Source organism: Ruegeria sp. ABV4_181 (genome assembly GCF_056158465.1).
In genome coordinates, this window is record NZ_JBSWTI010000002.1 from 2836633 (window position 1) to 2890140 (window position 53508).

Below are 53508 nucleotides of genomic sequence, written 5' to 3' on the forward strand. Positions count from 1 at the left end.
GTGGATTTCCCGGCCCCGAACGTCCCCGGACATCCCGATCCGGGCAATGCGCCATCGGTCGTCGCCGCCATTGAACGAGGCGTATCGCTGGTACAGTCCGGGGCAGCCTCGGCGCTCTGTACCGCACCGATCCACAAAAAGGCGCTGATCGACGGCGCCGGGTTCGCCTTTCCCGGCCATACCGAGTTTCTGGCCACGCTGGCCGGGTGCGACCGGGTTGTTATGATGCTGGCCAGCGAGCAATTGCGCGTGGTGCCGGCAACCATCCATATCGCCTTGTCCGAAGTGCCCTCGGCCCTGACCCCGGACCTGCTGCGCGACACGATCAACATCACTGCCAAGGGTTTGCGCGACCGGTTCGGCATCAACCATCCTCGTATCGCGGTTGCCGGGCTGAACCCGCATGCCGGCGAAGGCGGGAAAATGGGACAGGAAGAACTGGAGTGGATCGCGCCGCTGATCGCCGGTTTGCCGACCGATGCCTATACGGTCACCGGACCCCACCCTGCGGACACTCTGTTTCACGCGGCGGCGCGCGCGCACTATGACGTGGCCATTGCGATGTATCACGATCAGGCGCTGATCCCGATCAAGACGCTGGATTTCGACCGTGGCGTAAACGTGACGCTCGGGCTTCCTTTCATTCGCACTTCACCCGATCACGGCACCGCGCTGGACATCGCGGGCAAAGGCATCGCCAACCCTACCAGCCTGATCGAAGCCCTGAAACTGGCGCAACGCATGGCACAAAGCACTTGATCCTGCATCTGGCTGGAAATATCCCCGCCAAAGGCAATAAATCTCTGGCGCTGCGACCCTGCCCCGCGCCACGGTAACCGTATCATGAGCGCAATCGACACCCTTCCCCCTCTGCGCGAGGTCATCGCGAAACATCAGCTTTCGGCGCGCAAATCTCTGGGCCAGAACTTTCTGCTGGACCTGAACTTGACGGCCAAGATCGCCCGTCAGGCCGGTGATCTGACGGAATGCGACGTACTGGAAATTGGCCCCGGCCCTGGGGGCCTGACCCGCGGATTGCTGTCCGAAGGCGCGCGCAGGGTCGTGGCGGTTGAAAAAGACACGCGCTGTATCGCCGCCCTGTCCGAAATCGCCGCAGCCTATCCCGGACGGCTTGAGGTCATAAATGGCGACGCCTTGGAAATCGACCCGCTGGCGCACCTGACCCCGCCGATCCGCATCGCGGCAAACCTGCCTTACAATGTCGGCACCGAGCTTCTGGTGCGCTGGTTGACCCCGGCCGAATGGCCGCCCTTCTGGCAGAGCCTGACGCTGATGTTCCAGCGCGAGGTCGCTGAACGCATCGTCGCCCAGCCCGGTAGCAAAGCTTATGGCCGCCTCGCCATCCTTGCCCAGTGGCGGGCCGAGGCGCACATTGCCATGTCCCTGCCCCCTGGTGCCTTTACTCCGCCGCCCAAGGTTTCCAGCGCGGTGGTCCACCTGACCGCCCTGCCCCAGCCCCGCTATCCCGCCGACGCCGCCACCCTGTCCCGGGTTGTTGCCGCCGCCTTCAACCAGCGCCGCAAGATGCTGCGCGCCTCGCTGAAGGGCGTCGCCCCGGATATCGAGGACCGCCTTGTGGCTGCCGGGATAAAACCGACGGAACGCGCCGAGCAAATTCCGCTTGAGGCGTTTTGCGCACTGGCGCGCGAAGTTCAGAAAAGCTGACGCCCCAAAAGAAAACCCCGGGCGGGAACCCGGGGAGTTTCACAATTTTGCTGTAGTGCTGGCTTATTCAGCCGCCTCCGGCGCGTCGCCACCTGTCTTGGGGGAATCCTCGGCCGTCGCGGGCGCGGCCTTGGGCTTGCGAGTGCGCGGCCGACGTGCAGGTTTTTCCCGCTTCTCGGCTGCTTCGGCACCATCCTTGCTTTCCGGCGTTTCGACCAGACCGGATTCCGGTGCCGCAGGCTCGGCCCCGAAGTCCATGACATCGGGTTGCGGCGCTTCGGCCGGGTCCGCCTGACGGGCCGCTTCGCGTTCCTGACGCTCGGCGCGTTCGCGGTCGCGCTCGGCCTGACGCTCGCGGTTCTGGCGCTCCTGCTCTTCGCGGCGCGCTTCGATCTCGCGCTGCGCTTCGCTCAGCATCCGCAGATAGTGCTCGGCATGCTGCTGAAAGTTCTCAGCCGCCACGCGGTCGTTCGACAGCTGGGCGTCGCGCGCCAACTGGTTGTATTTGTCAATGATCTGCTGCGGAGTGCCACGCACCTTGCCCTCGGGGCCCGAGCTGTCAAAAACCCGGTTTACGACATTGCCGCCAGAAGGACGATTGCGGTTGTTCTTGGCCCGCGAGCGGGATTTGGAAGATCTCATCTTACTTTACGTCAGCCTTATCAATTCACTGTCGATCAACCCGTACCTTACGCTGCTCAGTGGCTTGTGCCGTAACGCGTCATCGACTTTTTTGGGCTTGGCGTCAGGGGTGCGCTGTAACAGCGTCAACCTCGCCGACTAATCCTGAGTAAACATGTCCTGCGCGCACAGACAAGGGGTTTGTCCAAAAAATCGCAGCTTTTTTACATCAATCGGCGCTTTTCGGCCTCAGAACACGCCGCTACTGCGGCATTCTGGCGACAACGACGCGGTCACGGCCATCCAGATCGGGAATGATCCGCGTTTCGATCAGACCCGCCGCATCAAAAAGCGCAGAGACGCTTTTGCCCTGCGTTGGTCCAATCTCGACCAGTAAACGCCCGCCCGGCATCAGAAAATCGGGGGTCGAGGCCGCGATCCTGCGGTAGGCACCTAGCCCGTCGCCCTCGTCCGTCAGGGCCATACGCGGCTCATGCTCGCGCACTTCCGGGGACAGGTCCCCGATCTCGGACAGCGAAATATAGGGCGGATTCGAAACAATCAGGTCGAATTGGCCCTGAATGTCCCCAAACCAGTCTGAACGGAGAATCTCGACCCTCTCCTGCACCTGATGCTGCACCGCATTGGCGCTGGCCTGAAGGCAGGCCGCTTCGCTCAGATCTGCCCCTACGCCCGTGGCGCTGCCGCGTTCGGCCAGCAGCGTGATCAGGATACAGCCCGACCCAACGCCCAGATCCAGCACATGGTCAAAAGGCTCGCTGAGCGCGGCCTCGATCAGCGTCTCGGTTTCCGGGCGCGGGTCCAGCACGTCCCGGCTGACGCGGAACCTGCGGCCGTAGAATTCGCGCTCGCCCAGCAAATGCGAGACCGGTACCCGGATAGCCCGCAACGAGATCAGCTGATCATAGCGTTCGGCAATTTCCGGCGACAGTTCCTCGGGCGCGATCAGGGTTACCCTGCTGGCCTCGATTCGTGCCGCGTGGGCCAGCAAGACCCGCGCGTCTCGCGCCGGATCGGCGATGCCGGCGGCCCGCAGGCGTGCTGTTGCGGCGACCATCGCCTGTGCTGCCGTCTGTGCCGCAATCATTGCGCCAACTCGGCCAGCAGCCGCGCCTGATCGTCAGCGGTCAGGGCGTCGATCACCTCGTCCAGATCGCCCTGCATTACCTGGTCCAGCTTATACAGGGTCAGGTTGATGCGGTGATCGGTCATGCGGCCCTGCGGAAAGTTGTAGGTCCGGATACGTTCGGACCGATCCCCCGACCCAACCTGACTGGCCCGGTCCGCAGACCGTTCGCTGTCGATGCGCTGGCGTTCCAGATCATAGAGGCGCGTCTTCAGCACCTGCATGGCGATCTCGCGATTGCGGTGCTGGGATTTCTCGGAACTGGTCACGACGATCCCGCTGGGCAGATGCGTGATCCGCACGGCCGAGTTGGTGGTGTTCACGTGCTGCCCGCCCGCGCCGGAACTGCGCATGGTGTCGATACGGATGTCATTTGCGTCGATCTGGATGTCCACATCCTCGGCCTCGGGCAGAACCGCCACGGTTGCCGCCGAGGTATGGATACGCCCGCCACTTTCGGTTTCCGGCACCCGTTGCACCCGATGCACACCGGATTCATACTTCATGCGGGCAAAGACACCCTCGCCCTTGATATGGGCCACGACCTCTTTGATGCCGCCCAGGTCCGAGGCCTGTTCTTCGATAATCTCGAACCGCCACCCCCGCGCTTCGGCATAGCGCTGATACATGCGCAGCAGATCGCCCGCGAACAGGGCGGCCTCATCCCCGCCCGTACCGGGCCGGATTTCCAGCATTGCCGGCCGCGCATCCGCCGCGTCCTTGGGCAAAAGCGCCAGTTGCAGTGCATGTTCGGCCTCGGGGATGCGGGCCTGTAGCCCCGGGATTTCCTCCTCGGCCAGTTCCTTCATGTCCGGGTCGGTCAACATCGCCTCGGCCTCGGCCAGATCGGCCACCAACTGCCGCCAGGCCATGATCTGATCGACCACCGGTTTCAGGTCGGAATACTCCTTGGCCAGCGCCGCGATATCCCCGCCCGAGGCGCCATCTGCCAAGGCCGCTTCGAGGTACTGGAATCGCTGGGTTATCTGTTCAAGGCGTTCTTCGGGGATCATCCGCGCGGTGTCTCTTAATCCGGGGCTTTGGTCAAGGGCTGTCCCTGTGCTAAGATTCTGCACATGAAACGGTTGGTTCTTGTTTTGACGCTGTGCGCTATGCCTGCCGTGGCCGATGTGGTCGGCCCCGGCGGCAAGGTGCGGGACTGTTATTGCACCGACAAATCCGGCACGCGGGTCGAACTGGGCGAGATGATCTGCCTGCAGGTCGATGGCCGCATGTTCATGGCGCAATGCCAGATGTCGCTGAACGTGCCGATGTGGCGCGAGGTGCAGGAGGGGTGTTTGTCGTCAGGGCTACAGCAGAGCCAGCCATCCGTCGACCCGTTTCCGATTGACACCAAAATCCTTCCTGCCAAATCGTAACCGACCACGGACGCGCAATAATTCGCCGTCCTGCTGGGCCGTCGTGTAGTCCGGAAAGCCAAATGTTTTGGTTCGGGTGACGTAGGTAATCATCCCTTCTTCGACCGATCCGGCCAGAACTGACGTGCGCGGTGTCGCGCTGGCCACCGCGTGCAGCCTTTTCAACCCGTCCGCGCCGGAAGCGACAACGCGGATCACGCCGCCCTTCATGTCGCGGTCGGTGTCAGCCTTGGGGGCCACATGCCAACGGGCAGGGTCTGTCGGGGCCAGGCGGATATAACCGGCAAGCAGGGCCACCAGACAAACAATCGACCAAAGCACCATCTTCCTCATCCCCGCGCCAAATTCGCGGCCAACCATATTCGGTTCGGGAAGGTCGACAAGATGCGCTGCCGCCTACCGTGACGTCACGCCGGGCAGGATGCACAGCAATTCGAACAGCAGGTTCGCCGCTGTCAGCGCCGTATTGCCCGAGGGGTCATAGGGCGGCGACACTTCGACCAAATCGCAGCCCACCACGTTCATTCCCCTCAGCGCATGAATCAGTTGCAGCGCTTGCGGCGTCGTCAGGCCGCCAATCTCGGGCGTGCCGGTGCCCGGCGCAAAGGACGGATCAAGGCTGTCGATATCGTAGGTTACGTATACCGGGTGTTCGCCGATATCCTTGCGGATCTGCGCGCCGATGACGGTCAGGTTCTGTTGCCACAGCTCCCATGCGGGGAACTGGCGGAACCCCCAGCCCTTGGCTTCGGTGAAATCCGACGCTGCATAGCCAGAGCCCCGGATGCCGATCTGAAACGTCTTGTCCGGGACGATCAGGCCCTCTTCGTAGGCCCGGCGGAAAACGGTGCCGTGGGTCTCACGCTCACCAAACATCTCGTCATTGACGTCCGCATGGGCATCCACATGCACCAGCGCCACCGGCCCGTGTTTGGCGGCGATCGCGCGCAGGATCGGCAGGGTGATCGAATGATCGCCCCCCATCGCCACCGGGGTCACCCCCTGCGCCAGAATGGCGTCATAGCTTTCCCTGATGATTTTCAGACTGTCAGACAATGAGAACGTATTGATCGCAAGATCACCGATATCCGCGATCTGCAGACTGTCGAACGGCGCCGCGAAAGTGGCCATGTTATAAGGCCGGATCATCGCGCTTTCGCTGCGGATTTGTTTTGGCCCAAACCGCGTGCCCGACCGCCAGGAAGTGCCGATATCCATCGGAACCCCCAGCACGGCAACGTCCAGCCCGGCCAGAGACTCGGCCTGCGGCAAACGCATGAACGTGTTCGGCCCGGAAAACCGCGCCAGATCATTGCCGCTGATCGGTTGATTGAACTTGTCCATGCCCGTATTTCTCCCGTCCGGTCCTTCATCAAGCACATACCGGGATTATGCCTAATCAATAGTTAAGGCTTTACCAGCTTGTTCCACCCAAGCAGACAGATGATCTGCGTCGCGACATGCGCGCCCGCAATCGCCGTGGCGCCGGATGTATCAAACGGCGGCGAAACCTCGACCACATCCCCGCCCTTGATGTTGATCCCGGCAATATCGCGTAGGATGATCTGCGCCTGGATTGAGGTCAGCCCGCCCCAAACAGGTGTTCCGGTGCCCGGCGCAAAAGCCGGGTCCAGCCCGTCGATGTCAAAGCTCAGGTAAACCGGGCTGTCCCCCAGAATGCCTTTGATCTTTTGCGCCGCCGCGGCAGGACCGGATTCATAGACCTCGCGCGCGTCTATGATGTTGACGCCCAGCGTGTCCTCGTTGGTGGTGCGTATCCCCACCTGAACCGAGCGTTTGGGATCGACGATCCCTGATTTCACCGCCTTGTAGAACATTGTCCCGTGGTCGACGCGGCTCATATCGTCATCGGCCCAGGTGTCTGTATGGGCATCGAATTGCAACAGCGACATCGGCCCGTATTTCTCGGCATAGGCCTTGAGGATCGGGAAACTGATATAGTGATCCCCGCCCAGCGTGACCGAGGCCACGTCAGCCGCCAGAATGGTGCGGATGTGATCGGTCAGCGTGTCGGGAAAGGCCGGGATATTGGCATAGTCATAGGCCATGTCGCCGTAATCGACGATGGCCAACTCGCTCAGCGCATCGAACGGCCATCCATAGGGCGCGTCGGGGGACTGTAGCGCGCTTGCCTCACGGATCGCGCGCGGTCCCAGACGGGTGCCGGGGCGGTTGGTCACCGCCTGATCAAAGGGCACCCCGGTCACGGCGATATCGACGCCATTCAGGTCCTTGGTATAGAGCCGCCGCAAGAACGACGTGGCCCCGCCAAACGTGTTTTCGTAAGACGGCCCCTTCAGATCCGGGTTGGTGAAGGCTTCGTCCACCTGCGTCTTTGCGTCTTCCAGTGCCATCGCTTTCCCCCGTCAGCCCAGCGGCTGCGCTTTTTCGACGATCCGCGCAAAGAACGAAGCCCCCACCGGCGCGATGTCGTCGTTGAAATTGTATTTCGGATGATGCAACCCGGCCCCTTCGCCCTGCCCGAGGAAAAGATAGGCACCGGGCCGCGACTGCAGCATGTACGAGAAATCCTCGGCCCCCATCTCGCGGCCCATATTGTCGACCACACGCCCGGCACCGGACACGTCCCGAGCCACGGCGGCTGCAAACCCGGCCTTGTCGCCGTCATTGATCGTTGCGGGATAGTTTTTCTGATAGTCCAGCCGCGCCTCGACCCCGTAGGAGGTCGCCTGCCCCTGCACGATCTTCTCCATCCGTTCGATCACCATCTGCTGTACCTTCGGATCGAAGGTGCGCACGGTTCCGTTGATGAATGCGGTATCCGGGATCACGTTGTTCACTGTGCCGGTGTGGATTTGCGTGACCGACACCACCAGATCGTCCAGCGCGTAATGGTTGCGGCTGACAATCGTCTGGATTGCCTGAGCGATGCCGCAGGCCGCCATCACCGGATCGCGGGTTTCATGCGGCATGGCCCCGTGGCCGCCGACGCCCTGAATGTGGATTTCGAACGTATCGACTGCGGCCATGATCGGCCCCGGCGTAGTATGAAACGCGCCTTCGGCCAAACCCGGCGCATTGTGCAGCGCGTAGACCTGCCCAATGTCGAACCGGTCCATGATCCCTTCGTCCACCATCACGCCGGCGCCACCGCCCTCTTCCTCGGCGGGCTGAAAGATCAACGCCACGCGGCCCGCGAAATTCCGCGTCTCGGCCAGATAGCGCGCCGCCCCCAACAGCATTGTCGTGTGGCCGTCATGGCCGCAGGCATGCATCTTGCCCGGGTTTTTCGAAGCATAGGAAACACCCGTTTCCTCGGGGATCGGTAGCGCGTCCATATCGGCGCGCAATCCGATGGTCGGCCCCGCGCCCTGCCCGTTGATGATCGCCACGATTCCGGTCGTGGCAATGCCTTCGTGCAGTTCGTCGACGCCAAACTCGCGCAGCCGGTCCGCGACAAACGCCGCTGTTTCGTGGCATTCGAACTCAAGCTCGGGGATCGAATGCAAATGTTGGCGCCATGCGGCCATATCGGCTGAGTAATCGGCAATTCGGTTGACGACGGGCATCTGGGGTGGACTCCTGATCCTGACTGCGGAATGGATGCATCTGACACCGGAACGAAAGGGTTCGCAATGGCCGAAAATCCTCTGATCCATGACAGCAATGCGGGTATCGAGCGTTTGCTGGAAATCATGCGCCGCCTGCGCGACCCGAAATCGGGCTGCCCGTGGGATATCGAACAGGATTTCGGCACCATCGCCCCTTATACCATCGAAGAAGCCTATGAGGTCGCCGACGCCATCGAGCGCCAGGCCTGGGACGAACTGAAAGGCGAGTTGGGCGATCTGCTGTTCCAATCCGTGTTCCACGCGCAAATGGCGCAAGAGGCCGGGCATTTCACCTTTCAGGACGTGGTGCGCACCATGTCGGACAAGATGGTTGACCGTCACCCGCATGTCTTCGGTGACGAATCCCGAGACAAGTCCGCGGAACAGCAGACGCTGGACTGGGAGACCATCAAAGCTGCCGAGCGTGCGGGCAAGGCGCAGAAAGGCGCGCTGGACGGGGTTGCCGCCAACCTGCCCGCCCTGCTGCGGGCGCACAAGCTGCAGAAACGCGCTGCGCGTGTCGGGTTCGACTGGCCGGACGCCAGCCACGTGCTGGCCAAGATCACGGAAGAGGCCGCCGAGCTGGAAGAGGCCCGCAACAGCAAGGATGCCGACGCGCTGGAAGACGAATTCGGCGATCTGCTGTTCGTCATGGTCAATCTGGGCCGCCACCTGGGCATCGAGCCCGAGGCCGCCCTGCGCCGCACCAACGCCAAGTTCACCCGCCGGTTTGAACAGGTCGAGGCGCGGCTGGCCGATCGGGGGAAAACGCCGTCCCAAAGCACGCTGGAGGAGATGGACGCGCTGTGGGACGAGGTCAAAACCGAGGAACACCGCGCCAATGGCAAACTCCCGCCTGTGGATGCAGCGGCTGACGCGAAATTCGGCTAGACAAGCGCGGTGACAGTTGCGAGTGTCCCACCTTCACGACCCCCGGAGACGACCATGCCCCCCCGTAAGATCATCATCGACACCGACCCCGGACAGGACGACGCCGTCGCCATCCTTTTGGCGCTGGCAAGCCCCGAAGAGATTGAGGTGTTGGGCATCACAGCCGTTGCCGGAAACGTGCCGCTGGCGCTGACCGCCAAGAATGCGCGCATTGTGTGCGAACTGGCCGGGCACACGCATATCCCGGTCTATGCCGGATGTGACCGCCCGCTCAGCCGGCCTCTGGTCACCGCGGAACATGTCCATGGCAAAACCGGGCTGGACGGCCCGGTCCTGCCCGATCCGGAAATGCAGCTGGCCGACGGTCACGGTGTCGATTTCATCATCGACACGCTGCGCGCGCACGAACCGGGCACGGTAACGCTCTGCCCGTTGGGGCCGTTGACCAACATTGCCACGGCATTCCGGAAAGCCCCCGACATCGTCGACCGGGTTCAGGAAATCGTGCTGATGGGTGGCGCGTATTTCGAGGTCGGCAACATCACACCCGCCGCTGAGTTCAACATTTACGTCGATCCCGAAGCGGCTGATATCGTGTTCAAATCCGGCGTTCACATCGTGGTTATGCCGCTGGATGTCACCCATGACGCGTTGGTCACGAAACAGCGCAACGACGCCTTCCGCGCACTCGACAGCAAAGTCGGTCATGCTGTGGCCGAGATGACAGATTTTTTCGAACGTTTCGACATCGAGAAATATGGCTCGGAAGGCGCGCCGCTGCATGATCCCTGCGTCACCGCCTACCTGATCCGCCCCGATCTTTTCACCGGCCGCCACATCAACGTGCAGATCGAAACCCAATCCGACCTGACGCTGGGAATGACCGTCGCCGACTGGTGGCGTGTCACCGACCACGCGCCAAACGCGATGTTCATGGGTGAAGTAGATGCCGACGGGTTCTTTGCCCTGCTGACCGAACGGCTGGCCCGGCTATGAGCGCCGCGCTGAGACTGGCCCGCCCCGAGGATCTGGACCGTCTTATGGGTCTGGTCGCCTCGTTTCATGCCGAGGCAGGCATCACGCAGGAATCCGACCAGCGCCGCGAAGCCCTGCTGCCGCTGCTGGAAGGCATTCCACATGGGTGTGTCTATCTGATTGGCCCGGGCCGCGCGCCGCTGGGCTATATCATCCTGACTTTTGGCTGGTCGGTCGAGTTTGGCGGCATGGACGGCTTTGTCGATGAGATATACATTCGCCCCGCCGTGCGCGGCCGCGGTATCGCCACCGAGGTGCTGATGGACCTGCCCAAGGCGCTGGCCGGGGCCGGTCTGACCGCCCTTCACCTTGAGGTCGACCGCTCGCACGAAGCGACGCAGAGATTGTATCTGCGCACGGGCTTCAAACAGCGGGATCGGTATATGCTGATGAGCAAAAAGCTCTGATCCTGAATCAGTACACGGGCGTTTCAGCCCGTGCCCCCAATGCGTATCCCCTTACCGGGCTTCGCCACGATAAATGTATGTGGCCGATTCCATGTTCCGAACCGGGTCGGATGAAGACACCGGATCTCCGGTTATCGGATATGTATCCGGGCCCGCACAGGCCGCCAGAAATACTGTGCTGATTACCGACGCTACGAGAAGGAATCTTGAACCAGTCATGGTATTCTCCTTTTCTGTCCTGTCGACAGGGTACGAGACATCCAGAGCTGACAAATAGGTAAAAGTTCACACAAAAGTGCGTTTATGCAGAATTTTTTCGGCTTATTTCATTTTCCGAAACGATTACAAAGGGTAACGCTGCAAATTTATTTCGAACTTTTGCTATCCCGCCGGTTCCGGACGCAGGGACATCTCAAAAAACAGCAGGTGACCTTCTGCAAAATCGGGAATTTCCGCATAGGCGTCCCGCAACTTGAACCCCATCGACAGGTACAGGCGAATTGCCTTTTGCAGAGGTATTCCGGTGTCCATCCTGATATAGTCAAATTCCTGATTTCGGCAGGCTTCGACCAGAGCCTGCATGATCGCGAAACCCGCCCCCGAGCCGCGCGCATCCTCGTGCACATACACCCGCTTGATCTCGGCGATACCGGGTTCCAGCGTATGGAACATGCCGCACCCGACAGGCTGCTCATCTTTCAACACCAGCCGCGCACCACCGTTCGGCGGGGTGTGTTCCGCTTCGATGGCGTCCATCACGCCGGCGTATTTGTCGCGCGGATAGATCGTGCGTACAATCCGCTGAGACTTGGAATCCAGCGACAACAGGAATTCGCGGTAATCCCAGCACAAACGCCGGATCGCATCAAAATGTTCCGGCGTTTCTGGTTCTATGACACTAATCAAAACCTGATCCTCAAATAAATCCGGGGATCAGGATACCATTTAGCGCTTCAGGATCGAAGCCCCTGCATATTCGGCAACTTCGCCCAGCAATTCCTCGATGCGGATCAGCTGGTTGTACTTGGCCAGCCGGTCCGACCGCGCCAGCGAGCCGGTTTTGATCTGACCGCAATTGGTTGCCACGGCCAGATCGGCAATGGTGGCGTCTTCGGTCTCGCCCGAGCGGTGCGACATCACGTTGGTGTAACGCGCGCGGTGGGCCATATCGACGGCGCGCAGGGTTTCGGTCAGCGACCCGATCTGATTGACCTTGACCAGCATCGAGTTGGCGCAGCCGTTCTTGATCCCCTGGGCCAGACGTTCAGGATTGGTGACGAACAGGTCGTCACCGACCAGTTGCACCTTGTCCCCGATGGCATCGGTCAAAGCGCGCCAGCCGTCCCAGTCATCCTCGGACATGCCGTCTTCGATCGAGATGATCGGATAGTCGTCGACAAGCGCCGCCAGATAGGCCGCGTTTTCCTCCGATGTCAGGCTTTTGCCTTCGCCCGACAGAACGTATTTGCCGTCTTTGTAGTATTCGGTTGCGGCGCAATCGAGTGCGAGGTGGATTTCCTCTCCCGGCTTGTAGCCCGCTTTTTCGATGGACTTCAGGATGAAATCCAATGCCTCGCGGGTGCTGGCGATATTGGGGGCAAAGCCGCCCTCGTCACCCACACCGGTGGCCAGACCGGCGACCGACAGTTCCTTTTTCAGTGTATGGAACACCTCGGATCCCATACGGACCGCCTCGCGGATATTCGCGGCCGAGACGGGCATGATCATGAATTCCTGAATGTCGATCGGGTTATCGGCGTGCTCGCCTCCGTTGATGATGTTCATCATCGGCACCGGCAGGACGCGGGCCGAGGTGCCGCCAACGTAGCGGAACAGCGGCTGCGTGGTGAAATCCGCGGCTGCCTTGGCGGTGGCCAGCGAAACACCCAGAATGGCATTTGCGCCCAGACGGCCCTTGTTCTCGGTCCCGTCCAGTTCGATCATCGCCTCGTCGATGGCGACCTGCTCGGTCGCGTCAAAGCCCACCAGCTCCTCGGCGATTTCACCATTCACGGCGGCCACGGCCTCAAGCACGCCCTTGCCCATGTAACGCGCTTTGTCACCGTCACGCTTTTCCACTGCTTCGTAAGCGCCCGTGGATGCGCCCGAAGGCACAGCCGCACGGCCCATGGTGCCGTCTTCCAGGATCACATCAACTTCGACCGTCGGATTGCCCCGGCTGTCCAGAATTTCGCGTGCGTGGATGTCGATGATGGTGCTCATGATGCCCGTCCCTGTGGCTGCATTCGGTTGCATGCCTCATAGCATCAACGGGCAAAAAGTAAACCGCTGATGTTATCGCTAACACGTTACAGGGCGCGTGTTTGCGCCAACCTGCGACGATCCGTCAGGTCGCGGCAACCGCCATCTGTTGCGCCAGTCGCCGTTCGCGCAAAAAGGTGTAAAGCCCTGAACCGATGATCAGGGTCGCGCCGGCCAGTGTCATCTGATCCGGGCGTTCACCGAACATCATCATGCCTGCCGCAATCGAAAAGACCAGCCGCGTATAGCGGAACGGTGTCAGGGCCGAGGCATCGCCCACCCGCATAGCGCTGACAATCCCGTAATAGCCCAGAACCCCGAACCCGATTGCGCCGATCAGCGGCCCGATCTGAGCTGTTTCGAACGCGACCAGCGGTTGCGCGTTGAAGACGATCAGCGCCAGCCCGGCCAGCGTAACGGCCCCATAGGCCTGCAGGGCCACGACAGCCGAAGCGACGCGCGCGTCCAGCCGGCGCGTGATCAGGTCACGTGCGGCGATGGCGACAACGCTGGCCACCACAAACAGGGTCTCGGGCTGGAACCCGTCGAGCCCCGGTCGAATGATCATCAGAACGCCGACAAAGCCGACACCGATGGCGCTCCACCGTCGCCAGCCGACCTGCTCCCCCAGAAACAACGCCGCGCCCATGGTCACGGCCAGCGGCATGGCCTGAAACACCGCCGCAACGATCGAAAGGTCGACCAGAGCCAGCGCGGTGACAAAGGCCACGGCGCCCACGCCTTCGCAGGCAGCGCGGATCAGCGGCAGAGTCTGCCAGGCGGCGGCATCAAAAATGCGTTTGCGCGTGGCTACGGCCATGGCCGCGAAGATCAGGCCGCATACCAGGCCCAGCACAACCATGATTTGACCGGTCGGAATACTGACCGACAGGTGCTTGATGAACATATCCTCAAGCGCAAAAGCCGCCATCGCGCCGACGACCAGCAAAATGCCGTTTACGTTGTTCATGGTCGTGTCCGTTGAATACCGCGGCTCGAATTGCCGCCACTAACCCGCACCAAAAGCGGAAGTCGCCCGATCTGGCAAGCATTTTGAACGCAGGAAACATGATTTCCCGTGCGATAGCCGTTCGCGTTTTGTGATGGGTCAGTCCTGTTCCAGCGGAACGCCGTACAGTTCCAGCCGGTGGCCCTTTAGCTTGTATCCCAGCTTGGCGGCGATCTTTTCCTGCAACGCCTCGATCTCGGGATCGACGAATTCGATCACCTCTCCGGACTGCATGTCGATCAGGTGGTCATGGTGGTCGCGCTCGGCGTCTTCATAGCGCGCACGCCCGTCGCCAAACTCCAGACGCTCGAGAATCCCGGCCTCTTCGAAAAGTTTCACGGTGCGATAGACGGTGGCGATGGAAATCCCGGAATCCACTTCCGAGGCACGGGCATAAAGTTCTTCTACGTCCGGGTGATCCTCGCTCTGTTGCAACACCTGCGCGATTGTGCGGCGCTGTCCCGTCATGCGCAGACCTTTGGCTTCGCAACGGGCGATGATCGTGTCGGACATAAGTGACCCTCGGCTTGGTTCGGTTCTCTGTCTTAATACGTCTGTGCGGCTGGCGCCACAGGGGAATTGCCTCTCAGGCGACCCGACGCAGGTCCGCCCAGACCGGCAGATGGTCCGAGGCGATATGCGCCGGACGCGCGTCATGCACGCCATGGACCACCGCCTCAAGCCCGGTGCCCAGCGCGATCCGGTCCAGCGCGCCCAGGGGCTGCGCCGCCGGATAACTGGGCATCGGCGGCAGGAACCGCATGTCCGGGGCCAGGTGATCCAGAACCGGCTGCCGCGACCATTCGTTGAAATCCCCGGCCCACACCGTGGGCATGTGATCAAGGTCGGCGTCGCAACGCCGGATATGCGTGATCTGCTGACGCCGCGATGCGGGCAGCAGACCCAGATGCATTCCCATCACCCGAAGGGGGCCGATCTGCGTGTCAAACTCGACCCGCACAGCCCCCCGGGGTTCGAGCCCCGGCAAATCATGATGCCCGGTTTGCCGCACGCGGATCGGGTCGCCCCGCCAGATCACCGCGTTGCCATGCCAGCCCAGACTGCCCGCGCCGCCCAGATCGACGATTTGCCACCCTGCCTCGTCCAGCATGAAATGCGGCAGGGCAGCGGGACGCGGCGGCAGGCGCTTGTCGGCCTCCTGCAGCACAACGATATCGGCCTGCATGCTTTCGATCACCTGCATTATGCGCTGCGGCTGCCGCCGGAAATCAAGCCCGACGCATTTCTGAATGTTGTAGCTGGCAATGCGCAGGGTCGAGTTTGGTTTCATTGGGTTCCGGACAGACGATTGGCAGTAAAAGTGCCATGCTCGCCGCGAGGCGCAACCCCATTTCGCGCAGTAAGGCGGTGCAATCTCCGAAGTTGTCGCGTTCTGCAACCTGTGCGCTCAGGAAGTGGGCAGGAAACGCGCGTGGCGGTTGTGCGGGGTGGTTTCGCTTGATCGCCGGTGCCCGAACGCTCTATCCCGGAACCGCGTGCCGCCTGTAACGGAGCAACAATGACAACGAACGAAGCACGATCGGACAGCGGTACCTGGGCCAGCATCACCCTGGTGATCGGCGGCATGATGTGGGGCCTCTACTGGATTCCGGTCCGGTTCTTTCTTGACCTCGGACTGACCGGCCCCTGGCCGGGGATCGCGATGTACACATCGGCCCTGATCGTGCTTGTTCCGCTGATCTGGCGCGACCGGCTGTCACTGGCCCTTCAGTGGCGCGACCTGCTGATCAGCGGGATGTTCACGGGGGCGGCCTTCAGCCTCTATTCAATCAGCCTGGTTTACACCGAGGTCGTCCGCTCGATCCTGCTGTTTTACCTGACCCCGATCTGGGGAACGATTCTGGGCGTGCTGTTTCTGGGCGAGCGTCTGAGCGTCGGCCGCATCGCCGGGCTGATTTGCGGGATCGGAGGGTTGTTCGTCGTTCTGGGTGGCGCGGGGTTCGTGCCCTGGCCACAAAACACAGGCGACTGGCTGGCGCTGGCATCGGGGGTTTGCTGGGCGCTTGGGACGCTGGGTCTGTACAGGGCCGGCAATATATCGGTCACGGGTCAGGTCTTTGCTTTTGTCCTCGGCGCGCTGATCCTGTCCCTGTTCGGTCTGGCCTTTTTACGCGGACCTGTTCTGCCCGAGATTGACGAGGCGCAGTATCTTTGGGTTCTGCAATTCGTTGCCTTGTCCGCCCTCTACATCCTGCCGATGGTGTTCATGACGATCTGGCCGGCGACCAGGCTGTCCCCGGCCCGCGTCGGGTTGCTGCTGATGAGCGAGGTGATCGTCGGCCTGGCCTCAGCCGCGGCGCTGGCTGGCGAACCCTTCGGGTTACGAGAGTTGCTGGGCGCCATCCTGATCGTCAGCGCCGCAGTGCTGGAAATTATGCGCGCATAGCGGACACTTCGAACGACCAGCGTCAGCCTTATGTCCCACAAAACGTCGCATGAACGACTTCGTTCTGTGTCGGGGGGCGCGTCAGGTCTGCGGCGTCGGACTGGTCCTCATAGGGGCGTGACAATACCGCGTTCAGCCGGTGGAACGGTTCGTAATCCCCCAGAACTGCAGCCTGTATCATCTGCTCGACCCGGTGATTGCGGGGAATGAAGGCCGGGTTGGCCGATGCCAGAACGCAAGCCGGATCGTCCTCGCGCGTCAGACGCGTGTTCCAGCCCTCCGCCCAGCCATCAAACGCCTCCGGGTCGGTGAACTGATCCCGCGCGGTGTCCTTGCCCAGCGCTCGGAACGTGTTGGTGAAATCAGCCTGATTCCGGGCCATTCGCACCAGCAGGTCCGAGATCAGCTCGGAATCGCCCTCTTCCTCTTGCAAAAGCCCGAGCTTCGCCCGGAACCGCGCCAGCCAGTTTTCCTGCAGCAGGTCGGGCATGGCGTGCACGATCTCGGTCGCTTCTTCCACGGCTGCCTCTTTGTCGTCCATCTGCTGGATCAGCGCCGTGGCCAGTTGCGCCGCGTTCCACACTGCGATGTCAGGCTGGTTGGAATAGGCATACCGCCCCATCCGGTCGATTGAGCTGTAGACCGTGTTGGGGTGATAGCTGTCCATAAATGCGCAGGGGCCGTAATCAATGGTTTCTCCGGCAATCGAGCAATTGTCCGTGTTCATCACCCCGTGAATGAACCCCACGCTCATCCACTGCGCAATCAGCCGCGATTGTGCCTCGACCACCGCGCGCAGCAGGCCCATCGGTCCTTCGACACCGGGGTAGTGACGCGCGATGGCGTATTCCGTCAGGCGGCGCAGGCTGTCCATTTGCCCGCGCGCGGCAAAGACCTGAAACGTGCCGACACGCAGATGGCTCTGGGCGACGCGGGTCAGCACGGCACCAGGTAGCGGCCCCTCGCGCAGAACGGTCTCGCCGGTTTCGACGGCGGCCAGCGCCCGCGTGGTCGGGATGCCCTGCGCGTGCATTGCTTCGGAGACCACATATTCGCGCAGCACCGGACCCAGCCATGCGCGCCCGTCACCCTGCCGGGAAAACGGTGTCGGGCCGGAACCTTTCAGTTGAATGTCCCGCCGGATACCATCAGTCCCGACCGTTTCGCCCAGCAGAACGGCCCGCCCGTCCCCAAGCTGCGGGTTATAGCTGCCGAACTGATGGCCCGAGTACAACTGTGCAATCGGTTCGGCCCCTTCGGGCAGCGCGTTCCCGGCGAAGGCGTCGGCCATCTCGTGCACGTCGCCCGGAGTGACGCGCAAGATTCGTGCCAGATCATCGTTGAAGGCAATCAGTCGCGGCGCGCAGACGGGAACCGGGGCCTGTCGCGCGAAAAAGCTGTCAGGCAGGCGGGCGTAGCTGTTGTCGAACGGGATCGTCAGGGTCATGTGGCAAACATATTCCTCATCCACACGAATACCATAGCGGATCGCGCGGCCCCGTGCATAATCACCCGAAATCCACGAGGGGCCCATGACCGCACAAGAGATCATCGATCACCTGGATCTTCAGCGCCATCCCGAAGGCGGTTGGTTCCGTGAAACATGGCGCGCCGATAACGAGGGCCGCGCCACGGGCACCTGCATCTATTTCCTGCTGCAGGCCGACGAGCGCAGCCACTGGCACCGCGTCGACGCGACCGAGATCTGGCTTTACCATGCCGGGGCCCCGCTGATCCTGTCGTTAAGCGCCACGGAACAGGGCCCTGCCCGCGATCATCTGCTCACCCCCGATCTGACTGAGGGCGCACCGCAGCTGATCGTGCCGCGCGATCACTGGCAAGCGGCGCGTTCGACCGGAGACTACACGCTGGTCAGTTGTACCGTCTCACCGGGGTTCGAGTTCGAGGGGTTCGAACTGGCCGAGCCGGGCTTTGATATTCCGCGCGGGTAAGCCCGCAACCTATGGCAGATAAACCACATTTACCGGCCACACCAATCCGGGCGGGTTACTCTGGTACGGAATGCGTGCCGGCCTGACCGGACATTTTTCAATCATTTGGACCTTCCCGCGATGACGGAACCGAACCACCGCGAGCATCATCTGAATTACGTCGGAATGCGTGCAAACCGCGACGTGCAAAAGGTATTCATGTGGCTGAAACTCGGTCTGGGCACCGTTGGGTTACTGGTCACTGTCGGGTATTTCTTTCTGAGCAACGACAATATCGGCAGCGAAGCGGGCGCCTATGTCTTCATCTCATTCATTCCCCTGATTGTCCTGATCCTCGGCCTGATCGACCTGTTCACCCTCAGCCTGTCGAAACTTGTTGAAAACCGCATGCGCCGGAACGACCGCCTTGGCCGCAGCAACAGAAGGCACCTTGTTGTCGTGACGATCGGCGGGTTCGTTTTGCTGCATCTGCTGATGATCAAATCCCTTGGAAGCGGGTATCTCTTCAAGGTGCTGACGCCCGGCCCCGATGGATACAACGCCACCGGGCTATTCCTTGTCCTGACCCCATACGCCGCATTTGCAGGTCTGATGCTGTATAACTGGCTGACCCCCGAAGCCGGACCAACCGACCTGCCCGAGGAAGAAGAGGTTGCGCTGGCAGAAAAGAAACGTCGCTCACTGCGTCTGGCCATATTGGGCATCTACGCCGTCGCGGCGGTTATTGCGGTTGGTATTATCTATTTCTTTGCCTGAATGGGCCGGGGTATCCGGCACGAGTTGACCACCGCTGAAATCGGCTGGGACGGGCATGGGAATTGTGCAAGGGTGAGGCATGGATCATCGCACCCTCATCGCTTCGCTTCCGCCCGAAACGAAGGACCGCCTGCAAACCCGGTCAGATACAGCCGGGCTCGGGCATCTGGCGCTTTATGGCGCGGCGCTTGCGGTGACCAGCGCCTGCATCGTCGCCCGGGTTCCGCTTTGGCCCCTGTTCCTGTTGCCGCAGGGCATATTGTTGGTTTTCCTGTTCACGCTCAGCCATGAATGCACTCACAAGACCCCGTTTCGCACCGCATGGCTGAATGACGCGGTCGGGCATCTGGCCGGGGTCCCGATTGCCCTGCCCTTTGTCTGGTTTCGGTATTTTCACCTGGCCCATCACAAATGGACCAATCATCCGCAAAACGACCCGGAACTGGACGGCAAGCCCAGACCCGACCACTGGCCCGCGCTGCTGATCTATCTCAGCGGCTTGCCCTATTGGGCAGGCAACCTCCGCGTCCTGCTGCGCAATGCCTTCGGCCTGATTGACGCGCCGTATCTGCCTGGACGGCAACACCGCGCGATGCGATGGGAAGCGCGCGCCTTGCTGATCGCATACGCGGTCGCCGCGGTCAGCCTGTTCTATTCACCGCTTCTGCTCTGGCTCTGGCTGATACCGGTGCTTGTGGGCCAACCCTTCCTCCGGCTTTACCTGTTGGCGGAACACGGGTTTTGCCCACCCGTCGCCAATATGCTGGAAAACTCGCGTACGACCTTCACCAACCGGATCGTCCGGTTTCTGGCCTGGAACATGCCCTATCACGCCGAACATCACGCCTTTCCCAATGTGCCCTTTCACCAGTTGCCGGCGCTGCACCGCTGGACCCGGGCGCATCTGAAATCCACGTCAGAGGGGTATTCCGGGTTTACGGCAGACTATGTGCGGTCGCTGGATCGCTGATCACGCCGCCGCCGACCAGCGCCTTCACCCCTGTCGTACCGGGGCAAGAGGTCGGCAACCCGCGCGCCACGCGGACCGCGAGATAGGCAAACGCCTGCGCTTCCAGCATATCGCCATCCAGCCCGACCGCCTCGACCGGTTCAACCGGGCAGTCCAGCGCCACGCGCAGCATCTCCATCAAAACCGTGTTGTGGCGCCCACCCCCGGTGACCAGCACGCGCGACGGCGGCTTGGGGCAATGCTCCATCCCCTGCACCACACCTGCCGCGCACATACCGGTCAGCGTGGCGACCGCGTCGGCATTGCCCAGTTCCCGGACCAGTCCGATCATCTCGGCAAAGTCGTTGCGGTCCAGCGATTTGGGCGGCATGCGGGTAAAGAAGGGTTCGGCCAGAAACAGCTCCAGCGCACCGGTTTCGACCGTACCGCCCCGCGCGACCGCACCATCGCGGTCCATCGGCAGACCCAGCCGCGCCTGCATCAGGTCGTCGACGGGTGCATTGGCGGGACCGGTGTCGAAGGCCAGCAGCGCACCGGGCGCTTCGGGCCCGTTATAGCTGGGGTCGACATAGGTCAGGTTCCCCACACCGCCGAGGTTCAGGAAACACAGCGGCGCGTCGGCCCCGATCCATTTGGCGCAGGCAAAATGAAAGAACGGCGCCAGCGGCGCGCCCTCGCCGCCCATGGCCACGTCATCGCTGCGGAAATCCCAGACGACGGGAATGCCCAGCGCCTGCGCGAGCCCCTTGCCGTCGCCCACCTGCAACGTGCCACGCCCGCGCGGATCATGCGCAAGGGTCTGGCCGTGACAGCCTATCAGATCGATATCTTCGAATTCGGACAACACTTCGGCATGGGCAAAGGTGACCAGTTCGGCGGCCTTGTCCACGGCGCTGCCGTGCCACTGCCCCTGCGCGTCGCGCAGATCGGCGCGTTCAGCATCGGAATAGGCGCGATAGGCGGTTGGGCCAAATCGGATGATCCTGTGCCCGTCGGTCTCGACCACGGCTGCATCCACACCGTCCATTGACGTACCGGACATTGTTCCCAAGGCTCTGATCGCCCCGACTTTCCTGCTGGCCCGGTTCACGCTTACCTCATTTGTCTTGTGTACTGCCGCCCGGCTCAACCGGTACGGCGCGCCAAACCTGCCCTTACAACCGGTGGCAACGCAAGCCAGATCGCGCAACCGGGGCGTATTTTGGCGCCGATTGCGCGCATGAAACCACAGGAGCCTTGCGTTGTGTTGTTCGCGACAGTTGCGCGAAATCGCTGCCTGAGTAACCATTACCCCAATCCCACCCGCGAAAATCAGGCGCAACCCAAAACGGCCATGACGGAAACCAGAACACAAAAGCAGCCCTCGGACGGCCGCAACTATCAACTGATCTTCTGGTCCGGCTCGCTGGCGACGATCGGTTCGCAACTGGTGAACCCGAATCTGGTGCTGCCGTTCCTGTATCTTGCGCTGGGGGCACCGACGTTTTTCGCCGGCATGTTGCTGCCTTTCGTGACAGGCTCGCGCCTGATTGCCGAGATTTTCATGTCGCCATTCGTCAACCGGGTGACTCGGGCAAAGCTGGCGGTTTACATCCCCAATATCCTGACCGCAGCGATTTTGGCTGTGGTCGCCCTTTTCGCGACCGGCCTGCCCAAGGTGATGATCGTGCTGTTGTTCCTGATGACGGCGGTGATCATGGGGCTGTGTCAGGGGATTACCAGCCTGGGCACCAGCCAGATCTACGGCATTTCCATCCCCGAAGAAAAGCGCAACCGGATGGTGTTCGCGCAGGCCACCATTTCCGGCATTCTGGCCATTCTTGTCGTCTGGATCACGCGCGACCTGCTGGCCTCGGACCAGCCCATGCAGCGCCACATCGTCGTTCTGTGGTGCGGTGTCTTTGCCATGTTTGCCGCCGGCATCAGCTTTGCCGGCGTCCGCCTGCTGGAAGAGGAACAGGCCCGCACCCCCGGCCCGAAACCGAAACCCAGACCGCTGGCGGAACTGGCAACCGGCTTCAAAACCGGTATGGCCTATTCCTGGTACCGCAAGTTTCTGATGGCGCGCCTGATCTTTGTTTCGGTGGAACTGGCCATGCCGTTCTACACGATCCACGCGGCCACGTTTCATGTCGGCACCAAACACTCCCTCAGCTATTTCGTTATCGCGGCCAGCCTTGGGATGGTGATCGGGTCTGTCCTGTGGGGTTGGCTCAGCGGGCGCATCTCGGTCAAACCGGTAATGTGGCTGGGATGCCTGATCTCGACCCTGTCTGCGGTTCTGGCGCTGGTCTTCACTCTGCTTGGCTACGCGCAGGACGTATGGCTTTACGCGCTGGTCATCCTGCTGCTGTCACTGGGCGGCAACGGGGTGATCTATGGGCGATACCTCTACGTCATCGAAATGACGTCGAAAAAAGAGCGCCCCTATCTTGTTGCGCTTGGCGATGTCAGCGCCGGTCTGGTGGGCATGGTCTTTGCCGCGATCCTTGGCGCGGTGGCGCATCTGCACGATCCGGTGACACCGATTTTCGCCCTTGCGGCCCTGAACCTGCTTGCCATGCTTTTCGCGTTCCGCATGCCACCGACCAAAAGCTGAAACTTGCGCATTTTTCTTGATTAAGGTGGCTTTTCCTTGCCCGGCCCGCCGCCTATACAGTGCCCCGCAACATCAACCCAAAGGGCACGATATGACCTACCACCCCAAATCGGATTTCATCGCCACGATGATCGAGCGCGGCTTTCTCGCCGACTGCACCGATTATCAGGGCCTTGACGACGCGCTGATCAGCGGGGTGCAGACGGCTTATATCGGCTATGACGCCACGGCGCAGTCGCTGCATGTGGGTCACCTGATGAACATCATGGTGCTGCGCTGGCTGCAGAAAACCGGCCACAAGCCGATCACCCTGATGGGCGGCGGAACAACCAAGGTGGGTGACCCTTCGTTCCGGTCGGACGAACGCCCCCTGCTGGGCCCCGACCAGATTGCCGCCAACATCGCAGGGATGCAGAAGGTCTTCGCCAAGTACCTGTCCTATGATGACAGCGAGACCGGCGCGCTGATGCTGAACAATGCCGAGTGGCTGGACAACCTGAACTATCTGGAATTCCTGCGCGATATCGGGCGGCATTTCTCGGTCAACCGGATGCTGTCGTTTGAGTCCGTGAAGTCGCGGCTGGATCGGGAACAGTCGCTGAGCTTCCTCGAATTCAACTACATGATCCTGCAGGCGTATGACTTTCTGGAGCTGAACCGGCGCTATGGCTGCGCGCTGCAGATGGGGGGGTCGGACCAGTGGGGCAATATCGTCAACGGCGTCGATCTGACCCGGCGCGTGCTGGAACACGAGGTCTACGGCCTGACGACGCCGCTGCTGACGACCAGCGACGGGCGCAAGATGGGCAAATCTCAGGGCGGTGCGGTCTGGCTGAACGGCGACATGCTGAGCCCCTATGAATTCTGGCAGTTCTGGCGCAACACGACTGACGCCGATGTCGGCCGGTTCCTGAAGATTTTCACCGAACTGCCCGTTGATGAATGCGACCGTCTGGCCGCGCTGCAAGGGTCCGAGATCAACGAGGCCAAAATCCGCCTTGCCAACGAGGTCACTGCCCTGCTGCACGGGGCCGAAGCCGCGGCAACCGCCGAAGCCACCGCCCGCGAAGTTTTTGAAAAAGGCGGTGTTGGGGGCGATCTTCCGACCGTGACCCTGTCTGTGGATGACCTGCCGGCCTCGATCGTTCAGCTGATTGTCAAAACGGGTCTGGCAAAATCCGGCAAAGAGGCCAAGCGTCTGATCGCCGAGAACGGCGCCAGACTGGACGACGCACCGCTGACAGATGCGGGGCTCATGATCGACGCAGGCGCGCTGTCGTCACCGATAAAACTGAGCGCCGGGAAAAAGCGCCACGCTCTGGTTCAGTTGGGCTAGCAAACACCCGATCAACACGCTGACGGCCACCCGATTGGGTGGCCGTTTTCCGTTCTGACGCTGTGCCGGCGCGGCGCGCTGGGTTTAACGATTGCCGCCTTTACCACCACCGTGACCGCCCTTGCCGCCGCCTTTACCGTCGCCGCCCTTGCCGCCACCTTTGCCGTCGCCGCCCTTGCCGCCACCTTTGCCGTCGCCGCCCTTGCCGCCACCTTTGCCGTCGCCGCCTTTGCCGCCACCTTTGCCGTCGCCATTACTGCCGCCGTTTCCGTGGCCGCCGCCGCCGTTGCCAGAGCCGTTGCCGTGACCGTTATTTCCTCCGCCGTTTCCGGTGCCCGGACCCGATCCGCCGTTGTTGCCGCCGCCGTTTCCGTTATTCCCACCGTTTCCGTTTCCATTGCCCGGGCCGCCATTGTTGCCGCCATTGCCGCCGCCGTTGCCCGGTCCGCCGCCCCCGTTACCGGGACCACCGCCGCCATCGCCAGGACCGCCCCCATTTCCGGGGTCACCACCGCCACCGTTACCGGGGTCGCCGCCACCATCACCGGGACCACCACCGTCACCGGGGTCGCCGCCGCCGTCACCGGGACCGCCACCACCGTCACCGGGATTTCCGCCTCCGCCGCCACCGCTGCCGCCACCAGAACCCGATCCGCCTCCGCTACCCGGATCGACCTGCGAAAGCTGCTCGCTGCTGCGGTTTTCTCCGGGCGTTCCCGACGTGCTGATTGACCCGGTCGGCTGATCTGTCAGCAGCGCGGCCAATCCGGGGCATTGCGCGCTGGTATTGCGCAATGTCGTTGCGAAATCCGACCTGCTTTGCAGCCGCTCCAAAAAGCTTGGGGTTACATGGGTGCATTCGCACATCGTAGCGTAATCGCCGCGATTTGCGGCGTCCCGCGCGGTTTTCCAGTTACATATCTCGGGCGCAGAAGCAGCGGCTCCACCGGCCGTCACGATCGCCAGAACGGGCGCTGCGACCAACGCGGGAATTCCAACTTTGACACTCTTGACCATACCATTTCTCTCCTTGTCCGGCGTCTGTGAGACGCGTCAAATCACTGGTCTCGATGTGAGACCTGCGCATTAAGCAACGCTGAAGATCACCTGAGAAAACCTTGAGAAACGGCATTAGCCCCCATTATCGCGTGTCAATTTTGTGGACAGGATCGCAACTTCCGGATTAAATGAACATACGTTCATATCCCGAAAAGAAGGATCCCGCCATGCAACTCACCACCACTGCTGCGGTCATAACCGGCGGCGCGTCGGGTCTGGGCGAAGCCACCGCCTGCCATTTCGCCGACCAGGGCGCACAGGTCACCATCCTCGATCGCGATGCCGAGCGCGGCGCACAGGTTGCCGCGGATATCGGCGGCCATTTCGCGCAAACGGATGTGACAAACGAGGAGTCGGTGAAGGCGGCCATCGCGCATGCGATGGACAGGATGGGCCGGATTACCGCTACCGTGAACTGCGCCGGAATCGCCTATGGCATCAAAACGGTGGGCAAGGACGGCCCCCACCCGCTGGACGCGTTTCAGCGCACCATCGACATCAACCTGGTCGGTACGTTCAACGTGTCACGCCTGGCGGCGGCCGAAATGGCAAAAAACGAACCGGAACCGGACGGTGCGCGCGGGGTGATCATCAACACCGCCTCGATCGCCGCCTTCGATGGACAAAAAGGTCAGGCGGCCTATGCGGCGTCAAAAGGCGGTGTGGTGGGCATGACCCTGCCAATGGCCCGCGATCTGGCCTCGACCGGTATCCGGGTTATGGCGATTGCGCCCGGAATTTTCATGACCCCGATGCTGGCCGGTCTGCCGGAAGAAGTTCAGCAGCAACTGGCCGCCGACGTTCCCAACCCGGCCCGCCTTGGCGATCCGCACGAATACGGGCGGCTGGCCGGGTTCATCGTTGAAATGGGCTATCTGAACGGAGAGGTCATCCGGATCGACGGTGCCCTGCGCATGCGTTAGACCTTGCCCATGACCGAGCGCGAGAAGATGAAAGCCGGCGAGTGGTATTGCTGTCTTGACCCCGAACTGGATGCGCTGCGCGCGCAGGCGCGCCGTGCCGTTCACGCCTATAACACCTGCCCACCTGATGACCGGGGGCAAATCGCGCCTGAACTGGCGGCGCTGTTTGCCGATATCGGACAGGATTGTTTTGTCGAGGTCCCGTTTCACTGCGCCTACGGGATGAACCTGTCGCTGGGCGACCGGGTCTATCTTAACGCGGGTTGCGTGGTGCTGGACACGGCACCGGTGCGCATCGGCAGCGACACGATGCTTGGCCCGACGGTGCAAATCTACTGCGCCGAACATGCCAAGGACCCGACCTTGCGCGCGCAGGGGCTTGAGGTCGCGCATCCGGTTACGATCGGGAATAATGTCTGGGTCGGGGGCGGTGCGATCCTCATGCCGGGTGTTACCATCGGCGATCACGCCATTATTGGCGCCGGCAGCATCGTCACCAGGGACGTCGCGCCTGGTGAAACAGTTGTCGGCAATCCGGCCCGCCCTATTCAGCCGCGCCCATGACCCGGGTCTGCCCCCATTCCGCCAGCGCTTCGATCACCGGGCGCAGCGCCAGCCCCTTATCTGTAAGGCTGTATTCGACCTTGGGCGGTACCTCGGGATAGACCTTTCGATAAACGATTCCGTCCACTTCAAGTTCGCGAAGCTGTTTGGTCAGGCTGCGCTGGGTCACTGTTCCCAGCGCCCGCGACAGGGCGTTGAACCGCATCGTTCCGCCCAGAAGGTGGTAGATCACCAGACCTTTCCACTTGCCTGCAATCTGTTCCAGACCGGCCTCGACCGGACATCCACCGCTGCAGTCATACCTGTCGAACCGATCCATAAGACACCCCCATTTGGACAGTATACACATGATGTGTAATGGCACAAATAGTGCGTACTTGCGTGAATTACAGCTATGTCACATATCCGGGGTCATCGCAATCTGAACCCCGAAGGACAGACCATGACCCTGACCATCCTCGCCCAGATCACCGCCGAACCCGGCAAGGAAGACCTTGTGCGCGCCGAGCTGGAAAAGCTCATCCCGATTACCCGCGCTGAAGAAGGTTGCCTGCAATACGACCTGCATGTCGACAACTCCAACCCCGGCTTCTTTGTTTTCTATGAGAACTGGCGGAGCCGCGAATTGTGGCAAACCCACATGAATGCGCCTCACCTGGCCGCCTATATGGAAGCCACCGACGGCGCGGTTGCTGCATTCACGCTGAATGAGATGTCGGGCATCGGGTAACGCATCAGCCCGAGGGCGGAACCGCCGCCGCGACTGCGGATGCGCAATCAGCCGCCCTCGGCCTTTTCCTCTAGCGTCAGCCATTCTTCCTCGGCCGCTGTCAGTTTCTCCTGCCGCTCAACCAAGGCTTCTGTCGCCTTCTGAAACTTGACCGGCTCGCGGGTGAACAGATCCGGATCGGACATAAGCTCTTCCAGCTTGCCGATTTCCGCCTCAAGCCGTGCAATTTCGGCGGGCAGCTTATCCAGACGGTGTTTTTCCGAGAAGGAAAGGCCCGGCTTTGATTGGCTTTCCTGCTTTACTTTCGGTTTAGAAGCCTTTGTCTTTTCAACCTTATTTTCCGCCAAATCGCCCCGCTGAGCGATATAGTCAGACCATCCGCCTGCATAGACGGTCGCGCGGCCATTGCCTTCCATCGCAATGGTCGTCGTGGCAACGCGATCCAGAAAATCGCGGTCGTGACTGACCAGCAGAACGGTACCGTCATAGTCGTCCAGCAACTCCTGCAAGAGGTCCAGCGTCTCGACATCGAGGTCATTCGTAGGTTCGTCCAGCACCAGAAGATTCGAGGGTCTGGCCATCAGCTTGGCCAGCAACAGCCGCGCTTTTTCCCCGCCGGACAGGGACTTGACCGCCGCCCTTGCCTGACGCTCGTCGAACAGAAATTCCTTGAGGTATCCGACCACGTGCTTGGGATGGCCCCCGACCATCACCTGATCCGCCTTGCCCGACACTCGCATCTCGGGGTCTCCGGTCAGGCTGTCCCACAGGGACATCTCGGGGTCCAGTTGCGCGCGGCTCTGATCAAAGACCGCGATTTCGAGGTTGGTGCCCAGCGTTACCGTGCCTTCATCCGGTTCGACTTGCCCAAGAAGCATCTTCAACAACGTGGTCTTGCCGACACCATTGGGGCCGACAAAAGCCACCCGGTCACCGCGCTGCGCCAAAAGATCGAAGTTTCGCACGATCTGCTGTGCATCAAATGACTTTGACAAGCCCTTGGCTTCAATCACTTTTCGCCCGGATTTCGGGCCCGACTCCAGCGCCATTGCGGCCGAGCCCTGACGTTTGATTTGCGCCGCTTTTTCTGCCCGCAAAGCCTGCAAAGCGCGCACCCGGCCCTGATTGCGCTTGCGACGCGCGCTGATGCCTTCCACCGCCCACCGGGCCTCGGACTGGATCAGGCGGTTCAGCTTATGCCTCTGCTGATCTTCTTCTTCCCAAACTTTGTCGCGCCAGGTTTCGAACGCAGCGAACCCCTGCTCCTGCCGACGCACCGCGCCGCGGTCGATCCACAGCGTTGCACGGGTCAGGGCACGCAGAAAGGCGCGGTCATGTGAGATCAGCACAAACGCCGCCCGTGTGGCTCCCAACTCTCGTTCCATCCAGGCGATGGCCTCGATATCCAGATGGTTGGTCGGCTCGTCCAGCAGCATCAGGTCGGGCGCCTCGGCCATCAGCTTGGCCAGCGCCGCGCGCCGCCGTTCCCCGCCCGAGGCCGTGTCGACCGCGCGGGACGGGTCGAATTTCAGCCCTTCGCCAGCCCGCTCGACCTTATAGAGTTCGCCCGGCTCCAACCCGCTCGAAGCATAGTCGCCGAGTGTGGCAAACCCCTCCATTCCGGGGTCCTGCTCCATGTAACCTACTGACTTTCCAGGCGGAACAACGATGTCGCCATGATCGGGCTCAACCAGCCCGGCCATCACTTTCATCAAGGTGGATTTGCCCGAGCCGTTGCGCCCAACCAGCGCAACGCGGTCACCCGGCTGCACCACCAGATCCAGCTCGGAGAACACCGGATCACCCCCGAAGGTCAGGGAAATGCCGGACATCTGCAACAAAGGAATTCTCGCCATGTCCGCCAGCTAAACCGGCAGGCGCAGGGCGTCAACGGCGATTACCCGGCCACAGACCGCAACAGCCGTTTGCGTGCGGGGGGAATCGCCCCGATCTCCAACCCGGTGAACACATGCAGCGTGTTCATGTGCCGGTCGACCACCGCATGGTCGCTGACCCAGCCCCCCATCATCAGATAGGTGCGCAGCAAGGGCGGCATCCGCAGCATCGCCTTTTTGGCGTCAGGCCGGCGGCGCAAACGGGCCGCAAAACGAAACACGTCTGGCGCCTTGACCCGTGGTAACCAGCGTTTGGGGGCAAGGTGCCTGTGTTTCAGCATTGCAAACGCGTCCAGATATTCCGACGTCTCGGTCCCCGCGAAAGACGAACAGCCAAACAGCATTTCAACGCCGTTCTGATCCACGTATGAGGTCATGGCGCCCCAAGCGACGCGCAGAATGTCCGGGTCTGTCCAGTCCGGGTGCACGCAGAACCGCCCCATTTCAACCATCCGCCCGCCGAAACCCTCCAGCGCCGAAAGATCATAGAACTGGGCCGAGTAGCTGCGGCCGATTTCACCGCCATTCTCCATGGTCAGCATCCGGAAACAGCAGACCAACCGTCCGCCTTCGCGCATATCTTCGACCAGAATATGAGCGCAGACCGGGTCGAATTCGTCCTGATCGGTCTGTTCCGTTCCAAACGCCAGCGTCCGCAGGCGTTGTGCGGACACGACATCCTGTGGCGTCCGCGCCAGCCGCGCGCGATATCGGCCTTTGCCAAGCAATAGTGCCATGGTCGCATCCTCCGGGGTTGCTGACCCGAGTCATCTTGCCGTGTCCCTACCACAAGACGTGTGACTGTCCTGTGAACATAACAAGATCTGGCTGCAAATTAATTGGCGCCGGGGATATTGGCCGGGTTGAAGTTGCCGATATTGCCAAGGATCTGACGCAGGAAGCCCTGATTTTCGATCGTCAACTCGGTCACGCGGCGATCCAGCTGCACGACCACGCCGTCCTCAAGACCGAACCGTTCGATATTGCGCACGACCCCGCGGTCATCAAAGCTGATTGCGACCAGCTCGCGCGAGACCACTTCGGGCCGTTTGGGGCCATAATGGCGAATGCGCGAGCGCACGTAATAGAACCCGGAATCGCGCACCACGCCAGAGGAACTGGGCGCGCCAACGGCCTCAACCACGGTGTCGCGGTTATCGACGCCCACCTTGATCTCAGCCAGATCCTCAGGCGTCGGGACATATCCGTGATTCTTGAAGACCGGCGAGCACGCGGCGGCAACTGCCAGACAGGCCGCAAAGACAAGCGTTTTCGACGCTGGTTTCAACCCGTTCACAACCTTCAACATTTACACCCTCTTGCCTTGGACCCTTGCGGCCCCTATCCGATTACAGAAACCGCAGCCCCGGTTCAACACAGGAAAGGGTCACGAATGAGCAACCAGACATCTCTGCGGGTGGCCGACCTGCCCCAAAACGCGCCTACACCCTTCGATCTGCGCCCTGATGCCAAGGGCCTGGACGCAATCAGAGCGGATCTGGACCTTCTGGGCCTGCGCAAGCTCAGCTTTGTGGGTGACGTAAGGGCACAAGGCAAGCGTGACTGGATATTGAAAGGCAAACTGGGGGCCACGGTGATTCAGCCCTGTGTCGTGACGCTGGAACCGGTCACCACGCGGATCGACATCCCGGTAACCCGTGTCTTTCTGGCCGATTGGCAGGACCCCGATGTGCCCGAGTTCGAAATCCCCGAGGGAGACGAGACCGAAAAGCTTGGCGCGGAAATCGACCCCGCCCTTGTCATGACCGAGGCGCTGTCTCTGGCCCTGCCGCAATATCCGCGCAAGGACGGCGCGGAGCTGGGTCAGGCCGACTATACCGAACCAGGCAAGCAGGCGATGACAGACGAGGACGTCAAGCCGTTTGCCGGGCTGGCGGGATTGCGCGACGCGTTGAAAAAAGACGAGTGACATAGGTCTGTTTTCCTGTCATAGCAGGCGCTCAGAAAAATCGCTTGAACATGTCGAGAATCGCAGTATTTTCGCGCGCTCATCGGAATTTGGGTTGGACATTGCGGGGCTCGTCCCCTAAACGCGCGTCAAACCACGAGAAAAACGAAGAATGAAACCCGGCCCGCAGCGAATTTGCTGGCCCTTAGTAGACAAAGGTTGAGACCATGGCCGTCCAACAGAACAAAGTTTCCAAGTCGCGTCGCAACAACCGCCGCGCACACGACGCTCTGGTTGCTGCAAACCCGAACGAATGCCCGAACTGCGGCGAGCTGAAGCGCCCGCACCACGTCTGCGCAGCCTGCGGCCACTATGATGACCGCGAAGTCGTCGCTCAGGCCGACGAAATCGACCTGGACGAAGACGCGGCCTAAGCCTTTAAAAGCGCAGGCCAGGCATGACAGAACAGCCCACGCAAACCGGACGGATTACAATTTCGGTTGACGCTATGGGCGGAGATTCGGGGCCCGCTACTGTTGTGGCGGGCATTGCCAAATCGGCAAACAAGAACCCCGACATCGCGTTCATCCTGCACGGGCCTGAACAGGTACTGAGCAAACTTGTCGCCAAACGGCGTGTCCTGCAGGGGCGCGTCGTTTTTCGTGATTGCCCCGACGTGGTCACGATGGAGGACAAGCCCAGCCAGGTTGTCCGCAGCGGCAAGCAGACCTCGATGTGGTCGGCGCTGGAATCGGTGCGTCAGGGCGAAGCGCATGGCGCCGTTTCCTGCGGCAATACCGGCGCGCTGATGGCGCTGTCGATGATGCGGTTGCGCAAATTGCCGGGTGTGAACCGCCCGGCGATTGCGATTCTGTGGCCGTCACGCAACCCGCAGGGGTTCAACGTGATGCTGGACGTAGGCGCGGATGTGCGCGCCGACGCCAAGGACCTGCTGCAATTTGCGCTGATGGGTGCGTCCTATGCCCGTAACGGTATGGCGCTGGAACGTCCGCGTATCGGTCTGCTCAACGTCGGCACCGAAGAACACAAGGGCCGCGCCGAGCTTAAAGAAGCCCACGCGATGATCGCGGATTTCGCGGAGCCTGCGAATTTCGATTTTGTAGGGTTCGTCGAAGGCAGCGATATTCCCGGCGACAAGGCCGATGTCATTGTTACCGATGGGTTTACCGGCAATGTCGCCATCAAGACCGGCGAAGGCACCGCCAGCCTGATCGGGGACCTGTTGCGCGAGGCGTTCAAATATTCGCCGCTGTCCCGTCTAGCCTCGGTCCTTGCGATCACATCGTTGCAGCGCCTGAAAAAACGCATCGACCCGCGCCGTGTTAACGGCGGGGTTTTCCTTGGCCTCAACGGCACCGTCGTCAAATCGCATGGCGGCGCCGACGCGACCGGAGTTTCAGCGGCAGTCAAGCTGGCCTTTACCCTGGCCCAGTCGGGATTTGCCGAAAAATTGGCGGCACGGGTTGCATCGACAGCCGAGCTTGCACAAGATGCCGCCCACGCGCCGCCAAAGGCGGGCGAATAACAAAAAAGGCAGTACCCCAGCATGGCAGGCCGTTCAGTTGTAGTAGGTGTCGGACATTATTTGCCAGAGCGCATCGTTCCGAATGCTGAGTTTGAAAAGACGCTCGATACGTCGGATGAGTGGATCAGAACCCGCTCGGGTATCGAACGGCGCCACTTTGCCGCCGACGGGGAAACCACGTCGGATCTTGCCACGAACGCGGCCGAGGCCGCGCTGGCCGATGCGGGGCTGACGTCAGAAGACATCGACGCCATCGTTCTGGCAACGTCGACTGCTGATCTGACCTTCCCTTCTGCCGCGACGATGGTTCAGGCGCGTCTGGGCATGACGAAAGGCTTCGCCTTTGACGTACAAGCCGTTTGCGCCGGGTTCGTTTTCGCGCTGAGCAATGCAAATGCGCTGATCCTGTCCGGTCAGGCCAAACGCGTCCTGGTTATAGGGGCCGAGACATTCTCGCGAATCATGGACTGGTCGGACCGGTCCACATGCGTTCTGTTCGGTGACGGCGCCGGCGCGCTGGTGCTCGAAGGACAGGACGGTGAAGGCACCGCGCAGGATCGCGGTATCCTAGCAACCGACCTGAACTCGGACGGGCGGTACAAGGACCTTCTCTATGTGGATGGGGGCGTCTCGACCCAGTCGACCGGCCATCTGCGGATGCAGGGCAATCAGGTCTTCCGCCATGCGGTTGAAAAGCTTACCAAAACGGCGGAAACTGCATTGCAGAACGCGGGCTTGACCAGTGCCGATGTGGACTGGATCGTGCCACATCAGGCAAATATCCGTATTATTCAGGGCACTGCCAAGAAAATGGGCCTGCCGATGGAAAACGTGGTCGTCACCGTTCAGGATCACGGCAATACCTCGGCCGCATCCATTCCGCTCGCCCTGTCCGTTGCCAAACAGCGTGGTCAGATCAAACAGGGCGACCTGATCGTGACCGAAGCCATCGGTGGCGGGTTGGCCTGGGGCTCGGTTGTCCTGCGCTGGTAACCGGCGCAATTCGGCTTACACACACAGCCGCAATTCATTGATATTGACAGCGAATTTCCCGCCACCATATGCTCTGGTATCAACAGGGGAAATGGCATGGGCGATAAAACACTGACCAGAATGGATCTGAGCGAGGCCGTCTTTCGTGAGGTTGGCCTGTCACGCAACGAAAGCGCGCAGCTGGTTGAAAGCGTTCTGAACCATATGTCGGACGCGCTGGTTCGTGGCGAACAGGTCAAGATTTCTTCTTTTGGGACCTTCAGTGTTCGTGACAAAACCGCCCGTATCGGCCGTAACCCCAAGACCGGCGAAGAGGTTCCGATTCAGCCCCGCCGGGTTCTGACCTTCCGCCCGTCGCATCTGATGAAGGATCGCGTCGCCGCAGGGAACCGCAAGTAAGATCAGGACGGCACGGTCATGAGCAAGTCCCCCGACGCCTTTCGCACGATCAGTGAAGTAGCGGATTGGCTGGGCGTTCAGGCTCATGTGCTGCGATTCTGGGAAAGCCGATTCAGTCAGGTCAAACCCGTGAAACGCGCCGGCGGTCGGCGATATTACCGGCCCAACGACATGCGCTTGCTGGGCGGCATCAAGAAACTGCTGCACGAAGATGGCATCACGATCAAAGGCGTCCAACGCATCCTGCGCGAGCAAGGCGTGGCGCATGTCGCCTCGCTGTCGCAGAGCCTTGAGGACGCGGTCGAGCCTGCTCCGTCGCCAAATGACAGTGTGGTTGTGCCATTTTCGGCCAAGCCTGCCCCTGCAAGTGAACAGATTGATCTGGACCTGGGTGAAGCCAAGCCAGCGACCGCGCCGGCCGCGCCACAAAGCCCAGAACCGGAATACCTGGACGAAAGCCCCTTGCTGGGCGGAATCGCCACGCAGGCCTGGAACCGGACCGATTTTGACGACCAGTTGCTGCGGCAGATTGCGCCGGTGGCAAAAGACCTGCGCGCCGTTCTTGACCGGATCGAAAACCGAACGGCGGGATAAGAAAAAAGGCGATGATTTCCTCTTGCCCCCGCCGGGAAAGTCTTTATGAACACTCCAACGTCGGGCTATGGCGCAGCCTGGTAGCGCGTCCGTCTGGGGGACGGAAGGTCGCAGGTTCGAGTCCTGCTAGCCCGACCAAATCACACCGACGTTTATGGCACACAGGCCAGATCCCGCTCTGGCATCAGGGGGGATCGGAATGACCGGCGTATGCCCGAACCAGCAGATCGAAGGCATGATTGCACGCGGTGAGATCACCGCCAGCCCCGAAGTCATCCCCGCACAGGTCCAGCCCGCCAGCCTTGATTTACGTCTGGGTACAGTGGCTTACCGGGTTCGCGCATCGTTTCTGGCAGGCGAAAGCCGGTCGGTCGCGGATCGTCTGGCCGAGTTTGAGATGCACCGCATCGACATCACCGATGGCGCGGTTCTGGAGAAGGGTTGCGTCTATCTGGTGCCGCTGATGGAATTGCTCGCCCTGCCGAACAGCGTGACTGCCGTGGCCAATGCCAAAAGCTCAACCGGACGGCTCGATCTGCTGACCCGCACGATCACCGATGGCGGAACCGAGTTCGACAGGGTGCCCGCAGGCTATACCGGCCCGCTTTATGCCGAAATCTGTCCGCGTTCCTTCTCGGTGCTGGTCCGTCCGGGGATGCGGCTGAACCAGATCAGGTTCCGGCAGGGTCAGGCTGTTCTCAGCGATGGCGAACTCACCGCGCTGCATTCCCAGTCGCCGCTGGTCGATGGCCCCGCCGTCATTCAGGACGGGCTTGGGTTTTCGGTTGATCTGCAACTGCCCGATACCGACCTTGTCGGCTATCGCGCAAAACCACATACCGGCGTGATTGATCTGGACCGGATCGGCGAATACGACCCACAGGAATACTGGGAAGAGGTGCGCACCACCGACGGCCGCATCATTCTGGACCCCGGCGCGTTCTATATTCTGGTCAGCCGTGAAGCGGTACATATCCCGCCCATGTACGCGGCCGAAATGGCCCCCTATCTGGCAATGGTCGGCGAATTCCGGGTTCACTACGCCGGCTTTTTCGATCCCGGTTTCGGCCATGCAGAGGCCGGCGGCACCGGCTCGCGCGGCGTGCTGGAGGTTCGCTGCCACGAGGCACCCTTTGTGCTGGAGCACGGTCAGGTCGTCGGACGGCTGGTCTATGAGAAGATGGCCGAAATGCCCACGCAGCTATATGGCGCGGGCATCGCGTCGAACTATCAGGGACAGGGGCTGAAACTGTCCAAGCATTTCAAAGCGGTCGGCTGATCAGAATTTCATGAACCGGCGCATCTGGCGGGTCATCCGCTGCGCCTGCTTCATGCTTGGGGCGTGGTGGCCCGTATTGCGTTGCTCCGCGTTAGAAGGGCTGGACGCAGGCGCATTCGTGTCCGATTTGCGCCCCATGCGGCTTGCCATGTCAAAGCCCTTGTCGACACCCTTTGTCACAAGACGCCGCATGACCTGACGCACAATCATGTCGATGATCCGATTGGCATTCATTGCACAACTCCGTTTCCTGACCTCAACATACGTGAAATATGCGGCTACAAAAGGGCCGCGTGATCACTCTTCCTCGAACAGTTCTGTCTGGTCTTCGTCGTTTTCGTCTTCCTGCCCCTCGCCCAACGGGATCGTGCCCGGCGGTGGTCGGTTTTCCAGCAATCCGGCCGCGCGCAATTCCTTGAGACCCGGCAGGTCGCGGGCGTTTTCCAATCCGAAGTGATCCAGAAATTGCGGCGTTACCACAAAAGTCACCGGACGGCCGGGCGTCATGCGGCGGCGGCCCAGACGGATCCATTCCATCTCCAGCAACTGGTCGATGGTTCCGCGCGATACCGAGACACCGCGGATTTCCTCGATCTCGGCCCGGGTGCAGGGCTGATGATAGGCGACGATGGCCAGTGTCTCGATCGCGGCGCGGCTGAGTTTTCGGGTCTCGACCGTTTCCTTTTGCATCAGGAACCCCAGATCCGGCGCGGTGCGAATGGCCCAGGCTTCGCCCACACGGACCACGCGCACACCGCGCCCTTCATAGCGTTTCTGAAGCATTTCAACCGCTTGCGCCGCGTCGCTGCCATGGGGCATCCGCGCCTCCAGGTCGGTGATCGTCACCGGTTCGGCACTGGCGAACAAAACAGCCTCGACCATGCGTTCCTGTTCCGCCATCGGCGGCGCCTCGAACAGGGTGCCGGTGCCTTCGTCTTGGGGGGCGTCAGTCACGTGTGTCGGTCCTCTTGCGCAGATGGATCGGGGCAAAGGTCTCGCTCTGCTTGATCTCCATATGTCCTTCTTTCACCAGTTCCAGCGAGGCCGCGAAGGTCGCCGCCGTGGCCGACCTGCGGCGCACCGGGTCGGCATCCCAACCGTCGGGCAAATATGTTTCCATATCGGTCCAGGTGCCTGCGAACCCGATCAGCGGACGCATCCTTTCCAGCGCCTGCTCCATGGTAAACACGGCGTCGCGGTCCATTACAAAGGGTCGGAATTCGTCGCGGGTTCGGATGCGGGCATAGCCCTGCATCAGATCCAGCAGGGTCGCCGAATAGGTCACGGTACGGATGCGAGTGATATCCTCACCCTGCCCGCGCTTGAAGAAATCGCGCCCCAACTGGTCGCGTGCCATCAGACGCGCAGCGGCATCACGCATGGCCTGAAGGCGTTCCAGCTGGAAGGCCAGATGCGCGGCCAGTTCCTCGCCCGACGGGCCTTCGTCATCCGGGTCTGGTGGCAGCAGCAGACGGGATTTCAGGAACGCCAGCCAGGCGGCCATGACCAGATAGTCGGCTGCCAGTTCGATCCGCAGCGCCCGGGCCTTTTCGACAAAGGCCAGATATTGCTGTGCCAGTGCCAGAACCGAAATTTTCCGCAGGTCGACCTTTTGCGTGCGCGACAGCATCAACAGCACATCGAGCGGGCCTTCAAACCCGTCGACGTCCACGATCAAGGCTTCGGCCGCAAGACGATCCGCGACCGAGACCGGGTCTTCGCTGAAAAGGTTATCGTTCATACACCTGCCCGCCCATTAGGGCAGATAGTTCCGCCTCGGCCGCAGGGATGTCAAGTTCCTGCGGGGCATTGCGCATGGCCAGTGCCCGTTCTGCGCGGGACTGCGCCTGATCCGACATTTCGCCGGCGGCCTCCAGTACCCTTGCGCGCGCCTCAAACGATCCGTTGCAATGCAAAACCACGTCGCATCCTGCGGTCAACGCCTGGCGGGCAATCTCGTCAGGCGCGCCGCTCAGCGCCTTCATCGAGATATCATCGGTCATGATCAGGCCGTCGAAGCCGATATTCTCGCGGATCATACCGATCATCGTGGCCGAGATCGTGGCAGGTTGCGGATCGATCCGGTCGTAAACCAGATGCGCGGTCATCCCCATCGGGAGATCGTTCAGGGCGCGGAACGGCGCGAAATCAGCCTGTTCCAGCGCGTCCGGCGTCAGGTCGACATGGGGCAGGTCGTGATGGCTGTCCAGTGTGGACAGCCCGTGCCCCGGCATGTGCTTGATGACGGGCAGCACACCGCCGTCCAGATGCCCCCTCGCAACCGAGCGTCCGATCCCGGAAACCTGTTGTGGATCAGCGCCATAGCAGCGGTTCCTGAGAAACGGGTGCGTCTCCTGCCGCGCAAGATCCACCATCGGCGCACAGTTGCTGTCGATGCCCAGCTCGAACAGTTCATTTGCGATCAGGCGATAGCGCAGATACATGGCGCGCTCGGCCTGATCCCCCGCGCGCGCTGCATGATCCAGCGGCGGTATCCACTCGCGCGCCAGCGGGGCGCGCAGGCGCTGAACCCGGCCGCCCTCCTGATCGATGGTGATCGGGCAGTTGCGACCCACCGCCTCGCGAAAGTCGTCGCACAGGGCGCGGACCTGATCCGAGCTTTCGATATTGCGGGCAAACAGAATGAACCCAAACGGGTTCATTTCGCGGAACAAATTCTTTTCCCCGTCCGTCAGGCGCAGCCCTTCGGCATCGGTGATCGCGGCACCGAATGTCACCGCACGGCAACCGGGATACAGTCAGCCCCCTGCGCCACCAGCGCCGCGCAGAACTGACGCGAGTCACTCAGGTCTGCGAACCCAAGAACGCGCAGGCGGTAAAAGGTGCGCCCGCCGCTTGAAGTTTTCTGTATAACACGCTGTTTTCCATCCATATATTCGCCGAACCGTCCGTTCAGACGATCCCATTCCGCACGCGCCACATCCGAGCTTTCATAGGCACCAAGCTGCGCCATGCGCGTACCTTTGGGCAATGCGTTGGGGTCGATATCCAGACCTACGGCAGCTTTGACCGCGGCGTTGATTGCGGCTTCGGTGTTGCTGTTCGATGCAACCCCGCTGGGCGTCGCCCGCGCCGCGCGTGTGATCGGGCGCAAGGACCGGCGCACCCCCGGCAGCGCGGCAAGCTCCGGATCCGGCAGTTGCGCGGTCAGATCTGCGGGGTCAATCGCGGGCTCTTCCTCGGGTGTCGAGAGTGCGGCCAGTTGCACACCCGGCGCGGCCGGTTCCTCAATACCGGCGGCCTCGCCAGCCAGTTCAGCGACCAGCGCGTCAACCGCGCCCTGCCGGAGTTCGGCGGCTTCCTGATCGGATATCTCTTCTTCGACCACATGAACGGCTTGGGTCGGCTTCAGGGCTTCAACCGGCGTGTCTTCATCCGTCAGGGAAACCGGCCGCGGTGCAAGGATCAGGCGATCCGCCGGCGGCGCAGCGGTCCCAACCGCTGCAACGGCGTTGACGGCCAAGCCCTGATGATCGGCAGGTGTTCCGCCGGGGTTTTCCGGCTGTATGCGCATCGGGCCTTCGATGGCGCGCACCACGGGCACACCGCTCACGTCCCGCATTACCAGCTTGTAACCCCAGAGCCCGATCCCGGCGACCAGCGCCAGTGACGCGAAAGCCCCCATTGCGTTGACGATACGCCCCAGACCCGAGGTCCACGGCGCTTCCTCATACCCCTGCATTTCATCTGAATGCGCGTACCCATCCTGTGGATGCGGCTGATTCGTGTAATGCATCTGCTCGGGGCGCATCTGCCCCGAGTAATCGTAACTTGCCATTTCCGCCTCACCGCCCGATTCACGCCGGAAAACAAGGCGCGCGGGTCATTTCTTGCCTACCTCAAACCGGTGCTTCGGGCGGTGTTTGTTACCGCATCTCCTGCGCCGGAGTGACGCCAAGAATACCCAAGCCCGCTGAAATCACAACAGAAACAGCCCGCGCCAGTGCGATTTTCGACTGGCTTGTGGCAACATCGCCATCCTGAATAAAGCGCAGTTGGGTTTCGTCATTGCCCTTGTTCCAAAGCGCGTGGAAGTCGCCGGCAAGCTCATACAGGTAAAAGGCAACGCGATGCGGCTCATTGGTGCGCGCGGCGATCTCGACCAGACGCGGCCATTCGGCCAGCTTCTTAGCCACGGTCAGTTCGGACGCATGATCGTTCCTGCTGAGGTCAGCGCCGGCAAGGGTTGCGTCATCCGCTGTAATCCCGGCCTCAGCCGCGCGGCGCAGCACGCTCATGACACGGGCATGGGCGTATTGCACGTAGAACACGGGGTTCTCGCGGCTCTGCTCCAGCACCTTGTCGAAATCAAAGTCCAGCGGCGCGTCGTTCTTGCGCGTCAGCATCACGAAGCGGGTCACATCCGGGCCCACCTGATCGACCACATCGCGCAGGGTGACAAAGTTCCCTGCCCGTTTCGACATCTTGAACGGCTCGCCATTTTTCCACAGCTTCACCAGCTGGGTCAGCTTGATATCCAGCGGCACTTTGCCATCGGACAGAGCCGAAACAGCCGCCTTCATCCGTTTGACATAGCCGCCATGGTCCGCGCCGAACACGTCGATCAGCGCGTCAAACCCACGGGTCACCTTATCGTAGTGATAGGCGATATCCGGGGCGAAATAGGTCCAGCTCCCGTCCGATTTTTTGACCGGACGATCGACATCATCGCCATGCTCCGTCGACTTGAACAGGGTCTGCTCGCGCGGTTCCCAATCTTCGGGCTTTTTGCCCTTGGGCGGCTCCAGCACGCCCTCATAAATCAGGCCCTTGTCGGTCAGCGACTGCAGAGCGGTCTCGATCCGCCCCGTGCCATAGAGCGACTTTTCCGAGAAGAACACGTCCATCTCAACGCCCAACGCCTTCAGGTCAGCACGGATCAGGTCCATCATCGCGTCGGTCGAAAACTCGCGCAGCTCTTCCAGCCATTCGCTTTCCGGCTTGTCGATCAGGCTGTCGCCGTATTTCTCTTTCAGCGCCTCGCCGATCGGGATCAGGTAGTCGCCGGGATAGAGACCCTCGGCAATCTCGGGGCTCAGCCCGTTGGCCTCGCGATACCGCTCGTAGGCGGAACGCGCCAGAACATCCACCTGCGCGCCACCATCGTTGATGTAATACTCACGGGTCACGTCATGGCCCGAATAGGCCAGCAAGCTTGCCAGAGCATCGCCGAACACAGCCCCCCGCGTATGCCCCACATGCAGAGGGCCGGTCGGGTTGGCAGACACGTATTCAACGTTGACTTTCTGCCCCTGCCCCATGGTCGAACGACCGTAATCTGTGCCCTTCACCAGCACCGCCGCCAGCACGCCCTGCCACACCGACGAAGACAGGCGCAGGTTCAAAAAGCCCGGCCCCGCCACCTCGGCGCTGGTGATCCTGTCATCGGCGGCCAGTTTCCCGGCCAGTATATCGGCAATGTCGCGCGGCTTCATCTTCGCCGGCTTCGCCAGCACCATCGCCGCGTTGGTCGCCATGTCGCCATGCGCGGCGTCTCGCGGCGGTTCGACCGCCACGTTGTCAAAGCTCAGCCCCTCGGGCAGCGCGCCTTCGGACTGCATCTGCGCCAGCGCGTCCAGTACGAGGCCGCGGATCTCAGAAAACAGGTTCATTTGGATGTCCTTTTGCTTGCCCGGCGGTTTACCACGCAACACGGCAACGTCAATGCACGCCTAAAATTTCAGCTTGGTTTAGCCGTAAACCGGACTAAGGTCGGTGAAAAATCCACTGACAGGAGTTCACCTCATGCGCCTAGCCCTGCCCTTTGCCATTGCTCTGACCACCGCGCTGCCGGTCTGGGCCGACATGCCGGCCCCACAGGGCCATGTCCTTCTGACCCTTGGCGGGGCGGTGACCGAAACCAACCTACCGGCGCGTGGCGAGAATGACGGTGGTTTGCTGGGCTTCCTCGAAGTCCGGCACGACGGGGCCGCAGGCTTTGATGCGCCGATGCTGGACGGGTTGGAGCAGGTCGAGATCACCATCCCCTATGGCCCCGAAGGTCATCAGCGCGAGATTTCGTTTTCCGGACCGCGCCTGTCGGATGTCATGATCATGGCCGGCGCCGAAGGCAAAGTGGCGCAGCCGATGGCAATGGATGGGTACCAGTCTGAAATTCCATGGGACAGCATCGCAGCGCACCAGCCCATCGTGGCCACCCACGCGGACGGTTCACCAATGGGAATTGGCGGCTATGGCCCCACAATGATCGTTTTCCCGCCAACCGACGATCCGGATCTTGCGCAGGAACAGGCCGGGCAGCAGGTCTGGGCCCTGGCCTATATCGGGGTCGAGTGATTAGCCGCCCGTAAGCCTCTTGTGGTCCTGCAAGGCGAACCGGTCGGTCATTCCGGCAATATAATCCGACACGATCCGCGCCAGCGCCGTTTCGTCACCGGCGGCCTCGATATCAGCATGCCAGCGCGCAGGCATTTGCCGGGGGTCGTTCAGGTAGATCGGAAACAGCTCCTCCACCACCCTGCTGACCTCTTCCCGCACCTGCATCACGCTGGGCGCGCGGTACATCTGAGCGAACAAAAACGCCCGAATTTCTTTGAGCTGCGCCCAAAGACCGCTCGAAAACCGGATCACCGGGTAACCCAGATGTCGGATATCTTCGACCGATTGCGCGCCTGAACCGGCGATCAATGTGCGTGACGTTTCAATCACATCCGAAACCATGACACCGAAGACCCGCCGCAAAGCCTCATGCCTCCTACGATACGGGTCCAGCCCGGGATATTTGCGATCCACCTCGGCATAACACGCACCCACGATCGGCAATTCGCGGATTTCGTCATCCGCAAACAGGTTGGCGCGCAGGCCATCCAAAAGATCGTGGTTGTTATAAGCGATGTCATCGGACAGCGCCGCCACCTGCGCCTCGGCGCTGGCATGGGTGTGAAGCTCCAGATCAAAACCCTCGTTGCACTCGGCCAGCGCCCAGGGCAGTTCACCTGCGACCGGCCCGTTGTGCTTGGCAATCCCTTCCAGGCTTTCCCAGGTCAGGTTGCAGCCGTCGAACTCGGCGTAATGCCGCTCCAGCTTGGTCACGATCCGAATGGCCTGCGCATTATGGTCAAACCCACCATAAGGTTCCATGAGCGCGTGAAGCGCGTCCTCGCCCGTGTGCCCGAACGGGGTGTGACCCAGGTCATGGGCCAGCGCGACGGCCTCTGTCAGTTCCGGGTTCAACCCCAACGCCCCGGCGATTGTCCGTGCCACTTGCGCCACTTCGATGGAGTGGGTCAGGCGCGTGCGATAGCTGTCGCCCTCATGCTCCACAAATACCTGCGTCTTGTGCTTGAGCCGTCGAAACGCGCTGGCGTGAATGATCCGGTCCCGGTCGCGCTGAAAGCATGACCGGAAACTGCTTTCCTCCTCCGGCACCAGCCGCCCCCGCGCGCGGCCTGGATCCGAGGCAAAACCCGCTCTGTCCAAAGGTCTTGTCCTTGTCGCCTGTCCTTGCACTTTCTATATTGTAAGGCGTAAAGGAAATAAACCTTTGGAGACCGGCATGAATCTGCCCCCAACAGTCACGGAACGCGCCTTTGATCGCCTGGCCGAAATTGGTGCCGCGGATCAGGGTCAGGCCCTGCGCGTCGCAGTGGAAGGCGGCGGATGTTCCGGTTTTCAATACGAAATCGCGCTGGACGAACCAAAAGAGGACGACCTCGTGCTTGAGGGCAAAGGGCAGAAGGTGATTGTCGACTCGATCTCGCTGCCATTTCTCGAAAATGCGGTTATCGACTTTTCGCAAGAATTGATCGGTGCGCGTTTTGTGATCGAAAACCCAAACGCCACCTCCTCTTGTGGATGTGGCACGTCATTCTCGATGTAATCGCCGGCGGGGGCTTTGCCCCCACACCCCCAAGGTATTTTCAGCCAGATGAAGCAGGGATCCGCTCTCCGACCATCCGCCGGAGAGCTTCACCTGGCGCGATCATCGGCGCCTCCGCCTGTACCGCCCAACTCTTCTCGACGAGAATGATTAAGGATTCGTTTCTTCATCTGGCCAAAAATACCTCGGAGCGCGAGGCAGAGCCTCGCAAACCCGCCACCACTTGCCGCTGGGTTCCGAATGCGCGATAGGTTGCCAGGGGCTTCGGAGGATCGCGCATGAAAATCGCCACGTTCAACATCAACGGCATCAAGGCGCGGGCCGAGGCTTTGCCGCGCTGGCTGGACGATGCGCAACCCGATGTGATTTTGCTGCAAGAGATCAAGTCGATAGACGAGAACTTCCCCCGCGAACTGCTCGAAGAGCGCGGCTATAACGTCGAAACGCACGGGCAAAAGAGCTTTAACGGCGTCGCGATCCTATCAAAATTGCCGCTTGAGGATGTCTCTCGCGGCCTGCCCGGTGATGACACGGACGAACAGGCGCGCTGGATCGAGGCCACTGTAGTAGGCAAGCAGGCGCTTCGTATTTGCGGTTTGTACCTGCCGAACGGCAACCCGGTTCCCGGCCCGAAATACGACTACAAGCTGTCCTGGATGGAGCGGTTGTATGACCGCGCCCGCGATCTGATGGCGACTGAAGAACCTGCGTTAATGGCTGGCGATTACAACATTATTCCACAGGCCGAAGATGCCGCGCGCCCCGATGCCTGGCGCGAGGACGCTCTGTTCCGGCCGGAAAGCCGAGCCGCCTATCGAAATATCCTGAACCTTGGGTATACCGAAGCCTTCCGCGCCCGCACGAAAGGCCCCGGACATTATTCTTTCTGGGACTATCAGGCCGGGGCGTGGAACCGGAATGATGGCATTCGGATCGACCACTTTCTGCTGACCCCTCAAGCCGCGGATCTGATGCGCGACTGCAGGATCAATTCTGAGGCGCGCGGACAGGAAAAACCCTCTGACCACGTTCCGGTCTGGGTTGACCTGGACCTGTGACCCCTCAGGCAGTCGCGTCGTAGCTGTAAATCCACTCGTATTTCTGCGCCAGCCGTGAACCGGCAACCATCAGCGCGGCCTGAGCCGCCAGCCGCATGGGACCCCGCAGATGGAAATTTCGTGCGTTCGCGCCTGCGGCGGAGACCACGCGTTGTGCCCGGGGGCGGCGGCGGGTCTCATAGGCAGCGAGGGCTTGTTTCACGCCGGATTGCTCCTCGAAGGACTTGAGCAGAATCCACGCATCTTCGAGCGCCAGACAGGCACCCTGCGCCATAAACGGCAGCGTGGGATGCGCCGCGTCGCCCAACAGCGCCAGCCTGCCGTTCTGCCAGGATTGCGCAACCGGCCGCAGGAACAGCGCCCACAGATGGGCTTCCTGCACCTCGGTCAGGATATCACGGACAGGTCCACCGAAATCTGCAAATCTTGCACGCAGGTCCTGCGGGTCGCCTTGCAGACGCCAGCCTTCCTCCTGCCAGTCCGAGCGTTCTTCGATCGCGACCACGTTCATCAGCTTCTGGTCGCGTAGCGGATAGGTCACCACATGGCGACCCGGTCCCATCGTTAGCGCGGCGCGCGGCCGTTCTTGGCGCTGAAACCAAGGAATGGTTGCCCGCCAGGCGATCTGATGCGTGAATCGGGGTGCCTCGATGCCATTCAGAACCGGGCGGATCGCACTTCGGCCGCCATCCGCCGCTATGGCGCATGCGCAGCACAGGCGGTCACCGTTCTCCAGAATCACCTCGGCTTCACCCGGATGCTTCCGGACTTCGGATACCTTTGCGTCCAGCCGGATGTCGACACCGGCAGCGACGGCCGCGCGGTGCAGCAGATTCAGCAGATCGGCACGGTGGTAGTAATAAGTCGGACCGGCAGACGGGGCAGGAATTTCGCTGATAACGCGGCCATTGCGGTAATCGCGAAGTATCGTCCCGCAGGACAACTGCCCAGCCTCGGGTTCACGCCCCACGACTTTCAGGGCGCGCAGGACCGCCATGCCATTGGCACTGATCTGCAAACCGGCACCCACTTCGGTCAGCGCCGGCGCCTGTTCAAGAACTGTCACTCTAGCCCCGCGCTGCTGCAAGGCCAAAGCGGCGGACAGCCCGCCGATACCGCCGCCGATGACACAGAATTTCAGACCGTCCAATTTCATGGCCATGGCTTAACGCAAAAACGCCGGAGCAACAGGCCCCGGCGTCGGAATTTTCCAGATTTTCCAGCGATCAATCGTCGCGGTGTACCTTCTCGCGGCGCTCGTGACGCTCCTGCGCTTCAAGGGTCATGGTCGCGATCGGACGTGCGTCCAGACGTTTCAGCGAAATCGGATCGCCCGTCATTTCGCAATAGCCGTACTCGCCCTCGTCAATCCGGCGCAGGGCCGAGTCGATCTTGGCCACCAGCTTGCGCTGGCGATCGCGGGTGCGCAGTTCCAGCGCGCGATCGGTTTCCTCGCTTGCGCGGTCAGCGACGTCCGGAATGTTACGGGTGTTGTCTTGCAGCCCTTCGATCGTGTCGCGGCTGCCTGCCAAAAGTTCGTTCTTCCAGTCCAGCAGCTTACGACGAAAATACTCTAGCTGCCTGTCATTCATAAATGGTTCGTCTTCGGCCGGACGATAATCCTCGGGCAGAAATACTTCCTGCTTCATTTTTGCTCCCTCGGTGTGGCCTGCAACGCCGGTCACTCTATCTTCACCTGACATGCGGCAATCCCCTTCTGCGGAGCGTTTATCCGACAGCGCGGAGAATGTCACTATGCAAACGACGCCCAGGTTGCGGGCCATATCGGGGCGTCCAGATAAGTCATTTCAAACAACAAAACCTTGTTTTTCTGTGCGTTTTAGCAGGCATTTTTGGGGCACGGCAAAAATATTGTGATCGGCCGTGTTAATCGAATCAACCAAAGGCATTGTAGTTAATCGGTAAATTCGCGTTCGGCGACGCAGCGGCCCGGCTTGTCAATTTTTGCGCCCCGCGATAACCCCATGGGCACATGCCGCGCGACACTTCATGAGGGGCCGATGACCGCACGATTCCAAGGGACAGCAGAATATGTTGCCACAGACGACCTGACCATCGCTGTCAATGCCGCCGTGACGCTGGAACGCCCGCTTCTGGTCAAGGGCGAACCGGGCACCGGCAAGACCGAGCTGGCCAAACAGGTCGCCGGCGCGCTGGGGCTGAAGATGATCGAGTGGAACGTCAAGTCCACCACCCGAGCGCAGCAGGGCCTGTACGAATATGACGCGGTCAGCCGGTTGCGCGACAGCCAGTTGGGTGACGCGCGCGTTCATGACGTGTCCAACTACATCCGCAAGGGCAAGCTGTGGCAGGCGTTTGAAGCGGATGAAAAGGTCGTCCTGCTGATCGACGAGATCGACAAGGCCGATATCGAGTTTCCAAACGACCTGTTGCAGGAACTCGATAAGATGGAGTTCCACGTCTACGAGACCGGCGAAACGATCCGCGCCCGCCACCGCCCCATCGTGATCATCACCTCGAACAACGAAAAGGAACTGCCGGATGCGTTTCTGCGCCGCTGTTTCTTCCATTATATCCGCTTCCCCGACGAGGCCACGATGCGCCGTATCGTCGAGGTGCATCATCCCGGCATCAAGGACGCGCTGCTGACCACCGCCCTGACCCAGTTCTACGAAATCCGCGCGACACAGGGGCTGAAGAAAAAGCCGTCGACCTCGGAAGTGCTGGACTGGCTCAAGCTGTTGCTGGCCGAAGATCTGACTGCCGAAGACCTCAAGCGGGACGGCGCCAATGCCTTGCCCAAGCTGCACGGGGCGCTGCTGAAGAACGAGCAGGATGTGCATCTGTTCGAACGTCTTGCCTTCATGGCGCGCAGCAAACGCTGAACACCGCGTGATCACTGCTTGCCTAAAAGGGGGCCGGATGTCAGCATTGTAGGGCAGCCCGGTGCCGTCCGGGTGTTTTCGGACCTGGAACGATGGGGCTCTGTGATTGGCTGACACTCTGACGATCCGCGCGTTGCGACGCGACGACCGGGCCGAATGGTCCGACATGTGGCGCGCCTATCTGGCCTTCTACGAAACAACGGTTCCGGACGAGGTTTATGACAGCACCTTCGCGCGCCTGCTTGGGGATGACCCGCATGACTTTTCCTGTTTTGTCGCCGAAACCGGCGGGCACCTTGTCGGCCTGACCCATTACCTGTTTCACCGCCACGCCTGGAAGGTCGAGTCGGTGTGCTACCTGCAGGATCTGTTCGCCCACCCCGAGGCACGCGGAACCGGTGTCGGGCGGGCCCTGATCCAGGCTGTCTATGACGAGGCGGACCGTCAGGGCGCGCCGTCGGTCTACTGGCTGACACAGGACTTCAACCACACCGCGCGCAAGCTCTATGACCGCATCGGCAAACAAACACCCTTCATCCGGTATCAGCGCCAATGATGCGCTGGGCCGTGATCCTTGTGAGTGTGGCGCTGGCCGGATGCGCCTCGGTCGAGCCGACCGAAGTTCCGACCAGAGTACAGGCGATCGAAGAAACACTGCCCCCGCCCAAGGCTTTCACCCGTTCCTTTCCGACGCCTGCGTCACGCTCCAACGAAAACCTTGCCCGCGACTTTGTCGCGCTGCATTTCGCGCTGGAAGGCGGGGCAAAGCTGCCGGTGTTCACAAGGTTCGAAACACCCGTCACCGTGCGCCTGACCGGCACCCCCACACCGTCTATGCAACGGGACTTGACCCGTTTGCTGTCCCGCCTGCGGCGCGAGGCCGGAATCGACATCAGCCAGATTTCCGACGGTCAGGCCAACATCACCATCGAAGCCGTCAGTCAGGAGCAGATACACGAGATACTGCCGCAAGCGGCCTGTTTCGTCGTGCCCAACTCTTCCAGCTTCGAAGAATACCGCCGCGACCGGCGCAAACAGAAAAGCAGCTGGACCCGCCTGCGCAAACGCGAACGTCTGGGCATTTTCATCCCCTATGATGTCAGCCCTCAGGAAAAACGCGACTGTCTGCACGAAGAAATCGCGCAGGCGCTGGGGCCGCTCAACGATCTGTATCACCTGCCGGATTCGGTGTTCAACGACGACAACATCCACACCGTCCTGACCGGGTTCGACATGCTGATTCTGCGCGCCGCCTACGCGCCCGAACTGCGCAGCGGCATGAGCCGCGAAGAGGTCGAGGCCGCCATCCCCGGCGTTCTCAGCCGCCTGAACCCGCGCGGTGAAGCCCTGCCCGCGCAGCCGGCTTCCGAGACGTCCCGCGACTGGATCCGGGCCATCCAGAAGTCCCTGCGTCCCGGTCGCGGAAAGCAGCGGCGTCTGCGGGATGCGCAAAAGGCCGTGCGGATCGGCGCGCAGCAGGGCTGGACCGACCACCGCCGCGCTTATCCGCACTATGTTCTGGGGCGGATGAACCAGTTTGACAAACCGCAGGAGGCGCTGTGGCACTACCAGATCGCCATGCAATATCTGCGCGCCGCCCCCAACACCGAAGTACATCAGGCCTATATTACGACCCAAACGGCATCCTACGCTCTGGCCCAGGGCGCCGGCCCTCAGATTCTGCCCGAGCTGGACAGCGCCATCGGCGTGATGACGCGGGCCGAAAACGCCTCGCAACTGGCGACGCTCCTGCTGTTGAAATCCGAAGCTCTCAATCAGGCGGGGCGCACCGAACAGGCACGTTCCGTCAGGCTGGACAGTCTGGGATGGGCGCGATACGGGTTTGGCTCGGAAACGGTGGCCCGGTCGCTTATGCAGGATGTCGCGGAAGGCCCGTCCAACAACAACAGAGGCGGGTAACGCATGGTCGTAGTTCTGGGAATGGCATTATTGGGGGCGATCCTCGGCGCGCTTACCGCACGCAAGCGCAACGGCAGCGGGGCTGACATGGCCCAATACGCGGCAGGGTACGGTATCGCATTTGCGCTGGTCGGGCTGGTGCTGTCTCTGATCCTTGTCCGTCTGGTGGCTTGAACCATGTTCCTGCCCTTTTTCGACAACCTTCGCAAAGCTGGCATTCCCGTATCCCTACGTGAGTTCCTGACTTTCCTGGAGGGGATGAAACAGGGTCTGGCCACTTATGATGTCGAGGCGTTCTATTACCTCGCCCGCGTGTCGATGGTGAAGGATGAGCGCAATATCGACAAGTTCGACCGGGCCTTTGCCGCCAGTTTCGAAGGGTTGGACGAAATCAGCTTTGATCAGGTTCTGGAAGCTGTCGATATCCCCGCCGACTGGCTGGCAAAGATGGCGAAAAAGCACCTGACGGCAGAAGAAAAGGCCGAGATCGAAGCTCTTGGCGGCTTTGACAAGCTGATGGAAACGCTGCGCGAACGGCTGAAAGAGCAGCAAGCTCGTCATCAGGGCGGCAACAAATGGATCGGCACCGCCGGGACCTCGCCTTTCGGGGCTTATGGCTATAACCCCGAGGGCGTGCGCATAGGCCAGAAGGAAAGCCGCCATCAACGGGCGGTCAAGGTCTGGGATAAGCGCGAATTCAGGAACCTGGACGACACAGTTGAACTGGGCACGCGCAATATCAAAGTGGCGCTAAAACGCCTGCGACGCTGGGCGCGCGAGGGTGCGGCGGAAGAACTGGATCTGGACGGCACCATCCGCGCCACGGCCGAACACGGCTATCTGGACGTACAAACCCGCCCCGAGCGTCACAACGCGGTCAAGGTGCTGCTGTTTCTGGACGTCGGCGGCTCGATGGACCCGCATATCAAGGTGGTCGAGGAGTTGTTCTCGGCCGCGCGGTCCGAGTTCAAACATCTGGAATATTATTACTTCCACAATTGCCTGTATGAGGGCGTCTGGCGCGACAACCGCCGCCGCTGGGATCAGCAGACCCCGACCCACGAAGTGCTGCGCACCTATGGCCCGGATTACAAATGCATCTTCGTCGGCGATGCCTCGATGAGCCCCTATGAGATCGCCTATCCCGGAGGCGCCAACGAACACTGGAACCAGGAGGCCGGTCAGGTCTGGTTGCAGCGCGCACGCGATCAGTGGTCGTCAAACCTGTGGATCAACCCGGTGCCCGAGAAATATTGGGAATACACCCATTCCATCGGCATGATTCAGGAGATTTTCGAGGACCGGATGGTGCCGATGACACTGGCCGGGCTGGAACAGGGCATGCGGGAACTGACGCGGTAGCCAGCGCGCCGCGCTCTGAGCCCAAATTGAACCCTGATGATCGACTGCAATTTAGCGAAGCATCAGATAAGCACCCGCTAGTAGCAGGAAGGCAGCCGCAATCCGTGATAAATCGATGCTTCTGACGGATGCATCAAATAAGCCGAAGTGATCGATAAGCAGCCCCACTAGAAGTTGGCCGACAACAACCAATGCAATCGCCGATGTTGCCCCCAGTTTTGGAACTGTTTGACTGAGGGTTAGGTAAAGAACCAAACCGAAAAGGCCACTTCCCAACATATACCAAGGTAAGTGCCTCCATTCGCTAATGTTTTCTCCGCCACGGGCAATCAACAGCGCAAGCGACGCAACAGCCCCTCCGAGGTGGACTATGAAGCTTCCAGCAGCGCCACCAATTCGATTGCCCATGGAGCCTGCGATTTGAGCCTGCGCGCCAACAGCGAAGCCGCCTGCAAGACCAATTCCAACAATCAGGAGAGTTTCGAACATGAGCACCTCAAATTTTTGGAGTTGAGGCAACCTTATTTACCTTCGATCAGATGTTCGAGCGCAAATCCCGATGGCGGCTCTGTCCGCACCGTAGACTTTGAACCTTTGCTTGCTCTCGAAGAGAAGCGTTCCCATATTTGGTCTATGCTCCGAATTACACCGATCCTGCTGGCCGTGCTTTATGCTTTTGCGATGTACCGGATTTCCGTCTGGCGCACGCATCGGGAACTGGATGCGAAATCGACCGAACTGGCGGATCCGGCGCTGAAACGCATGACCGACCGGTTGGCTGCAGCGCTCGGGATCGACCGGGTGCCGGTCTATATCTACGAGATCGACCCTGTGAACGGGCTGGCCGCGCCGGACGGTCGGATTTTCATCACGCGCGGGTTCTATCGCAAGTTTCTCAACGGAGAGGTTTCGGCCGAGGAAATGGCCAGCGTCATCGCGCATGAACTGGGTCATGTGGCGCTGGGGCACGCGCGGCGGCGGATGATTGATTTTTCAGGGCAAAATGCCCTGCGGGCGGCGCTGATGATGTTGCTGAACCGGTTTATTCCCTTCATCGGCGCCTGGATCGCCAATATGCTGACCCACCTGCTGGCCTCGCGCCTGTCGCGGGGGGATGAGTATGAGGCGGATGAATACGCCGCCGCGTTGCTGACCAAGGCCGGGATCGGGATCGGGCCGCAAAAATCACTGTTTCACAAGCTTGAAGACCTGACCCAGCAACGCGCAGGGGTTGTGCCCGCGTGGTTGATGAGCCACCCAAAAACCGGCGAGCGCATCGCGGCGCTGGAGGCGCTGGAGCAGCGTTGGGGCGCTGACGGGTAAGGCGCGCAGCGAGGGGCCAGCCCCTCGCGCTCCCCGAGGTATTTTCAGCCAGATGAAGAGGATCCGGGTTCAGGTCGTGAGGGCTTTGCCCAGACGCGGCAGGCGGGCCTTTTTCATCAGGGCGCGCAGGGACCATTGGTCGCCGGACAACCGGTTGGCCTCGGTCAGAACCCGGTTGGCCGTGCCCGCTATACCGTCAGGGTCGACCTGCCAGAACCCGTGCAGCAGGCTGTCGGGATCGCGACGGTCCAGCCCTTCTTCGGACAGGATGTTTCTGGGGAAATCCCTGGCATTGACGGTGACGATGATGTCGGCCGAGGTCGCGACGGCGGTGGCTAGGACGTGGATATCCGCGCTGTCGGGCAGCCACAGCCGTTGTTCAACACCTGGCGCGGCGGGGCGTTCCGCATGCGGCCACTGTGCCCGTGTCAATGCGATTTCGGCCCGCGCCTGCGCCTCGCCTTCCGGGCCCAGCTTGCGGGCGGCGCGGCCCCATTCTTCCAGAATACGGGCGGACCATAAGGGCGTGAAATGGCCCAGCCGGGCGGTGCCCAGCAACATCTCTCGCATCACCGTGGGATAGATGACGCAGGTGTCAAGGACCGCCTTCACAACCGGTAGAACACGGCTTTGAGATAGCCGCTTTCGGCCAGTTGCGGCAGTTGCGGATGGTCGGGACCGGCAAAGCCCGTATGGATGAGCTGAGCCTGCCGCCCTGCCCGGCCAATCCCGCGCGACGACGCATCGCGGAAGCGGCCCAGATCAGCCGCGTGCGAACAGGAACACAGACCCAGGAAGCCGCCCGGCTTGACCAGCGGTGCCGCCAGCCGCGCGATCCGTTCATAGGCGCGCAGCCCTGCATCCAGCGCCTGTTTCGATGGCGCAAAGGCCGGCGGGTCGCAGATGACGACATCGAACCGTGCGCCTTCCTCGGCCAATTGCGTCAGTACCTCGAACGCGTCGCCATGTCGGGTTTGGAACCTTTCGGCAAAGCCCGAAGCCTGCGCGCCCTGCGTTGCCAGTTCAAGTGCGGGCGCAGATCCGTCCACCGAAAGCGCCTGCCCCGCGCCGCCGGCCATCATCGCCAAACCGAACCCGCCGACATGGCTGAATACATCCAATACCTGCGCGCCGGGCTGAACCAGCCGCGCGGCGAAGGCGTGGTTGGGGCGCTGG

The 53508-nt window shown here is 61.4% G+C and carries 62 protein-coding genes and 1 tRNA gene (2 of these 63 cut by a window edge); 32 read left to right on the top strand and 31 right to left on the bottom strand.

Annotation, left to right across the window (positions count from 1 at the left end):
• Both pdxA and rsmA read left to right on the top strand, forming a co-directional pair.
• On the top strand, positions 1–759 hold the 3' portion of the coding sequence (pdxA, locus tag ACXAC3_RS14045; RefSeq protein ID WP_475161250.1) for a 4-hydroxythreonine-4-phosphate dehydrogenase PdxA. Its footprint begins 207 nt before the window's first position; 759 of the gene's 966 nt are visible here — the last part of the coding sequence; the start codon falls outside the window, past its left edge; its stop codon occupies positions 757–759.
• A gap of 84 nt (positions 760–843) precedes the next feature.
• The gene (gene rsmA / locus ACXAC3_RS14050) at positions 844–1686 is read left to right on the top strand and encodes a 16S rRNA (adenine(1518)-N(6)/adenine(1519)-N(6))-dimethyltransferase RsmA (protein WP_475161254.1); all 843 of its coding nucleotides are present in this window, start codon (positions 844–846) and stop codon (positions 1684–1686) included.
• Positions 1687–1749: 63 nt separating this feature from the next.
• Here the strand turns inward: rsmA and ACXAC3_RS14055 are convergent, their stop codons facing one another.
• The 3 genes from ACXAC3_RS14055 to prfA form a co-directional block, all read right to left on the bottom strand.
• Complete coding sequence (locus tag ACXAC3_RS14055) at positions 1750–2328, bottom strand: DUF4167 domain-containing protein (protein WP_475161256.1); 579 nt, start codon at positions 2326–2328, stop codon at positions 1750–1752.
• Positions 2329–2569: 241 nt separating this feature from the next.
• Positions 2570–3415 carry a peptide chain release factor N(5)-glutamine methyltransferase gene (prmC, locus tag ACXAC3_RS14060; RefSeq protein ID WP_475161259.1) on the bottom strand — a complete coding sequence of 282 codons (846 nt, stop codon included), beginning with the start codon at positions 3413–3415 and terminating at the stop codon, positions 2570–2572.
• Entirely contained in the window at positions 3412–4467 is a 1056-nt protein-coding gene (gene prfA / locus ACXAC3_RS14065) for a peptide chain release factor 1 (RefSeq protein WP_475161263.1), read from the bottom strand. The genes prmC and prfA overlap by 4 nt, the downstream gene beginning before the upstream one ends.
• Before the next feature lie 63 nt (positions 4468–4530).
• Here prfA and ACXAC3_RS14070 point away from each other — a divergent pair, with 63 nt between their 5' ends.
• Entirely contained in the window at positions 4531–4833 is a 303-nt protein-coding gene (locus ACXAC3_RS14070; RefSeq protein ID WP_475161265.1) for a hypothetical protein, read from the top strand.
• On the opposite strand, the gene ACXAC3_RS14075 is transcribed toward ACXAC3_RS14070, so the two are convergent.
• From ACXAC3_RS14075 to ACXAC3_RS14090, 4 genes are all read right to left on the bottom strand, one after another.
• Positions 4765–5166 (bottom strand): DUF1499 domain-containing protein, encoded by a 402-nt coding sequence (locus tag ACXAC3_RS14075; RefSeq protein ID WP_475161268.1) that lies wholly within the window; start codon positions 5164–5166, stop codon positions 4765–4767. The genes ACXAC3_RS14070 and ACXAC3_RS14075 overlap by 69 nt on opposite strands.
• A 63-nt stretch (positions 5167–5229) precedes the next feature.
• A complete protein-coding gene (speB, locus tag ACXAC3_RS14080) occupies positions 5230–6177 on the bottom strand; it encodes an agmatinase (RefSeq protein WP_475161271.1) in 948 nt (315 codons plus the stop codon).
• A 62-nt stretch (positions 6178–6239) separates the two neighbouring features.
• Positions 6240–7208 (bottom strand): agmatinase, encoded by a 969-nt coding sequence (speB, locus tag ACXAC3_RS14085; RefSeq protein ID WP_475161273.1) that lies wholly within the window; start codon positions 7206–7208, stop codon positions 6240–6242.
• Positions 7209–7220: 12 nt separating this feature from the next.
• Positions 7221–8384, bottom strand: a complete 1164-nt coding sequence (locus ACXAC3_RS14090; RefSeq protein WP_475161274.1) for a M20 aminoacylase family protein — start codon at positions 8382–8384, stop codon at positions 7221–7223.
• A gap of 66 nt (positions 8385–8450) precedes the next feature.
• Here ACXAC3_RS14090 and mazG point away from each other — a divergent pair, with 66 nt between their 5' ends.
• Genes mazG through ACXAC3_RS14105 form a run of 3 tightly spaced genes read left to right on the top strand, consistent with a single transcriptional unit; the run spans position 8451 to position 10759 of the window.
• Positions 8451–9317, top strand: a complete 867-nt coding sequence (mazG, locus tag ACXAC3_RS14095) for a nucleoside triphosphate pyrophosphohydrolase (protein WP_475161275.1) — start codon at positions 8451–8453, stop codon at positions 9315–9317.
• A 54-nt stretch (positions 9318–9371) separates the two neighbouring features.
• Complete coding sequence (locus ACXAC3_RS14100) at positions 9372–10313, top strand: nucleoside hydrolase (RefSeq protein WP_475161278.1); 942 nt, start codon at positions 9372–9374, stop codon at positions 10311–10313.
• On the top strand, positions 10310–10759 hold the full coding sequence (locus ACXAC3_RS14105; protein ID WP_475161280.1) for a GNAT family N-acetyltransferase: 450 nt from the start codon (positions 10310–10312) through the stop codon (positions 10757–10759). The genes ACXAC3_RS14100 and ACXAC3_RS14105 overlap by 4 nt, the downstream gene beginning before the upstream one ends.
• 381 nt (positions 10760–11140) lie before the next feature.
• Here ACXAC3_RS14105 and ACXAC3_RS14110 read toward each other — a convergent pair whose 3' ends face one another.
• From ACXAC3_RS14110 to ACXAC3_RS14130, 5 genes are all read right to left on the bottom strand, one after another.
• Positions 11141–11665 carry a GNAT family N-acetyltransferase gene (locus ACXAC3_RS14110; protein WP_475161282.1) on the bottom strand — a complete coding sequence of 175 codons (525 nt, stop codon included), beginning with the start codon at positions 11663–11665 and terminating at the stop codon, positions 11141–11143.
• Between the two features lie 39 nt (positions 11666–11704).
• Positions 11705–12982: a phosphopyruvate hydratase gene (eno, locus tag ACXAC3_RS14115; RefSeq protein ID WP_475161283.1), complete on the bottom strand. Its 1278-nt coding sequence runs from the start codon at positions 12980–12982 to the stop codon at positions 11705–11707.
• A 124-nt stretch (positions 12983–13106) separates the two neighbouring features.
• Positions 13107–13991, bottom strand: a complete 885-nt coding sequence (locus ACXAC3_RS14120; protein WP_475161285.1) for a DMT family transporter — start codon at positions 13989–13991, stop codon at positions 13107–13109.
• 138 nt (positions 13992–14129) lie between these two features.
• Complete coding sequence (locus tag ACXAC3_RS14125; protein WP_475161288.1) at positions 14130–14543, bottom strand: Fur family transcriptional regulator; 414 nt, start codon at positions 14541–14543, stop codon at positions 14130–14132.
• A 73-nt stretch (positions 14544–14616) separates the two neighbouring features.
• Positions 14617–15321, bottom strand: coding sequence for an endonuclease/exonuclease/phosphatase family protein (locus tag ACXAC3_RS14130; RefSeq protein WP_475161290.1), 705 nt, complete (start codon positions 15319–15321; stop codon positions 14617–14619).
• A gap of 228 nt (positions 15322–15549) precedes the next feature.
• Between ACXAC3_RS14130 and ACXAC3_RS14135 the strand changes: the two genes are divergently transcribed.
• Positions 15550–16437: a DMT family transporter gene (locus tag ACXAC3_RS14135; RefSeq protein WP_475161296.1), complete on the top strand. Its 888-nt coding sequence runs from the start codon at positions 15550–15552 to the stop codon at positions 16435–16437.
• Positions 16438–16465: 28 nt separating this feature from the next.
• Here ACXAC3_RS14135 and ACXAC3_RS14140 read toward each other — a convergent pair whose 3' ends face one another.
• Positions 16466–17884 carry a protein adenylyltransferase SelO gene (locus ACXAC3_RS14140; RefSeq protein ID WP_475163438.1) on the bottom strand — a complete coding sequence of 473 codons (1419 nt, stop codon included), beginning with the start codon at positions 17882–17884 and terminating at the stop codon, positions 16466–16468.
• A gap of 85 nt (positions 17885–17969) precedes the next feature.
• On the opposite strand from ACXAC3_RS14140, the gene ACXAC3_RS14145 reads away from it, so the two are divergent.
• From ACXAC3_RS14145 to ACXAC3_RS14155, 3 genes are all read left to right on the top strand, one after another.
• Positions 17970–18389 (top strand): cupin domain-containing protein, encoded by a 420-nt coding sequence (locus ACXAC3_RS14145; protein ID WP_475161298.1) that lies wholly within the window; start codon positions 17970–17972, stop codon positions 18387–18389.
• Between the two features lie 120 nt (positions 18390–18509).
• Positions 18510–19145 (top strand): hypothetical protein, encoded by a 636-nt coding sequence (locus ACXAC3_RS14150; protein ID WP_475161302.1) that lies wholly within the window; start codon positions 18510–18512, stop codon positions 19143–19145.
• 79 nt (positions 19146–19224) lie between these two features.
• Positions 19225–20115, top strand: a complete 891-nt coding sequence (locus ACXAC3_RS14155; protein ID WP_475161305.1) for a fatty acid desaturase — start codon at positions 19225–19227, stop codon at positions 20113–20115.
• Here the strand turns inward: ACXAC3_RS14155 and ACXAC3_RS14160 are convergent.
• The gene (locus tag ACXAC3_RS14160; protein WP_475161307.1) at positions 20081–21157 is read right to left on the bottom strand and encodes an anhydro-N-acetylmuramic acid kinase; all 1077 of its coding nucleotides are present in this window, start codon (positions 21155–21157) and stop codon (positions 20081–20083) included. The two genes, ACXAC3_RS14155 and ACXAC3_RS14160, sit on opposite strands and share 35 nt — an antisense overlap.
• Before the next feature lie 291 nt (positions 21158–21448).
• Between ACXAC3_RS14160 and ACXAC3_RS14165 the strand changes: the two genes are divergently transcribed.
• Together ACXAC3_RS14165 and tyrS are read left to right on the top strand one after the other, a co-directional pair.
• A complete protein-coding gene (locus tag ACXAC3_RS14165; protein ID WP_475161311.1) occupies positions 21449–22714 on the top strand; it encodes an MFS transporter in 1266 nt (421 codons plus the stop codon).
• A 91-nt stretch (positions 22715–22805) separates the two neighbouring features.
• Positions 22806–24050 (top strand): tyrosine--tRNA ligase, encoded by a 1245-nt coding sequence (tyrS, locus tag ACXAC3_RS14170; protein ID WP_475161314.1) that lies wholly within the window; start codon positions 22806–22808, stop codon positions 24048–24050.
• An 84-nt stretch (positions 24051–24134) separates the two neighbouring features.
• Here the strand turns inward: tyrS and ACXAC3_RS14175 are convergent, their stop codons facing one another.
• Positions 24135–25067 (bottom strand): hypothetical protein, encoded by a 933-nt coding sequence (locus ACXAC3_RS14175; RefSeq protein WP_475161316.1) that lies wholly within the window; start codon positions 25065–25067, stop codon positions 24135–24137.
• A gap of 209 nt (positions 25068–25276) precedes the next feature.
• Between ACXAC3_RS14175 and ACXAC3_RS14180 the strand changes: the two genes are divergently transcribed.
• Together ACXAC3_RS14180 and ACXAC3_RS14185 are read left to right on the top strand one after the other, a co-directional pair.
• Positions 25277–26032 carry a 3-hydroxyacyl-CoA dehydrogenase gene (locus tag ACXAC3_RS14180; protein ID WP_475161319.1) on the top strand — a complete coding sequence of 252 codons (756 nt, stop codon included), beginning with the start codon at positions 25277–25279 and terminating at the stop codon, positions 26030–26032.
• Positions 26033–26041: 9 nt separating this feature from the next.
• Positions 26042–26596, top strand: coding sequence for a sugar O-acetyltransferase (locus ACXAC3_RS14185; RefSeq protein ID WP_475161321.1), 555 nt, complete (start codon positions 26042–26044; stop codon positions 26594–26596).
• On the opposite strand, the gene ACXAC3_RS14190 is transcribed toward ACXAC3_RS14185, so the two are convergent.
• Positions 26577–26915 (bottom strand): winged helix-turn-helix transcriptional regulator, encoded by a 339-nt coding sequence (locus ACXAC3_RS14190; RefSeq protein WP_475161326.1) that lies wholly within the window; start codon positions 26913–26915, stop codon positions 26577–26579. The genes ACXAC3_RS14185 and ACXAC3_RS14190 overlap by 20 nt on opposite strands.
• Positions 26916–27038: 123 nt before the next feature.
• Here ACXAC3_RS14190 and ACXAC3_RS14195 point away from each other — a divergent pair, with 123 nt between their 5' ends.
• Positions 27039–27326, top strand: coding sequence for a putative quinol monooxygenase (locus tag ACXAC3_RS14195; protein ID WP_475161327.1), 288 nt, complete (start codon positions 27039–27041; stop codon positions 27324–27326).
• 47 nt (positions 27327–27373) lie between these two features.
• Here the strand turns inward: ACXAC3_RS14195 and ACXAC3_RS14200 are convergent, their stop codons facing one another.
• The 3 genes from ACXAC3_RS14200 to ACXAC3_RS14210 all read right to left on the bottom strand — a co-directional run bounded on the left by ACXAC3_RS14200 (position 27374) and on the right by ACXAC3_RS14210 (position 30530).
• Positions 27374–29182 carry an ABC-F family ATP-binding cassette domain-containing protein gene (locus ACXAC3_RS14200; protein ID WP_475161331.1) on the bottom strand — a complete coding sequence of 603 codons (1809 nt, stop codon included), beginning with the start codon at positions 29180–29182 and terminating at the stop codon, positions 27374–27376.
• Between the two features lie 41 nt (positions 29183–29223).
• Positions 29224–29958: a GNAT family N-acetyltransferase gene (locus ACXAC3_RS14205; protein WP_475161335.1), complete on the bottom strand. Its 735-nt coding sequence runs from the start codon at positions 29956–29958 to the stop codon at positions 29224–29226.
• A 98-nt stretch (positions 29959–30056) separates the two neighbouring features.
• On the bottom strand, positions 30057–30530 hold the full coding sequence (locus ACXAC3_RS14210; protein ID WP_475161337.1) for an outer membrane protein assembly factor BamE: 474 nt from the start codon (positions 30528–30530) through the stop codon (positions 30057–30059).
• An 84-nt stretch (positions 30531–30614) separates the two neighbouring features.
• Between ACXAC3_RS14210 and ACXAC3_RS14215 the strand changes: the two genes are divergently transcribed.
• From ACXAC3_RS14215 to ACXAC3_RS14250, 8 genes are all read left to right on the top strand, one after another.
• Complete coding sequence (locus ACXAC3_RS14215; protein ID WP_475161339.1) at positions 30615–31151, top strand: YceD family protein; 537 nt, start codon at positions 30615–30617, stop codon at positions 31149–31151.
• Between the two features lie 206 nt (positions 31152–31357).
• Positions 31358–31564 carry a 50S ribosomal protein L32 gene (gene rpmF, locus ACXAC3_RS14220; RefSeq protein WP_068331762.1) on the top strand — a complete coding sequence of 69 codons (207 nt, stop codon included), beginning with the start codon at positions 31358–31360 and terminating at the stop codon, positions 31562–31564.
• Positions 31565–31587: 23 nt separating this feature from the next.
• The gene (gene plsX, locus ACXAC3_RS14225; RefSeq protein ID WP_475161345.1) at positions 31588–32676 is read left to right on the top strand and encodes a phosphate acyltransferase PlsX; all 1089 of its coding nucleotides are present in this window, start codon (positions 31588–31590) and stop codon (positions 32674–32676) included.
• 21 nt (positions 32677–32697) lie between these two features.
• The gene (locus ACXAC3_RS14230) at positions 32698–33669 is read left to right on the top strand and encodes a beta-ketoacyl-ACP synthase III (RefSeq protein ID WP_475161348.1); all 972 of its coding nucleotides are present in this window, start codon (positions 32698–32700) and stop codon (positions 33667–33669) included.
• 96 nt (positions 33670–33765) lie between these two features.
• Positions 33766–34068: an integration host factor subunit alpha gene (gene ihfA / locus ACXAC3_RS14235; RefSeq protein ID WP_008755922.1), complete on the top strand. Its 303-nt coding sequence runs from the start codon at positions 33766–33768 to the stop codon at positions 34066–34068.
• 18 nt (positions 34069–34086) lie between these two features.
• Complete coding sequence (locus ACXAC3_RS14240; protein ID WP_475161350.1) at positions 34087–34662, top strand: MerR family transcriptional regulator; 576 nt, start codon at positions 34087–34089, stop codon at positions 34660–34662.
• A 61-nt stretch (positions 34663–34723) separates the two neighbouring features.
• Positions 34724–34800: transfer RNA gene (locus ACXAC3_RS14245), tRNA-Pro, on the top strand.
• 61 nt (positions 34801–34861) lie between these two features.
• Entirely contained in the window at positions 34862–35941 is a 1080-nt protein-coding gene (locus tag ACXAC3_RS14250; protein ID WP_475161353.1) for a 2'-deoxycytidine 5'-triphosphate deaminase, read from the top strand.
• On the opposite strand, the gene ACXAC3_RS14255 is transcribed toward ACXAC3_RS14250, so the two are convergent.
• The 6 genes from ACXAC3_RS14255 to argS form a co-directional block, all read right to left on the bottom strand.
• Positions 35942–36175, bottom strand: coding sequence for a hypothetical protein (locus ACXAC3_RS14255; RefSeq protein WP_475161357.1), 234 nt, complete (start codon positions 36173–36175; stop codon positions 35942–35944).
• Between the two features lie 63 nt (positions 36176–36238).
• Positions 36239–36895 carry an SMC-Scp complex subunit ScpB gene (gene scpB, locus ACXAC3_RS14260; RefSeq protein ID WP_475161359.1) on the bottom strand — a complete coding sequence of 219 codons (657 nt, stop codon included), beginning with the start codon at positions 36893–36895 and terminating at the stop codon, positions 36239–36241.
• Complete coding sequence (locus tag ACXAC3_RS14265; RefSeq protein ID WP_475161361.1) at positions 36888–37682, bottom strand: segregation and condensation protein A; 795 nt, start codon at positions 37680–37682, stop codon at positions 36888–36890. Before ACXAC3_RS14265 ends, scpB begins: the two co-directional genes overlap by 8 nt.
• A complete protein-coding gene (gene nagZ / locus ACXAC3_RS14270) occupies positions 37672–38679 on the bottom strand; it encodes a beta-N-acetylhexosaminidase (RefSeq protein WP_475161362.1) in 1008 nt (335 codons plus the stop codon). The genes ACXAC3_RS14265 and nagZ overlap by 11 nt, the downstream gene beginning before the upstream one ends.
• Positions 38676–39740 carry an SPOR domain-containing protein gene (locus ACXAC3_RS14275; RefSeq protein WP_475161363.1) on the bottom strand — a complete coding sequence of 355 codons (1065 nt, stop codon included), beginning with the start codon at positions 39738–39740 and terminating at the stop codon, positions 38676–38678. Before ACXAC3_RS14275 ends, nagZ begins: the two co-directional genes overlap by 4 nt.
• Before the next feature lie 88 nt (positions 39741–39828).
• The gene (argS, locus tag ACXAC3_RS14280) at positions 39829–41574 is read right to left on the bottom strand and encodes an arginine--tRNA ligase (protein ID WP_475161366.1); all 1746 of its coding nucleotides are present in this window, start codon (positions 41572–41574) and stop codon (positions 39829–39831) included.
• Positions 41575–41707: 133 nt separating this feature from the next.
• Between argS and ACXAC3_RS14285 the strand changes: the two genes are divergently transcribed.
• Positions 41708–42259, top strand: a complete 552-nt coding sequence (locus tag ACXAC3_RS14285) for a putative pterin-binding protein (RefSeq protein ID WP_475161371.1) — start codon at positions 41708–41710, stop codon at positions 42257–42259.
• Here ACXAC3_RS14285 and ACXAC3_RS14290 read toward each other — a convergent pair whose 3' ends face one another.
• Positions 42260–43402 carry a deoxyguanosinetriphosphate triphosphohydrolase gene (locus ACXAC3_RS14290; RefSeq protein WP_475161373.1) on the bottom strand — a complete coding sequence of 381 codons (1143 nt, stop codon included), beginning with the start codon at positions 43400–43402 and terminating at the stop codon, positions 42260–42262.
• Between the two features lie 76 nt (positions 43403–43478).
• Here ACXAC3_RS14290 and ACXAC3_RS14295 point away from each other — a divergent pair, with 76 nt between their 5' ends.
• Entirely contained in the window at positions 43479–43802 is a 324-nt protein-coding gene (locus ACXAC3_RS14295; protein ID WP_475161377.1) for a HesB/IscA family protein, read from the top strand.
• A gap of 278 nt (positions 43803–44080) precedes the next feature.
• On the top strand, positions 44081–44860 hold the full coding sequence (gene xth / locus ACXAC3_RS14300; RefSeq protein WP_475161379.1) for an exodeoxyribonuclease III: 780 nt from the start codon (positions 44081–44083) through the stop codon (positions 44858–44860).
• A 4-nt stretch (positions 44861–44864) separates the two neighbouring features.
• Here xth and ACXAC3_RS14305 read toward each other — a convergent pair whose 3' ends face one another.
• Both ACXAC3_RS14305 and dksA read right to left on the bottom strand, forming a co-directional pair.
• The gene (locus ACXAC3_RS14305; protein ID WP_475161383.1) at positions 44865–46016 is read right to left on the bottom strand and encodes an FAD-dependent oxidoreductase; all 1152 of its coding nucleotides are present in this window, start codon (positions 46014–46016) and stop codon (positions 44865–44867) included.
• 70 nt (positions 46017–46086) lie between these two features.
• Entirely contained in the window at positions 46087–46509 is a 423-nt protein-coding gene (gene dksA, locus ACXAC3_RS14310; RefSeq protein ID WP_039531267.1) for an RNA polymerase-binding protein DksA, read from the bottom strand.
• A gap of 372 nt (positions 46510–46881) precedes the next feature.
• Between dksA and ACXAC3_RS14315 the strand changes: the two genes are divergently transcribed.
• The 5 genes from ACXAC3_RS14315 (at position 46882) to ACXAC3_RS14335 (ending at position 51009) form a co-directional block, all read left to right on the top strand.
• Positions 46882–47727 (top strand): AAA family ATPase, encoded by an 846-nt coding sequence (locus ACXAC3_RS14315; protein ID WP_475161385.1) that lies wholly within the window; start codon positions 46882–46884, stop codon positions 47725–47727.
• 106 nt (positions 47728–47833) lie between these two features.
• Positions 47834–48283 carry an N-acetyltransferase family protein gene (locus ACXAC3_RS14320; protein WP_475161388.1) on the top strand — a complete coding sequence of 150 codons (450 nt, stop codon included), beginning with the start codon at positions 47834–47836 and terminating at the stop codon, positions 48281–48283.
• The gene (locus tag ACXAC3_RS14325; RefSeq protein ID WP_475161389.1) at positions 48280–49647 is read left to right on the top strand and encodes a DUF2927 domain-containing protein; all 1368 of its coding nucleotides are present in this window, start codon (positions 48280–48282) and stop codon (positions 49645–49647) included. Before ACXAC3_RS14320 ends, ACXAC3_RS14325 begins: the two co-directional genes overlap by 4 nt.
• Before the next feature lie 3 nt (positions 49648–49650).
• The gene (locus tag ACXAC3_RS14330; protein WP_475161392.1) at positions 49651–49821 is read left to right on the top strand and encodes a hypothetical protein; all 171 of its coding nucleotides are present in this window, start codon (positions 49651–49653) and stop codon (positions 49819–49821) included.
• 3 nt (positions 49822–49824) lie between these two features.
• A complete protein-coding gene (locus ACXAC3_RS14335; protein ID WP_475161394.1) occupies positions 49825–51009 on the top strand; it encodes a vWA domain-containing protein in 1185 nt (394 codons plus the stop codon).
• Between the two features lie 51 nt (positions 51010–51060).
• Here the strand turns inward: ACXAC3_RS14335 and ACXAC3_RS14340 are convergent, their stop codons facing one another.
• Complete coding sequence (locus ACXAC3_RS14340) at positions 51061–51498, bottom strand: DMT family transporter (protein ID WP_475161397.1); 438 nt, start codon at positions 51496–51498, stop codon at positions 51061–51063.
• A gap of 144 nt (positions 51499–51642) precedes the next feature.
• On the opposite strand from ACXAC3_RS14340, the gene ACXAC3_RS14345 reads away from it, so the two are divergent.
• Positions 51643–52332: a M48 family metallopeptidase gene (locus tag ACXAC3_RS14345; RefSeq protein ID WP_475161399.1), complete on the top strand. Its 690-nt coding sequence runs from the start codon at positions 51643–51645 to the stop codon at positions 52330–52332.
• Between the two features lie 69 nt (positions 52333–52401).
• Here ACXAC3_RS14345 and ACXAC3_RS14350 read toward each other — a convergent pair whose 3' ends face one another.
• A complete protein-coding gene (locus tag ACXAC3_RS14350; RefSeq protein ID WP_475161401.1) occupies positions 52402–52944 on the bottom strand; it encodes an RSP_2648 family PIN domain-containing protein in 543 nt (180 codons plus the stop codon).
• Positions 52941–53508 carry the 3' portion of an RSP_2647 family RNA methyltransferase gene (locus ACXAC3_RS14355; RefSeq protein WP_475161405.1) on the bottom strand. The gene runs 635 nt beyond the window's last position, so only the last 568 of its 1203 coding nucleotides appear in the window; the start codon falls outside the window, past its right edge; its stop codon occupies positions 52941–52943. Before ACXAC3_RS14355 ends, ACXAC3_RS14350 begins: the two co-directional genes overlap by 4 nt.

Bases quoted from the DNA above. Each gene is read 5' to 3' on its own strand.
- rsmA (WP_475161254.1), top strand. From the start codon at position 844: ATGAGCGCAATCGACACCCTTCCCCCTCTGCGCGAGGTCATCGCGAAA.
- ACXAC3_RS14055 (WP_475161256.1), bottom strand. From the start codon at position 2,328: ATGAGATCTTCCAAATCCCGCTCGCGGGCCAAGAACAACCGCAATCGT.
- prmC (WP_475161259.1), bottom strand. From the start codon at position 3,415: ATGATTGCGGCACAGACGGCAGCACAGGCGATGGTCGCCGCAACAGCA.
- prfA (WP_475161263.1), bottom strand. From the start codon at position 4,467: ATGATCCCCGAAGAACGCCTTGAACAGATAACCCAGCGATTCCAGTAC.
- ACXAC3_RS14070 (WP_475161265.1), top strand. From the start codon at position 4,531: ATGAAACGGTTGGTTCTTGTTTTGACGCTGTGCGCTATGCCTGCCGTG.
- ACXAC3_RS14075 (WP_475161268.1), bottom strand. From the start codon at position 5,166: ATGAGGAAGATGGTGCTTTGGTCGATTGTTTGTCTGGTGGCCCTGCTT.
- speB (WP_475161271.1), bottom strand. From the start codon at position 6,177: ATGGACAAGTTCAATCAACCGATCAGCGGCAATGATCTGGCGCGGTTT.
- speB (WP_475161273.1), bottom strand. From the start codon at position 7,208: ATGGCACTGGAAGACGCAAAGACGCAGGTGGACGAAGCCTTCACCAAC.
- ACXAC3_RS14090 (WP_475161274.1), bottom strand. From the start codon at position 8,384: ATGCCCGTCGTCAACCGAATTGCCGATTACTCAGCCGATATGGCCGCA.
- mazG (WP_475161275.1), top strand. From the start codon at position 8,451: ATGGCCGAAAATCCTCTGATCCATGACAGCAATGCGGGTATCGAGCGT.
- ACXAC3_RS14100 (WP_475161278.1), top strand. From the start codon at position 9,372: ATGCCCCCCCGTAAGATCATCATCGACACCGACCCCGGACAGGACGAC.
- ACXAC3_RS14105 (WP_475161280.1), top strand. From the start codon at position 10,310: ATGAGCGCCGCGCTGAGACTGGCCCGCCCCGAGGATCTGGACCGTCTT.
- eno (WP_475161283.1), bottom strand. From the start codon at position 12,982: ATGAGCACCATCATCGACATCCACGCACGCGAAATTCTGGACAGCCGG.
- ACXAC3_RS14120 (WP_475161285.1), bottom strand. From the start codon at position 13,991: ATGAACAACGTAAACGGCATTTTGCTGGTCGTCGGCGCGATGGCGGCT.
- ACXAC3_RS14125 (WP_475161288.1), bottom strand. From the start codon at position 14,543: ATGTCCGACACGATCATCGCCCGTTGCGAAGCCAAAGGTCTGCGCATG.
- ACXAC3_RS14130 (WP_475161290.1), bottom strand. From the start codon at position 15,321: ATGAAACCAAACTCGACCCTGCGCATTGCCAGCTACAACATTCAGAAA.
- ACXAC3_RS14135 (WP_475161296.1), top strand. From the start codon at position 15,550: ATGACAACGAACGAAGCACGATCGGACAGCGGTACCTGGGCCAGCATC.
- ACXAC3_RS14140 (WP_475163438.1), bottom strand. From the start codon at position 17,884: ATGACCCTGACGATCCCGTTCGACAACAGCTACGCCCGCCTGCCTGAC.
- ACXAC3_RS14145 (WP_475161298.1), top strand. From the start codon at position 17,970: ATGACCGCACAAGAGATCATCGATCACCTGGATCTTCAGCGCCATCCC.
- ACXAC3_RS14150 (WP_475161302.1), top strand. From the start codon at position 18,510: ATGACGGAACCGAACCACCGCGAGCATCATCTGAATTACGTCGGAATG.
- ACXAC3_RS14155 (WP_475161305.1), top strand. From the start codon at position 19,225: ATGGATCATCGCACCCTCATCGCTTCGCTTCCGCCCGAAACGAAGGAC.
- ACXAC3_RS14160 (WP_475161307.1), bottom strand. From the start codon at position 21,157: ATGTCCGGTACGTCAATGGACGGTGTGGATGCAGCCGTGGTCGAGACC.
- ACXAC3_RS14165 (WP_475161311.1), top strand. From the start codon at position 21,449: ATGACGGAAACCAGAACACAAAAGCAGCCCTCGGACGGCCGCAACTAT.
- tyrS (WP_475161314.1), top strand. From the start codon at position 22,806: ATGACCTACCACCCCAAATCGGATTTCATCGCCACGATGATCGAGCGC.
- ACXAC3_RS14175 (WP_475161316.1), bottom strand. From the start codon at position 25,067: ATGGTCAAGAGTGTCAAAGTTGGAATTCCCGCGTTGGTCGCAGCGCCC.
- ACXAC3_RS14180 (WP_475161319.1), top strand. From the start codon at position 25,277: ATGCAACTCACCACCACTGCTGCGGTCATAACCGGCGGCGCGTCGGGT.
- ACXAC3_RS14185 (WP_475161321.1), top strand. From the start codon at position 26,042: ATGACCGAGCGCGAGAAGATGAAAGCCGGCGAGTGGTATTGCTGTCTT.
- ACXAC3_RS14190 (WP_475161326.1), bottom strand. From the start codon at position 26,915: ATGGATCGGTTCGACAGGTATGACTGCAGCGGTGGATGTCCGGTCGAG.
- ACXAC3_RS14195 (WP_475161327.1), top strand. From the start codon at position 27,039: ATGACCCTGACCATCCTCGCCCAGATCACCGCCGAACCCGGCAAGGAA.
- ACXAC3_RS14200 (WP_475161331.1), bottom strand. From the start codon at position 29,182: ATGGCGAGAATTCCTTTGTTGCAGATGTCCGGCATTTCCCTGACCTTC.
- ACXAC3_RS14205 (WP_475161335.1), bottom strand. From the start codon at position 29,958: ATGGCACTATTGCTTGGCAAAGGCCGATATCGCGCGCGGCTGGCGCGG.
- ACXAC3_RS14210 (WP_475161337.1), bottom strand. From the start codon at position 30,530: ATGTTGAAGGTTGTGAACGGGTTGAAACCAGCGTCGAAAACGCTTGTC.
- ACXAC3_RS14215 (WP_475161339.1), top strand. From the start codon at position 30,615: ATGAGCAACCAGACATCTCTGCGGGTGGCCGACCTGCCCCAAAACGCG.
- rpmF (WP_068331762.1), top strand. From the start codon at position 31,358: ATGGCCGTCCAACAGAACAAAGTTTCCAAGTCGCGTCGCAACAACCGC.
- plsX (WP_475161345.1), top strand. From the start codon at position 31,588: ATGACAGAACAGCCCACGCAAACCGGACGGATTACAATTTCGGTTGAC.
- ACXAC3_RS14230 (WP_475161348.1), top strand. From the start codon at position 32,698: ATGGCAGGCCGTTCAGTTGTAGTAGGTGTCGGACATTATTTGCCAGAG.
- ihfA (WP_008755922.1), top strand. From the start codon at position 33,766: ATGGGCGATAAAACACTGACCAGAATGGATCTGAGCGAGGCCGTCTTT.
- ACXAC3_RS14240 (WP_475161350.1), top strand. From the start codon at position 34,087: ATGAGCAAGTCCCCCGACGCCTTTCGCACGATCAGTGAAGTAGCGGAT.
- ACXAC3_RS14250 (WP_475161353.1), top strand. From the start codon at position 34,862: ATGACCGGCGTATGCCCGAACCAGCAGATCGAAGGCATGATTGCACGC.
- ACXAC3_RS14255 (WP_475161357.1), bottom strand. From the start codon at position 36,175: ATGAATGCCAATCGGATCATCGACATGATTGTGCGTCAGGTCATGCGG.
- ACXAC3_RS14265 (WP_475161361.1), bottom strand. From the start codon at position 37,682: ATGAACGATAACCTTTTCAGCGAAGACCCGGTCTCGGTCGCGGATCGT.
- ACXAC3_RS14275 (WP_475161363.1), bottom strand. From the start codon at position 39,740: ATGGCAAGTTACGATTACTCGGGGCAGATGCGCCCCGAGCAGATGCAT.
- argS (WP_475161366.1), bottom strand. From the start codon at position 41,574: ATGAACCTGTTTTCTGAGATCCGCGGCCTCGTACTGGACGCGCTGGCG.
- ACXAC3_RS14285 (WP_475161371.1), top strand. From the start codon at position 41,708: ATGCGCCTAGCCCTGCCCTTTGCCATTGCTCTGACCACCGCGCTGCCG.
- ACXAC3_RS14295 (WP_475161377.1), top strand. From the start codon at position 43,479: ATGAATCTGCCCCCAACAGTCACGGAACGCGCCTTTGATCGCCTGGCC.
- xth (WP_475161379.1), top strand. From the start codon at position 44,081: ATGAAAATCGCCACGTTCAACATCAACGGCATCAAGGCGCGGGCCGAG.
- ACXAC3_RS14305 (WP_475161383.1), bottom strand. From the start codon at position 46,016: ATGAAATTGGACGGTCTGAAATTCTGTGTCATCGGCGGCGGTATCGGC.
- dksA (WP_039531267.1), bottom strand. From the start codon at position 46,509: ATGAAGCAGGAAGTATTTCTGCCCGAGGATTATCGTCCGGCCGAAGAC.
- ACXAC3_RS14315 (WP_475161385.1), top strand. From the start codon at position 46,882: ATGACCGCACGATTCCAAGGGACAGCAGAATATGTTGCCACAGACGAC.
- ACXAC3_RS14325 (WP_475161389.1), top strand. From the start codon at position 48,280: ATGATGCGCTGGGCCGTGATCCTTGTGAGTGTGGCGCTGGCCGGATGC.
- ACXAC3_RS14330 (WP_475161392.1), top strand. From the start codon at position 49,651: ATGGTCGTAGTTCTGGGAATGGCATTATTGGGGGCGATCCTCGGCGCG.
- ACXAC3_RS14335 (WP_475161394.1), top strand. From the start codon at position 49,825: ATGTTCCTGCCCTTTTTCGACAACCTTCGCAAAGCTGGCATTCCCGTA.
- ACXAC3_RS14340 (WP_475161397.1), bottom strand. From the start codon at position 51,498: ATGTTCGAAACTCTCCTGATTGTTGGAATTGGTCTTGCAGGCGGCTTC.
- ACXAC3_RS14345 (WP_475161399.1), top strand. From the start codon at position 51,643: ATGCTCCGAATTACACCGATCCTGCTGGCCGTGCTTTATGCTTTTGCG.